This window comes from Xanthobacter lutulentifluminis (assembly GCF_043194675.2).
Classification (GTDB): domain Bacteria; phylum Pseudomonadota; class Alphaproteobacteria; order Rhizobiales; family Xanthobacteraceae; genus Xanthobacter.
This window is the reverse complement of record NZ_CM195525.1, coordinates 57,672-115,342: the sequence shown is the minus strand read 5'-3', so window position 1 is coordinate 115,342 and position 57,671 is coordinate 57,672. Positions and strand designations below refer to the sequence as shown.

General features: G+C 70.5%; 45 protein-coding genes and 1 tRNA gene. 35 read left to right on the top strand and 11 right to left on the bottom strand.

Going from position 1 to position 57,671, the window contains the following annotated elements:
- Window positions 1-107 precede the first annotated feature (107 nt).
- Window positions 108-1,931 (top strand): glutamine--fructose-6-phosphate transaminase (isomerizing), encoded by a 1,824-nt coding sequence (glmS, locus tag V5F49_RS00565; protein ID WP_394116471.1) that lies wholly within the window; start codon window positions 108-110, stop codon window positions 1,929-1,931.
- Between the two features lie 167 nt (window positions 1,932-2,098).
- Window positions 2,099-3,298, top strand: a complete 1,200-nt coding sequence (locus V5F49_RS00560; protein ID WP_394116472.1) for a GGDEF domain-containing protein — start codon at window positions 2,099-2,101, stop codon at window positions 3,296-3,298.
- Between the two features lie 7 nt (window positions 3,299-3,305).
- On the opposite strand, the gene V5F49_RS00555 is transcribed toward V5F49_RS00560, so the two are convergent.
- Entirely contained in the window at window positions 3,306-3,674 is a 369-nt protein-coding gene (locus V5F49_RS00555) for a YbaN family protein (protein ID WP_394116473.1), read from the bottom strand.
- Window positions 3,675-3,873: 199 nt separating this feature from the next.
- Window positions 3,874-5,967: an ATP-dependent DNA helicase RecG gene (gene recG, locus V5F49_RS00550; protein WP_394116474.1), complete on the bottom strand. Its 2,094-nt coding sequence runs from the start codon at window positions 5,965-5,967 to the stop codon at window positions 3,874-3,876.
- Window positions 5,968-6,088: 121 nt separating this feature from the next.
- Here recG and V5F49_RS00545 point away from each other — a divergent pair, with 121 nt between their 5' ends.
- The 17 genes from V5F49_RS00545 to V5F49_RS00465 all read left to right on the top strand — a co-directional run bounded on the left by V5F49_RS00545 (window position 6,089) and on the right by V5F49_RS00465 (window position 22,174).
- The gene (locus V5F49_RS00545; protein ID WP_394116475.1) at window positions 6,089-6,748 is read left to right on the top strand and encodes a protein-L-isoaspartate(D-aspartate) O-methyltransferase; all 660 of its coding nucleotides are present in this window, start codon (window positions 6,089-6,091) and stop codon (window positions 6,746-6,748) included.
- A 114-nt stretch (window positions 6,749-6,862) separates the two neighbouring features.
- Window positions 6,863-8,134, top strand: coding sequence for an alpha/beta hydrolase (locus tag V5F49_RS00540; protein WP_394116476.1), 1,272 nt, complete (start codon window positions 6,863-6,865; stop codon window positions 8,132-8,134).
- Window positions 8,135-8,345: 211 nt separating this feature from the next.
- Window positions 8,346-9,587 carry a peptidoglycan DD-metalloendopeptidase family protein gene (locus tag V5F49_RS00535; protein ID WP_394116477.1) on the top strand — a complete coding sequence of 414 codons (1,242 nt, stop codon included), beginning with the start codon at window positions 8,346-8,348 and terminating at the stop codon, window positions 9,585-9,587.
- Between the two features lie 119 nt (window positions 9,588-9,706).
- Window positions 9,707-10,720 (top strand): beta-N-acetylhexosaminidase, encoded by a 1,014-nt coding sequence (gene nagZ, locus V5F49_RS00530; protein ID WP_394116478.1) that lies wholly within the window; start codon window positions 9,707-9,709, stop codon window positions 10,718-10,720.
- 3 nt (window positions 10,721-10,723) lie between these two features.
- Window positions 10,724-11,572 carry a segregation and condensation protein A gene (locus V5F49_RS00525; protein WP_394116479.1) on the top strand — a complete coding sequence of 283 codons (849 nt, stop codon included), beginning with the start codon at window positions 10,724-10,726 and terminating at the stop codon, window positions 11,570-11,572.
- Window positions 11,569-12,309 (top strand): SMC-Scp complex subunit ScpB, encoded by a 741-nt coding sequence (scpB, locus tag V5F49_RS00520; protein ID WP_394116480.1) that lies wholly within the window; start codon window positions 11,569-11,571, stop codon window positions 12,307-12,309. Before V5F49_RS00525 ends, scpB begins: the two co-directional genes overlap by 4 nt.
- 16 nt (window positions 12,310-12,325) lie before the next feature.
- The gene (locus tag V5F49_RS00515; protein WP_394116481.1) at window positions 12,326-13,429 is read left to right on the top strand and encodes an ABC transporter ATP-binding protein; all 1,104 of its coding nucleotides are present in this window, start codon (window positions 12,326-12,328) and stop codon (window positions 13,427-13,429) included.
- Between the two features lie 68 nt (window positions 13,430-13,497).
- Window positions 13,498-13,734 (top strand): twin-arginine translocase TatA/TatE family subunit, encoded by a 237-nt coding sequence (locus V5F49_RS00510; protein WP_394116482.1) that lies wholly within the window; start codon window positions 13,498-13,500, stop codon window positions 13,732-13,734.
- A gap of 63 nt (window positions 13,735-13,797) precedes the next feature.
- The gene (gene tatB / locus V5F49_RS00505; protein ID WP_394116483.1) at window positions 13,798-14,316 is read left to right on the top strand and encodes a Sec-independent protein translocase protein TatB; all 519 of its coding nucleotides are present in this window, start codon (window positions 13,798-13,800) and stop codon (window positions 14,314-14,316) included.
- Entirely contained in the window at window positions 14,313-15,122 is an 810-nt protein-coding gene (tatC, locus tag V5F49_RS00500) for a twin-arginine translocase subunit TatC (protein WP_394116484.1), read from the top strand. The genes tatB and tatC overlap by 4 nt, the downstream gene beginning before the upstream one ends.
- Before the next feature lie 164 nt (window positions 15,123-15,286).
- Window positions 15,287-16,693 (top strand): serine--tRNA ligase, encoded by a 1,407-nt coding sequence (serS, locus tag V5F49_RS00495; protein ID WP_394116485.1) that lies wholly within the window; start codon window positions 15,287-15,289, stop codon window positions 16,691-16,693.
- A 134-nt stretch (window positions 16,694-16,827) separates the two neighbouring features.
- On the top strand, window positions 16,828-17,595 hold the full coding sequence (surE, locus tag V5F49_RS00490) for a 5'/3'-nucleotidase SurE (RefSeq protein WP_394116486.1): 768 nt from the start codon (window positions 16,828-16,830) through the stop codon (window positions 17,593-17,595).
- Window positions 17,596-17,849: 254 nt separating this feature from the next.
- Window positions 17,850-18,200 (top strand): preprotein translocase subunit YajC, encoded by a 351-nt coding sequence (gene yajC, locus V5F49_RS00485; protein ID WP_394116487.1) that lies wholly within the window; start codon window positions 17,850-17,852, stop codon window positions 18,198-18,200.
- 38 nt (window positions 18,201-18,238) lie between these two features.
- Window positions 18,239-19,846 (top strand): protein translocase subunit SecD, encoded by a 1,608-nt coding sequence (secD, locus tag V5F49_RS00480; RefSeq protein ID WP_394116488.1) that lies wholly within the window; start codon window positions 18,239-18,241, stop codon window positions 19,844-19,846.
- A gap of 12 nt (window positions 19,847-19,858) precedes the next feature.
- Complete coding sequence (gene secF, locus V5F49_RS00475; protein WP_394116489.1) at window positions 19,859-20,857, top strand: protein translocase subunit SecF; 999 nt, start codon at window positions 19,859-19,861, stop codon at window positions 20,855-20,857.
- Between the two features lie 3 nt (window positions 20,858-20,860).
- Entirely contained in the window at window positions 20,861-21,241 is a 381-nt protein-coding gene (locus V5F49_RS00470; RefSeq protein ID WP_394116490.1) for an Mth938-like domain-containing protein, read from the top strand.
- 9 nt (window positions 21,242-21,250) lie between these two features.
- Window positions 21,251-22,174: a phytoene/squalene synthase family protein gene (locus V5F49_RS00465; RefSeq protein ID WP_394116491.1), complete on the top strand. Its 924-nt coding sequence runs from the start codon at window positions 21,251-21,253 to the stop codon at window positions 22,172-22,174.
- Between the two features lie 15 nt (window positions 22,175-22,189).
- On the opposite strand, the gene V5F49_RS00460 is transcribed toward V5F49_RS00465, so the two are convergent.
- The 4 genes from V5F49_RS00460 to uvrA form a co-directional block, all read right to left on the bottom strand.
- Window positions 22,190-23,293 carry a serine/threonine protein kinase gene (locus tag V5F49_RS00460; RefSeq protein ID WP_394116492.1) on the bottom strand — a complete coding sequence of 368 codons (1,104 nt, stop codon included), beginning with the start codon at window positions 23,291-23,293 and terminating at the stop codon, window positions 22,190-22,192.
- 9 nt (window positions 23,294-23,302) lie between these two features.
- Entirely contained in the window at window positions 23,303-24,724 is a 1,422-nt protein-coding gene (gene trmFO / locus V5F49_RS00455; RefSeq protein WP_394116493.1) for a methylenetetrahydrofolate--tRNA-(uracil(54)-C(5))-methyltransferase (FADH(2)-oxidizing) TrmFO, read from the bottom strand.
- A 187-nt stretch (window positions 24,725-24,911) separates the two neighbouring features.
- Window positions 24,912-25,073 (bottom strand): DUF1127 domain-containing protein, encoded by a 162-nt coding sequence (locus tag V5F49_RS00450; RefSeq protein ID WP_394116494.1) that lies wholly within the window; start codon window positions 25,071-25,073, stop codon window positions 24,912-24,914.
- 543 nt (window positions 25,074-25,616) lie between these two features.
- Window positions 25,617-28,619 (bottom strand): excinuclease ABC subunit UvrA, encoded by a 3,003-nt coding sequence (uvrA, locus tag V5F49_RS00445; protein WP_394116495.1) that lies wholly within the window; start codon window positions 28,617-28,619, stop codon window positions 25,617-25,619.
- A 524-nt stretch (window positions 28,620-29,143) separates the two neighbouring features.
- Here uvrA and ssb point away from each other — a divergent pair.
- From ssb to recQ, 4 genes are all read left to right on the top strand, one after another.
- Complete coding sequence (gene ssb, locus V5F49_RS00440) at window positions 29,144-29,683, top strand: single-stranded DNA-binding protein (protein WP_394116496.1); 540 nt, start codon at window positions 29,144-29,146, stop codon at window positions 29,681-29,683.
- Between the two features lie 362 nt (window positions 29,684-30,045).
- On the top strand, window positions 30,046-32,793 hold the full coding sequence (gyrA, locus tag V5F49_RS00435; RefSeq protein WP_394116497.1) for a DNA gyrase subunit A: 2,748 nt from the start codon (window positions 30,046-30,048) through the stop codon (window positions 32,791-32,793).
- 66 nt (window positions 32,794-32,859) lie between these two features.
- Complete coding sequence (locus V5F49_RS00430; protein WP_394116498.1) at window positions 32,860-33,471, top strand: LysE family translocator; 612 nt, start codon at window positions 32,860-32,862, stop codon at window positions 33,469-33,471.
- Window positions 33,472-33,517: 46 nt separating this feature from the next.
- Entirely contained in the window at window positions 33,518-35,350 is a 1,833-nt protein-coding gene (gene recQ / locus V5F49_RS00425) for a DNA helicase RecQ (RefSeq protein ID WP_394116499.1), read from the top strand.
- Between the two features lie 156 nt (window positions 35,351-35,506).
- On the opposite strand, the gene V5F49_RS00420 is transcribed toward recQ, so the two are convergent.
- Both V5F49_RS00420 and V5F49_RS00415 read right to left on the bottom strand, forming a co-directional pair.
- The gene (locus V5F49_RS00420; RefSeq protein WP_394116500.1) at window positions 35,507-36,013 is read right to left on the bottom strand and encodes a CinA family protein; all 507 of its coding nucleotides are present in this window, start codon (window positions 36,011-36,013) and stop codon (window positions 35,507-35,509) included.
- Window positions 36,010-37,212 (bottom strand): bifunctional 2-C-methyl-D-erythritol 4-phosphate cytidylyltransferase/2-C-methyl-D-erythritol 2,4-cyclodiphosphate synthase, encoded by a 1,203-nt coding sequence (locus V5F49_RS00415; RefSeq protein WP_394116667.1) that lies wholly within the window; start codon window positions 37,210-37,212, stop codon window positions 36,010-36,012. Before V5F49_RS00415 ends, V5F49_RS00420 begins: the two co-directional genes overlap by 4 nt.
- A gap of 232 nt (window positions 37,213-37,444) precedes the next feature.
- Between V5F49_RS00415 and dusB the strand changes: the two genes are divergently transcribed.
- From dusB to hflX, 10 genes are all read left to right on the top strand, one after another.
- On the top strand, window positions 37,445-38,407 hold the full coding sequence (gene dusB / locus V5F49_RS00410) for a tRNA dihydrouridine synthase DusB (RefSeq protein ID WP_509210726.1): 963 nt from the start codon (window positions 37,445-37,447) through the stop codon (window positions 38,405-38,407).
- Window positions 38,408-38,547: 140 nt separating this feature from the next.
- A complete protein-coding gene (locus V5F49_RS00405) occupies window positions 38,548-39,633 on the top strand; it encodes a two-component system sensor histidine kinase NtrB (protein ID WP_394116669.1) in 1,086 nt (361 codons plus the stop codon).
- Window positions 39,634-39,640: 7 nt separating this feature from the next.
- Entirely contained in the window at window positions 39,641-41,083 is a 1,443-nt protein-coding gene (gene ntrC / locus V5F49_RS00400) for a nitrogen regulation protein NR(I) (RefSeq protein ID WP_394116670.1), read from the top strand.
- Window positions 41,084-41,612: 529 nt separating this feature from the next.
- Window positions 41,613-43,811: a sensor histidine kinase NtrY-like gene (locus V5F49_RS00395; RefSeq protein WP_394116501.1), complete on the top strand. Its 2,199-nt coding sequence runs from the start codon at window positions 41,613-41,615 to the stop codon at window positions 43,809-43,811.
- Window position 43,812: 1 nt separating this feature from the next.
- Window positions 43,813-45,180, top strand: coding sequence for a nitrogen assimilation response regulator NtrX (ntrX, locus tag V5F49_RS00390; protein ID WP_394116502.1), 1,368 nt, complete (start codon window positions 43,813-43,815; stop codon window positions 45,178-45,180).
- A 93-nt stretch (window positions 45,181-45,273) separates the two neighbouring features.
- Window positions 45,274-46,650, top strand: a complete 1,377-nt coding sequence (trkA, locus tag V5F49_RS00385; protein WP_394116503.1) for a Trk system potassium transporter TrkA — start codon at window positions 45,274-45,276, stop codon at window positions 46,648-46,650.
- A gap of 9 nt (window positions 46,651-46,659) precedes the next feature.
- Window positions 46,660-48,072 carry a hypothetical protein gene (locus V5F49_RS00380; RefSeq protein WP_394116504.1) on the top strand — a complete coding sequence of 471 codons (1,413 nt, stop codon included), beginning with the start codon at window positions 46,660-46,662 and terminating at the stop codon, window positions 48,070-48,072.
- 14 nt (window positions 48,073-48,086) lie between these two features.
- A complete protein-coding gene (locus V5F49_RS00375; protein ID WP_394116505.1) occupies window positions 48,087-48,944 on the top strand; it encodes a D-amino-acid transaminase in 858 nt (285 codons plus the stop codon).
- 148 nt (window positions 48,945-49,092) lie between these two features.
- Window positions 49,093-49,347, top strand: a complete 255-nt coding sequence (hfq, locus tag V5F49_RS00370) for an RNA chaperone Hfq (protein WP_203196666.1) — start codon at window positions 49,093-49,095, stop codon at window positions 49,345-49,347.
- 117 nt (window positions 49,348-49,464) lie between these two features.
- The gene (gene hflX / locus V5F49_RS00365; protein ID WP_394116671.1) at window positions 49,465-50,898 is read left to right on the top strand and encodes a GTPase HflX; all 1,434 of its coding nucleotides are present in this window, start codon (window positions 49,465-49,467) and stop codon (window positions 50,896-50,898) included.
- A 462-nt stretch (window positions 50,899-51,360) separates the two neighbouring features.
- On the opposite strand, the gene mazG is transcribed toward hflX, so the two are convergent.
- Entirely contained in the window at window positions 51,361-52,251 is an 891-nt protein-coding gene (mazG, locus tag V5F49_RS00360; RefSeq protein WP_394116506.1) for a nucleoside triphosphate pyrophosphohydrolase, read from the bottom strand.
- A 90-nt stretch (window positions 52,252-52,341) separates the two neighbouring features.
- On the opposite strand from mazG, the gene V5F49_RS00355 reads away from it, so the two are divergent.
- Window positions 52,342-52,812 carry an SAM-dependent methyltransferase gene (locus tag V5F49_RS00355; protein ID WP_394116507.1) on the top strand — a complete coding sequence of 157 codons (471 nt, stop codon included), beginning with the start codon at window positions 52,342-52,344 and terminating at the stop codon, window positions 52,810-52,812.
- Window positions 52,813-53,168: 356 nt separating this feature from the next.
- Here the strand turns inward: V5F49_RS00355 and V5F49_RS00350 are convergent, their stop codons facing one another.
- Together V5F49_RS00350 and V5F49_RS00345 are read right to left on the bottom strand one after the other, a co-directional pair.
- Window positions 53,169-54,032: an MBL fold metallo-hydrolase gene (locus V5F49_RS00350; RefSeq protein WP_394116508.1), complete on the bottom strand. Its 864-nt coding sequence runs from the start codon at window positions 54,030-54,032 to the stop codon at window positions 53,169-53,171.
- Window positions 54,033-54,560: 528 nt separating this feature from the next.
- Window positions 54,561-54,638, bottom strand: a tRNA-Pro gene (locus V5F49_RS00345).
- 250 nt (window positions 54,639-54,888) lie between these two features.
- On the opposite strand from V5F49_RS00345, the gene V5F49_RS00340 reads away from it, so the two are divergent.
- Complete coding sequence (locus tag V5F49_RS00340) at window positions 54,889-55,248, top strand: septal ring lytic transglycosylase RlpA family protein (RefSeq protein WP_394116509.1); 360 nt, start codon at window positions 54,889-54,891, stop codon at window positions 55,246-55,248.
- The last annotated feature ends 2,423 nt before the right edge of the window (window positions 55,249-57,671 follow it).

Here is a 57,671-nt window from a genome sequence, read left to right as displayed (position 1 = left end):
AGCGCGGCAAGCCCCGGTTAGGAACGGTCCGTTCAGCTTTGCGATGGACCTTCAGCCGGAAGGCGGTGGCCCATCCGGGGCGCCCCGCGGAAACGGAGCGTGAGCCTATGTGTGGTATCGTCGGCATCCTCGGCAAGAGCGCGGTTGCAGAGCAGGTGGTCGAATCGCTGCGCCGGCTCGAATACCGGGGCTACGATTCCGCCGGCATCGCCACGCTGGAGAAGGGGCACCTGGAGGTCTGCCGCGCCGAGGGCAAGCTCCGGCACCTGGAGACCAAGCTCGACCGGCACCCGCTCAACGGCCATTCCGGCATCGGCCACACCCGCTGGGCGACCCACGGCAAGCCCTCCGAGCGCAATGCCCACCCCCATGCCACCAAGCGGGTGGCGGTGGTGCACAACGGCATCATCGAGAATTTCCGCGAGCTGAAGCAGCAGCTGCAGGAACAGGGCGTCACTTTCCGCAGTGACACCGACACCGAGGTGGTGGCCCAGCTGGTGGACCGCGAGCTGCTCTCGGGCAAGGAGCCGGTGGCGGCGGTGGCGGCGGTGCTGCCGCGCCTGAAGGGGGCGTTCGCCCTCGCCTTCCTGTTCGACGGCCGCGACGACCTGATGATCGCTGCCCGCCGCGGCTCGCCGCTCGCCATCGGCTATGGCAAGGGCGAGATGTTCCTCGGCTCGGATGCCATCGCCCTCGGCCCGTTCACCGACACCATCGCCTATCTGGGAGAGGGCGACTGGGCGGTGCTGACCCGGCAGGGCGTCGAGATCCGCGACGAGACCGGCCGCATCGTCGAGCGTCCCATCCAGAAGGTGCCGGCCGGCGCGCTGCTGGTCGACAAGGGCAACCATCGCCACTTCATGGCGAAGGAGATCTACGAGCAGCCCGAGGTCATCTCCCACACCTTCGGCCATTATCTCGACCTCGCCGCCGAGACCGTCTCGCTGCCCGAGCTGCCGTTCGATCCGGCGGAGGTGTCGCACATCTCCATTACCGCCTGCGGCACGGCGCTCTATGCCGGCGCGGTGGCGGAATACTGGTTCGAGCGGTTCGGGCGGGTGCCCGTCTCCACCGACATCGCCTCCGAGTTCCGCTATCGAGAGACACCGCTGGCCCCGGGCGGGGTCACCATCGTCATCTCCCAGTCGGGCGAGACGGCGGATACGCTGGCCTCCCTGCGCTACGCCAAGGAGTGCGGGCAGAAGGTGGTGGCGGTGGTGAACGTGCCCACCTCCACCATCGCCCGCGAGGCGGACGTGGTGCTGCCCATCCTCGCCGGTCCGGAGATCGGGGTGGCCTCCACCAAGGCGTTCACCTGCCAGCTGGCGACCCTCGCCTGCCTGTCGGTGGCGTTCGGCCGGGCCAAGGGCGTGCTGGACAAGGAGGACGAGCACAAGCTGGTGCGCGCCTTCATGGAGGTGCCGCGCCTGATGACCGAGGCGCTCAAGCTCTCGCCCGAGATCGAGGTGCTCTCGCGCACCCTCGCCAAGGCGCGGGACGTGCTCTACCTCGGCCGCGGCACCAACTATCCGCTCGCGCTCGAGGGGGCGCTGAAGCTGAAGGAAATCTCCTACATCCACGCCGAGGGCTACGCCGGCGGCGAGCTGAAGCACGGCCCCATCGCCCTCATCGACGAGAAGATGCCGGTGGTGGTCATCGCCCCGCACGACCGCATCTTCGACAAGACAGTCTCCAACATGGAGGAGGTGGCGGCGCGCGGCGGCAAGATCATCCTCGTCACCGACCCCAAGGGGGCGGAGGCGGTGTCGGTGAACGCGGTGCAGAAGCTGATCCTGCCGGAGATGCCGTCCACCGTGTGCCCGATGGTCTATTCCATCCCGGTGCAGCTCATCGCCTACCACACGGCCGTCATCATGGGCACGGACGTGGACCAGCCGCGCAACCTCGCCAAGTCGGTCACGGTGGAGTGACGCTAGGGTAGGCGACCCGCCGCCGCGGGGGCCGCCGGAGCCGGGTGTTCACGCCTTCGTGAACACCTTTCCCTGCGGCGTTGCGACCACAGATATTCCTTTCGGCCGATTGCTCGCGGGCGTAAGCTGATGCTGCACCGCAAGATGATCCGGGCCGCCCCCCGTCCATGCACCCCGCCACCTTCGCGCTCATCATGAATGTGGCCCTCGCCGCGCTGTTCGCGACGAGCTACGTGACCATTGCGCTGCTGTACCGGCAGGAACGGGCGCCGCTGTGGTTCGCGGCGAGCTATGCGGTTGGCATGCTCACGCCGCTGGGCCAGCTCGGCCTCGGCTATGGGGGATGGCCGCTGTTCTTCGGCGCGGTCATCTATTTCAGCTTTTCCGGCGCGCTGCTGCTGATGGTGCCGGCGCTGGCGGTGTTCTACCGCCGGCCCATCCCGTGGCGGCTGGTGGCGTTCATCGCCGTGGTGACGCTGGCGATGGCCGCCCTGCTGCGGCATCTGCCACGCGATACCATTGGCTACACGGCGGCCTATCAGGTGCCCTTCATGCTGGCGACCGCCGCGAGCACCCGCGAGGTGCTGCGCGACAGCCCGCGGCGTGGCGGCGATCTGGTGCTGGCCGCCCTGTTCGGGCTCACCGCCGCGCATTTCCCGGTGAAGGCGGTTCTGGCGGCAAGCCTCGGCACCGGGGCGGACCCGTCGTCCTACATCTCCAGCACCTATGCGCTGGTCTCCCAGGTGGGCACCGGCATCCTGCTGGTGGCGACCGGCCTCGCCTTGCTCATCAACGCGGTGCTCGCGGTGACGCGCGACATGCGCGACGCGGCCGAGCAGGACCCCTTGTCCGGCGTGCTCAACCGCCGCGGGTTCGAGGAGCGCGCCGAGGCCATCGTCGCCGCGGTCCGGCGGGGGGGAGAGCCGGCGGCGCTGCTGCTGCTCGACATCGATTATTTCAAGCGCATCAACGACACCCTCGGCCATGCCGGGGGCGACCGGGCCATCCGCTGGTTCGGCGCCATGCTGGCCGACAGGGTGCCGCAGTCGGCGGTGGTGGGCCGGCTCGGCGGCGAGGAGTTCGGCATCCTGCTGGAGCGCACCAGCCGCGAGACGGCGCGCCTGCAGGCGGAGGCCATCCGCGCCGCCACCTCCACCCATGGCGCGCCGGACGTGCCGGACATGACGGTGAGCATCGGCGTCACCGACCTGCGCGCCGGCGACCTGCTGCACAGCGCGCTGGAACGGGCGGACGCCGCGCTCTACGCCGCCAAGCACGACGGCCGCAACCGGGTCCGCCTCGCGCCCGAGGCGCCGGGGCCCTGGACCGGCAATGTGGTGGCGCTGCGCCGTCCGCCGGAGGCCTGAGGCCGCCTCAGCGGTTCGGCCGCGACGCCACGAACACCGCCAGCGCCACGAACACCACGCCCAGCACGGCCAGCACCGGCACCGGCGCGCCGAAGTACCAGCTGCCGGTGAAGGTGCCGACGAAGCTCGACAGGGCGAACAGCTTCACCACCGGCGGGATCGCCCCGGTCTCGCGCCAGCGCGCCACGCCCGGGCCGAGATAGCGGTGGTTCAGCAGCCATGCCTCGAACCGCGGCGAGGAGCGGGTGAAGCACCAGGCGGCGAGGATGAGGAACACCGTTCCCGGCAGCATCGGCACCACCATGCCGATGGCGCCGATGACCAGGAACACCAGCCCCGCGCCGAACAGCAGCTTGCGGTAGACGGCCGCCCGCACGAAGCGCGCCGCGGCCAGCCGGCCGCTTTCGCCTCCCGGTCGGGGCGTCGGCCGGCCCTCCGCTCCGTCAGGAGGGGAGGCATCACCGGGTGCCGGCCCGTGCGGCGGCGGAGCAGGCGTCGAGGGAGGCGCCGGGGGGTGCGCCGGGGGACGTGCCGGGGGACGCGCATCGTCGGAAATCATGCCGGACATTCGCGCCTCATCCCGCCGAGAGCAAGCGCACCGCCGCATCCCGTTCCGTCAGGTGGAGCAGGGTGTGCAGCGGCGCCACGCCGGCCCCGGAAAGGTCCGGATCGGCCCGCACCACGGCGGCGGCGGTGGCGCGCGCGGCCTCCACCTCGGCGGTGTGGAATTCCATGCGGGCGAGGCGGAAGCCGGGCAGGCCGCTCTGCCGCGTGCCCAGCACGTCGCCCTCGCCACGCAGTCTCAGGTCCTCCTCGGCGAGGCGGAAACCGTCCTGGCTCTCGCGCAGGATGGCGAGGCGGGCCTTGGCGGTCTCGCCCAGCGGCGCGCGATAGAGGAGGAGGCAGGTGGAGGCCTTCTCCCCGCGTCCCACCCGCCCGCGCAGCTGGTGCAGCTGGGCGAGGCCGAAGCGCTCGGCATGCTCGATGACCATCACGGTCGCCTCGGGCACGTTCACGCCCACCTCGATCACGGTCGTCGCCACAAGCAGCTGCGTGTCCCCCGCGGCGAAGCGGGCCATGGCCTCGTCCTTGGCGGCGCCGGACATGCGGCCGTGCACCAGCCCGACCTTCGCGCCGAAGATGGATTGCAGCGTCTCGAACCGCTCGGTGGCGGCGGCGAGGTCGGAGGTGTCGGTCTCCTCCACCAGCGGGCAGATCCAGTAGACGCGCGCGCCGGAGCCGAGCGCCCGGCCCACCCCGCGCACCACCTCGTCCAGCCGGTCGAGGGGGATGGCGCGGGTGTCGATCTCCTGCCGGCCGGGCGGCTTCTCCCTCAGCTCGCTCGACTCCATGTCGCCGAACAGGGTGAGCACCAGCGTGCGGGGGATGGGGGTGGCCGTCATCACCAGCATGTCCACCGCCTCCCCCTTGCGGGCGAGGGCGAGCCGCTGCTCGACGCCGAAGCGGTGCTGCTCGTCCACCACCGCGAGGGCGAGGTCGCGGAAGGCCACGTCCTCCTGGATGAGGGCGTGGGTGCCGACCACGAGATCCGTGCGCCCCTCGGCGAGGCCGGCCAGCACCGCGGCGCGCGCCCGGCCCTTCTCGCGCCCGGTGAGGACCGCGACCGAGAGGCCGGCCGCCTCGGCCAAGGGCGCCATGGTCTCGAAATGCTGGCGGGCGAGGATCTCGGTCGGCGCCATCACGGCGGTCTGCCGCCCGGCCCCGGCGACGGTGGCGGCCGCCATCAGCGCCACCACCGTCTTGCCCGATCCCACGTCGCCCTGCAGCAGGCGCAGCATCCGGGTGTCGGCGGCGAGGTCGTCGTGAATGGCCGCCACCGCCGTCTCCTGCGCGCCGGTGAGGCGGAAGGGCAGGGCGGCCCGCAGCCGCTCGGTGACGCGCCCGTCGCCCACGGTGGCGCGGCCGCCGGCCTTCTCCTCCTGCGCCCGCAGCAAGGCGAGGGTGATCTGGTGCGAGAGCAGCTCGTCGAAGGCGAGCCGCCGCCAGGCCCCGCCCGCGGGTGTCGCCTCGTGCGGCGTCGCCGGGCGGTGGACGCGGTTGAGCGCCTCGCGGAAGGAGGGCCAGCCGCGGGCGGCGAGGAGATCGGCCGGCACCCAATCCGCCAGCTCCGGCACGCGTGCCAGGGCCGCTTCCATGGCCCGGCGCACATGGCCGGCCGCCAGCCCCTCCACCAGCGGATACACCGGCTCCACCGCCGGCAGGCGGGCGAGGGCGGCGGCATCCAGCACCCGGTCGGGATGGGTCATCTGCCGCATGCCGTCATAGAGCGAGACGCGCCCGCACAGCCAGCGGGTGGCGCCCACGGGCAGCATGTGCTCGATGCGGGCGGGATCAATGCGGAAGTGAACCACCGTCATGTCGCCGCTGGCGTCAGAGACGAAGGTGCGGTGGGGCGCGCGGCTGCCGGGAGGGGGGGGCTGGTGAGCCTCCACCGTCACCTCCAGCGTCACGTCGGTCTCGGGGATGGCCTCGGCGATGGTGGGGCGGGCGCGCCGGTCCACGTAGCCGGAGGGCATGTGGAACAGGAGGTCGATGACGCGCGGCATCTCGCGCCCGAGCAGGCGGCCGTACGGCTTCATCAGCTTGGGGCCGATGCCGGTCAGGCTGGTGAGGGGGGCGAACAGCGGGAGGAGGGCGTCCGGGCGCATGGCGGCGGAAGGTGTCCGATCCCCCGTCCGGGCGCAAGGCGCCGCCGGCGTGCTTCAACTGGAGGTCATCGGCGTTCTGCTATACCTTTCAAAGACTAGCGCGACGGAGCGAGGGCTGCGCATGAGCCAGGGCGAGAGCGACGGCGAACAGGCGGAACGGATGGCCTTCATCCTGGGCCTGCGCCAGCGCGGGATTCGCGACGTGGGCGTGCTGCGCGCCATGGAGCTGGTGCCGCGCCCGCTGTTCGTGGACCCCATGCTGCGCCGCCACGCCTATGACGACGTGGCGCTGCCCATCGCCTGCGGGCAGACCATGTCGCAGCCCAGCCTGGTCGCCGCCATGACGGAGGCGCTCTCCGTCACCGCCGAGCATTCGGTGCTGGAGGTGGGGACCGGCTCCGGATACCACGCGGCGGTGCTCTCCCATCTGGCGGCGCGGGTGGTGACGGTGGACCGCTATCGCTCGCTCGTGTCGGAGGCGCAGGCCCGCTTCGAGGTGCTGGGCCTGCGCAACGTCACCGCCTATGTGGGCGACGGCACGCAGGGCATGCCCGCCCGCGCGCCGTTCGATCGCATCCTCGTCACCGCCGCGGCGCCGGACATTCCCCTCGCGCTGGTGGACCAGCTGAAGTTCGGCGGCATCATCGTCATGCCCGTGGGCGGGCCGGAGGAGGTGCAGACGCTGGTGCGCTACGTGAAGGAGCAGTCCGGCCGCTCACGCACCGACCTGATGAAGGTGCGCTTCGTGCCGCTGGTGCCGGGCGCGGCGGCAACACTGTAGGGAAAAAGCGCCGCGCGGCGGCTTGCCGGGAGCTTGCTTACCCTGAGGAAGCATTGCCGGGGGGGAGCGCGTCCGCTATCGGGAACTCTGGTACTCATTCCGGGGGAATGCCAAGTGCGGGTTGCGGTGTCGCGCCGGGGACGGCGGGTTCTGGCGTGCGTTCTCGTGCTCGGCGCGCTCTCGGGCTGCGCGGGCCGGCCGTCAGGCGTGCTGATTCCGGTTCCCGACGACGTTGCCGGCACCTCCCGCGTCAACATGGTGGTCACCACCGTGCGCGCCCGGACCGAAGGGCCGGACATCTTCACTGGCGAGCGCGCGCAGAAGCCGAGCTATGCGGAGATCACCGTCTCCATCCCGCCGGACAGCGTGCGCAAGGTGGGCGACGTGCAGTGGCCGAAGCAGGTGCCGGGCAACCCCGCCACCGATTTCGTGACCACCCAGCTCGACGAGCTGACGCAGGACCAGGCCATCAAGTGGTTCCACGAGCGCATCCGCCGCACGCCCAACCGGCAGGCGCTGGTGTTCGTCCACGGCTACAACCAGCGGTTCGACGACGCGGTGTTCCGCTTCGCCCAGATCGTCCATGATTCCAGCGCGCCGGTGACCCCGGTGCTGTTCACCTGGCCCTCGCGCGGCAGCCTGCTCGCCTACGGCTACGACCGCGAGAGCACCTCGGTGTCCCGCGATGCCCTCGAGCGCCTGCTGACCTTCATGGCCAAGGACCCGAACGTGGGCGAGATCTCCATCCTCGCGCACTCCATGGGCAATGTGGTGACCATGGAGGCGCTGCGGCAGATGGCCATCCGCAACGGCCGCATCCTGCCCAAGATCAAGTATGTGATGCTCGCCGCGCCCGACGTGGACGTGGACGTCTTCGCCTCCTACTTCAACGAGTTCGGTCCCGACCGGCCGGCCTTCACCATGTTCGTCTCGCAGGATGACAAGGCGCTGGCCGTCTCCAAGCGCGTGTGGGGCGACGTGCCGCGCATCGGCGCCGTGAACCCGGACGCAGAGCCCTATCGCTCCGAGTTCGAGCGCAACCACATCAACGTCATCGACCTCACCAAGCTGAAGACCGACGACGCGCTGGCCCACGGCAAGTTCGCCGCCAGCCCGCAGGTGGTGCAGGCCATAGGCGCCCGCCTCGCCGAAGGGCAAACCATGACCGACAGCCGCGTCGGCGTGGGCGAGCACATCATCCAGCTCACCTCGGATGCCGCCGGCACGGTGGGCACTGCGGCCGGACTCGTCATCGCCGCGCCGGTGGCGATCGTCGACGAGAACACCCGCACCCATTACTCCAGCCACGTCAACCAGCTGGGCAATTCCGTGTCGGATACGGCCTCGACCAGCCAGAACGTGGTCACCACCCCGCCGCAGCGCTGAACGGCCGGCGGGGCAGGGAACAGGCCGCGCCCTCCGGCGTCGTCGATCGCGGCATCCGTTGCGGCGCCTGGCCCGGACCGGGAGTGTTGCCGGCGTGCAACGCCCGCGATGAAACGCCGGACACCCTGGGGAAGGGGGCGCCGTTTAAGCCGCCGTTTACGCATGGGCCTCTTAACTGCCGCAGTACTTGGTTGCGTGCGAGTTCGGTCACATGCGTATTTCCAGCGAGACTCACGGGCGTAATGTCTTCGCGCGACTGGCGCTGATCGGGCTTGTGTCCGGCACGGTCGCGGGGTGCAGCTCAGACGCCGCCCGTTTCACCGCAGATGCCCCCAAGCCGCCCGCCGGCGCTGCCTATGCAGGTGGCTATCAGGCCCAGGGCGATGTGACGGGCTCGCTCGGCGCCGCGCCGTCGGGCCGTGTGGACTCCATGGCCCTGCCGCCGCCCGGCCAGCCCGGCGCCGGTGTCCAGCCCTCCTCCTATGCCGCGCCCGGCGGTGGCCAGCCGCTCTATGGCGCGCCGTCCTACACCGCCCCCGCGCCCGCTCCGGTGGCCGCCGCCCCGGCCCGCCCGGCCGCTGCCGGCACCCATGTGGTGGTGGCCGGCGAGACGCTCTCCTCCATCTCCCGCATGTATGGTGTCTCCCCGGCGGCGCTCGGCACCGCCAACGGCATCGCCGCCGGCGGCACGGTGCGCACCGGGCAGACCCTCATCATCCCGCCCGGCGGCAACGGCACCACGCAGCTGCGCGCGGCCCAGCCGGCGACGGTGAAGCCCGCGCCCGTGGTCGCGGCCGCCCCCGCCACCAGCTCGTTCTCCACGGCGGCGGCTGCTCCCGCCACCAACAGCTTCTCGGCTCCCGCCAAGCCGGCGGCGACGCCCGCGACCCAGACCGCCGCGGCCAAGCCCGTCGTCGCCGCGCCGACCCCCGCGGTCGCGCAGTCGCCTGCGCCCGCGGCCGGCAAGCCTGCCACGCCGGCCCAGGCCGCCGCGCCTGCGCCGAAGGTGGAGACCGCCGCCAAGGTGACGCCCGCCGACGATGCCGACGACGGTCCGCGCGCCGCCGGCTCCGGTCCGCAGTTCCGCGCCCCGGTGCGTGGCCGCGTCATCGCCTCGTTCGGTCCCAAGCCCGGTGGCGCCCACAATGACGGCGTGAACTTCGCCGTGCCGGAAGGCACCGGCGTGCGCGCCGCCGAGGACGGCACCGTGGCCTATGCCGGCAACGAGCTGAAGGGCTACGGCAACCTCGTGCTCATCAAGCACGCCGACGGCTACGTCACCGCCTATGCCCACAACAGCGAGCTGAACGTGAAGCGCGGCGATACCGTGCGGCGCGGCCAGATCATCGCCAAGGCCGGCCAGAGCGGCGGCGTGAACTCGCCCCAGCTGCACTTCGAGATCCGCAAGGGCTCGACCCCGGTGGACCCCAGCCGCTACGTGGCCGGGCTCTGAGGGCCCTCCCGCTCCAGCGACCGACGGCCGGGCATGACCCGGCCGTTTTCATATCCGGGCCCGGTTCGCCCGCGCCGCACGGCCTTGACGCCGCATTTTCCCGCTTATAGGGCCAGACCATGAACACCCGCGCCTTCATCGCCGGCTGCGCCGGTCCGGAGCTGACCCTCGACGAGCGGCATTTCTTCCGCGATGCCGAGCCGTGGGGCTTCATCCTGTTCGGCCGCAACGTGGAGACGCCCGATCAGGTGCGGCGCCTCGTCTGCGACCTGCGCGAGGCGGTGGGCTGGTATGCCCCGGTGCTCATCGACCAGGAGGGCGGCCGCGTGCAGCGCCTGCGCCCGCCGCACTGGCCGGAATATCCCCCGGCCGAGCCGTTCGGCGCGCTCTACCGCACCCATCCGGCCGCTGCGCTGGAGGCCGCGCGCCTGAATTCCCGCGCCATCGCCGCCGACCTGTTCGCCCTCGGCATCGACGTGGACTGCCTTCCCGTGGCGGACCTGCGCCACCCCGATGGCCACGGCATCATCGGCAACCGCGCCTACGGCACCGCGCCGGGGCCCGTGGCGGCGCTTGCCCGCGCGGCGGCGGTGGGGCTGATGGAGGGCGGTGTCCTGCCGGTGCTGAAGCACATCCCCGGCCATGGCCGCGCGCCGGTGGACAGCCACGAGAAGCTGCCCGTGGTCACAGCGTCCCGCGCGGAGCTGGAGGCGGCCGACTTCGCCGCCTTCCGCGAGCTCGCCGACCTGCCCATCGGCATGACCGCGCATGTGGTCTATGCCGACATCGATCCGGACCGCCCCGCCACCACCTCGCCCAAGGTGATGGAGGAGGTGATCCGCGGCTCCATCGGCTTCGAGGGCGTGCTGATGAGCGACGACCTGTCCATGGGCGCGCTCGCCGGTGACATGGCGGCGCGTTGCCGCGATGCCTCCGCCGCCGGCTGCGACCTGCTGCTCCACTGCAACGGCCGCATGGACGAGATGACCATCGTCGCCGCCGAGGCGCCGGTGCTCGAAGGAGCGCCCCGGGCCCGCGCGGCGCGGGCGCTGGCCCTGCGCGAGCCGCCCGAGGCGGTGGATGCCGCTGCCCTGCGCGCGCGCGTCGCCTCCCTGCTGCAGGTGGTCGTCTGAGCGATGGCGGACCCGGCCGGACCCGATCCCTTCGAGGCGGGCGCCGAGAGCGTCGCGGCGGGGCAGGGCGAGGCCTTCGTGGTGGATGTGGACGGCTTCGAGGGGCCGCTCGACCTTCTGCTGGCGCTCGCGCGCAACCAGAAGGTGGATCTCACCCGCATCTCCATCCTCGCGCTCGCCGACCAGTATCTCGCCTTCATCGAGGCGGCGCGGCGCGGGCGGCTGGAGCTGGCGGCCGATTATCTCGTGATGGCGGCGTGGCTTGCCTATCTGAAATCCCGCCTGCTGCTGCCCGCCCCGCCGCAGCTGGACGGGCCGAGCGCGGAGGAGCTGGCCGCCGCCTTCACCCGCCGGCTGCGGCATCTCGAGCGCATCCGCAGGGCGGCCGAGGAGCTGATGGCGCGCCCGCAGATGGGCCGCGACACCTTCCCCCGCGCCGTGCCGGAGGCGCCGGAGCCGCCGCGCGTCTATGTCTACACCGCCACGCTCTATGACCTCCTGACCGCCTATGCGCGCCAGCGGCAGACGCAGGCGCTCTCCCATGTCACGCTCAAGACCCGCGCCGTATGGTCGCTGGCCGACGCACGCGCGCGGCTGGAGCGGCTTCTGGGCACGGAAGCGGTGGGGGAATGGATGCGGCTCGATCAATTCCTGCTAGATTACGTAGCGGAGCCGGAGCAGCGGGCCACGGCGCTCGCCTCCAGCTTCTCCGCCAGCCTCGAGATGGTGCGGGAGGGCATGCTGGACATCCGGCAAGATGCGCCTTTCGCCCCGCTCTGGCTGCGTCCGCGCTCGCAGGAGCCGGAATTGCCGTTTGAGGCGCCCGATGCGGCGTCCGGAGAGGAGCGATGAGCCGTTCCGCACCGCGGATCGACCTGTTCGACGTGCGTCCCGACGACGAACGCGCGGTTGCGTTCGCGCGCGACCTGCGCGTCATCGAGGCGCTGCTGTTCTCCTCCCAGGGCCCGGTCGACCCCGCGGCCATGAAGCCGCATCTCTCGCCCAAGGCCGACCTCGACGCGCTGATGGAGGCGCTTGCCACCGATTACGCGCAGCGCGGCGTCAACGTCGCGCGGGTCGCCGGCGGCTACATGCTGCGCACCGCGCCGGACCTTGCGCACATCCTCGCCGGCCGCCGCCCGCCGGAGACGCGGCGCCTGTCGCGCGCGGCCGTCGAGGTGCTGGCCATCGTCGCCTACCACCAGCCGGTGACGCGGGCGGAGATCGAGGAGATCCGCGGCGTCTCCACCTCCAAGGGCACGCTCGACGTGCTGCTGGAAACCGGCTGGGTCCGCATGCGCGGCCGCCGCAAGGCGCCGGGGCGCCCGGTGACCTATGGCACCACGCCGGACTTCCTGGTCCAGTTCGGCCTCGACGCCGTGCAGGACCTGCCCGGCCTCGACGAGATGAAGGGCGCCGGCCTCATCGACGGCCGCCTGCCCGCCGGCTTCGCCATGCCGCTGCCCTCCGACGATCCGCACCTCAACGAGGACGAGGAGGCGCTGGAGCCGGAGCTTCTGGATTTCGCCCTGTCTCCGGCACCGGAGGATGCGGACACCGGGGAGCCGGACGAGCCGGAAGAGGCATGAGGGGAGGGACCGCCGGGTGCTGATCGACGCCATCGAGGAGGAGGATGACGTGCGCAGCCGCACCCCCGCCGCCATTGCCAAGGGTCTCGCCTTCGATCAGGTCGCGCTCGCCTATGCCGGCGTGCCGGCCGTTCGCGGCATCAGCCTGTCCGTTGAGCCGGGAGAGGTCTTGTGCCTGCTGGGGCAGTCCGGCTGCGGCAAGACCTCGCTGCTGCGGCTTGCCGCCGGCATCGAGCGGCCTGATTCCGGACGCATCCTGATCGACGGGGAGATGGTGGCGGGCCCCGGCGCCTTCGTGCCGCCGGAGCGGCGCGGCGTCGGGCTGGTGTTTCAGGACTACGCCCTCTTCCCCCACCTCACCAACCTGCAGAACGTGATGTTCGGCCTCGGCGCCCTCAAGCGCGGCGATGCGGAGCGGGAGGCGCGGCTGGCGCTGGCGCGGGTCGATCTGGCGGATCTGGCCGACGCCTATCCCCACGAGCTCTCCGGCGGCCAGCAGCAGCGCGTGGCGCTTGCCCGCGCCATGGCGCCCCGTCCCGGCATCCTGCTGCTGGACGAGCCGTTCTCCGGCCTCGACAAGCGCCTGCGCGACCAGGTGCGGGCCGACACGCTGGCCGTGCTCCGCGACGCGCGGGCCACCGCCATCATCGTCACCCACGACCCCGAGGAGGCCATGCGCCTCGCCGATCGCATCGCATTGCTGCGCAAGGGCGAGCTGGTGCAGCTCGGGGCGCCCGCCGAGCTCTATCGCCATCCCGCCGATCTCGGCGTGGCGCGCTTCTTCTGCGAGCTGAACGAGATCGAGGCCGAGGTGCGCAACGGCATGGCGATCACCCCGCTCGGCGCGTTCCCGGTTCCGGACGGCTTTTCGGGCGCGCGCGCGGTGGTGGCCATCCGTCCGCAGGGGGTGGCGCTGGCGCCCGCCGGCACAGGCGTCGCGGGGCGCGTGCTGGAGCGTCGCTATCTGGGTGAGCTCGATCTCGTGGAAGTGATCGTGGACGGCCTCGACCGCCCGCTCGTGATCCGCCTGAGGGATGCGGGAACCGCAGCGCGCGGCACGGAGATCGGGCTTGTGGTGGATCCCGGTGAAGTCCTTGTTTTCGCCGCGGGCGGGGCCTAGTGTCGCCGTCCGACGCCGCCCGGACGCTTGAGCGCCGCGGCACACAGTGTTCCTTGGAGGACGATTAGATGGGTTCGATGAGCATCTGGCACTGGATCGTGGTGCTGGCCGTGGTGCTCCTCCTGTTCGGTCGCGGCAAGATCTCCGATCTGATGGGCGACGTGGCGAAGGGCATCAAGTCCTTCAAGAAGGGCATGGCCGAGGACGATGAGCCCGCCAAGGCCCCGGCCGCCGCCCCGGAGGCCCCGCGCCCCCTGACGAGCCAGACCACCAGCGCCGCCGAGGCCGAGAAGAAGGCCGTCTGACGACGGCTTTCCCCTTAAACCCTTGAGGAGGGCGGCGGCTTCGGCCGCCGGGTGCAGGCGCTCATGTTCGAGATCGGCTGGTCCGAGCTGATGCTGATCGGCATTGTCGCGCTGATCGTCATCGGCCCCAAGGAGCTGCCCGGGGTGCTGCGCACCGTGGGCCGCACGGTGACGAAGCTGCGCCGCATGGCGGGCGAATTCCAGGGCCAGTTCCAGGAGGCGCTGCGCGAGGCCGACCTCGCCGACATGCGCAAGGAAATCTCCGACGTGACGGAGACCGCCCGCTCCACCCTCGCCACCTCCGAGATGTTCGACCCGCTGCGCTCCATCCGCGAGGAGATCCGCAGCACGGTGGAGAAGGCCGCGCCGGCTGCCGTCGCTTCCGCCGCGCTGCCGTCCCTCGGCGTGCCTGCGCCGGAGGAGCCCGCGCCCGCGGTTCCGCCCGAGCTGGATGATCCGCTGCAGGCGGTGCGGGACGAGATCCGCCGCTCCATCGCCAAGGTCGTCCCGGAAGCCGCGCCCGCCGTCACCGCGACGCCCGTCGCCGGCGAGAGCAAGAGCGCCGCAGGGAGCGCCCCATGAGCGACGCGGACGAGATCGACGCCTCGAAGGCCCCTCTGATCGAGCACCTGATCGAGCTGCGCGCGCGGCTCATCAAGTCGCTGGTGGCGTTCCTCATCGCCTTCTTCGTCTGCTTCGCCTTCGCCAAGCAGATCTACAACATCCTGCTGTGGCCCTATGAGTTCGCCTCCGGATTCGCGCCGGGCGTGAAGCTCATCTACACTGCGCCGCAGGAATTTCTGTTCACCCAGATCAAGCTCGGCATGTTCGGCGCCGCGTTCATCTCCTTCCCGGTGGTGGCGACGCAGGTGTACATGTTCGTGGCGCCGGGGCTCTACAAGCATGAGAAGGCGGCGTTCCGCCCCTATCTCATCGCCACGCCCATCTGCTTCCTCATCGGCGCGGCGTTCGTCTATTTCGTCGCCATGCCGCTGGCCATGACCTACTTCCTCGGCATGCAGCAGACCGGCGGCGACGGGAAGGCGGAAATCTCGCTGCTGCCGCGCGTGTCGGAATATCTCTCGCTCATCACCACGCTCATCCTCGCCTTCGGCATCTGTTTCCAGCTGCCGGTGATCCTCACCCTGCTCGGGCAGATCGGGGTGGTGACGAGGGAGATGCTGGTGAAGGCGCGGCGCTACGCCATCGTCGGCGTGTTCGTGCTGGCGGCGGTGCTCACCCCGCCGGACGTCATCAGCCAGCTCTCCCTTGCCCTGCCGACGCTGCTTCTCTACGAGGTGTCCGTCTATCTGGTGGGCATCGTCGAGAAGCGGCGGCTGGCGGAAGAGGCGGCGCGCAATGCGGCAGACGCCGCGACCGCCGACTGACGCGGACGGCGGACCTTCCGGACCTTTGGAATTCCTGGGGCGCGCCCTCCTCTCGCGCCCGTCGTTCGCCGGCCCCGCCGGGGCAGGGCGGCCGCCGGCTTCCGGCGGCGCGGCGGCGGGAGCGCGAGAGGCACCGCAGCGCCCGTCTCGCTGGGGAGCTTGCCATGCACGACATCAAGTGGATCCGCGATGAGCCGCAGGGCCTCATCGACGCGCTGGCGCGGCGCGGCAACCGCTCCGACGAGGCGGTGAAGGCGGCGGAATCGCTGGTCGGCAAGCTTGTCGCCCTCGATACGGCGCGCCGCGAGACGCTGACCAAGCTGGAAACCCTGCTCGCCCGCCGCAACGCCGCCTCCAAGGAGATCGGCGCCGCCAAGGCGAAGAAGGACGAGGCGGCGGCGCAGGCCCTCATGGCCGAGGTGGCGAAGCTGAAGGAAGACGTGCCGGCGCTGGAGCAAGAGGCCAAGCGCATCGAGGCCGAGCTGAACGGCGAGCTCGCCGCCATCCCCAACGTGCCGCTCGCGGAGGTGCCGCCCGGCGCCGACGAGCACGACAATGTGGAGAAGAGTCGCTTCGGCGCGCCCCGCACCTACAGCTTCACCCCGAAGCAGCATTTCGAGGTGGGCGAGGCCCTCGGCCAGATGGATTTCGAGACCGCCGCCAAGCTCTCCGGCGCGCGCTTCGTGGTGAACAAGGGCCCGCTGGCGCGGCTGGAGCGGGCGTTGGGCCAGTTCTTCCTGGACGTGCACACCAGCGAGCACGGCTACATGGAGGTCAACCCGCCGATCCTGGTGCGGGATGACGCGATGTTCGGGACGGCGCAGCTCCCGAAGTTTGAGGACGATCAGTTCTTTGTAAGTACAGTTGATGGGATTGAGGTTATATCGATTGAGACTAAAGGATTTGAGCCATCTTTGGACGAGTTTAAATCAAAACTGACGGAGGCAATGTCCTATCAGGGCCTCTGGCTCATCCCCACCGCCGAAGTCCCCCTGACCAATCTCGTGCGCGAGTCCATCCTCTCCGAGGAGGAGCTCCCCCTGCGCCTCACCGCCTGCACGCCCTGCTTCCGGGCTGAAGCCGGTGCGGCGGGGCGGGATACGCGCGGGATGATCCGCCAGCACCAGTTCACCAAGGTGGAGCTGGTCTCCATCACCACGCCGGAGAAGTCGGCCGAGGAGCACGAGCGCATGCTCGCCTGCGCCGAGGCGGTTCTGCAGAAGCTGGACCTCGCCTATCGCGTGGTCACGCTCTGCACCGGCGACATGGGATTTGCCTCGCAGAAGACCTACGACATCGAGGTCTGGCTGCCGGGGCAGAACGCCTATCGCGAAATCTCCTCCTGCTCGGTCTGCGGCGATTTCCAGGCCCGGCGCATGAATGCCCGCTACCGCCCGGCGGAAGGGAAGGGCCCGCGCTTCGTCCACACGCTCAACGGCTCGGGCGTGGCGGTCGGCCGCGCGCTCGTCGCCGTGCTGGAGACCTACCAGCAGGAAAACGGCTCCGTGGCCGTGCCGGACGCGCTCCTGCCCTACATGGGTGGGCTGAAGACCATCGAGAAGCTGAAGTGACTGCCGCCCGCCCTCCTGCGCCGGCGTGACCGGGGCACGAGGGCGGGTCGGCTTGCGGAACAGGGCTCCGCGGCGCCGCCGCCGGGCGAGGGCGCCTGCCAGCGGGCAGGGCGCCAGAAGGAAACGGACACGCCATGCGCATTCTGGTCACCAATGACGACGGCATCCACGCGGCCGGCCTCGAGAGCTGCGCCGCCATCGCGCGCACCTTCACCGATGACGTGTGGGTGGTGGCGCCGGAGTTCGACCAGTCGGGCGTCGCCCACTCGCTGTCCTTGTCCGATCCGCTGCGCCTGCGGCAGGTGGAGGCGAAGCGCTTCGCGGTGAAGGGCACGCCTACCGACTGCGTCATCATGGCCGTGCGCCACCTGATGGAGGACAAGGCGCCCGATCTCGTGCTCTCCGGCGTCAACCGCGGCCAGAACATCGCCGAGGACGTGAGCTATTCCGGCACGGTCGCCGGCGCCATCGAGGGCACCATCCTCGGCATTCCCTCCATCGCCCTGTCGCAGGCGTTCGGCATCAAGACGCGCGAGAACCCGAGCTTCATCACCGCCGAGACCCACGCCCCGCGCATCATCCAGATGCTGCTGGACGAGGGCATTCCCCCCGGCATCGTCATGAACGTGAACTTCCCCGACCGCGCGCCGGACGAGGTCACCGGCATCGCCGCCACCGCCCAGGGCAAGCGTGACCAGAAGCTCATGCGCATCGACGCGCGCCGCGACGGGCGCAACAACCCGTATTACTGGATCGCCTTCGAGCGCCGCATCTTCGAGACCGCCCCGGGATCGGACCTGCGGGCGCTGGACGAGGGGCGCATCTCCGTCACCCCGCTGCGGCTCGACATGACCGACGAGCCGCTGATGACCCGCCTCGCCCTGCTGTTCGACGGCAAGTAGGGTCGGGCCGGGCGGCCGCGGCGCCGGGGGCGATTCCCTCGGCCGGAGCCGGAAACCGTCTGACCCTGGGGCAGATGGCCGCTCCGGCCGCTGCGCCGGACCCGCCGGGAAGCGAGGCGCCGCCTTTCTTTTCAACAGGTCCGTGATCACGCTGGCCGCTCGTTTGCATTCGACGGGACGGCCGCTATAGTCCCGCGGCCTCGCCGGGCCCCCGGCGCGGCGGATCAATTCATCACAGACCCACGAGGACGCAGATGTTCATCACGCCCGCCTTCGCCCAAGGCGCTACCGGTGCCGGCGGCGGGGCCGACATGCTCATTCAGCTCGCCCCGTTCCTGCTGATCTTCGTGGTGATGTATTTCCTCATCCTGCGCCCGCAGCAGAAGCGCGCCAAGACGCATCAGGAAATGGTCAATTCCCTGCGTCGTGGCGACGTGGTCGTCACCGGCGGCGGCCTCGTCGGCAAGGTGACCAAGGTGATCGAGGGCGGCGAGGAGATCGAGCTGCAGATCGCCGAGAACGTGCGCGTCCGTCAGGTGCGCTCGCAGATCGCCACCGTCCGCGCCAAGGGCGAACCGGCCAAGGACGAGGCCTCGGCCGGTTGATCCGGCCGCCTCACGCTTTCTGAAAGACCGCGCGCGACATGCTGCACTTCTCCCGTCTCAAGACCGCGGCGATCCTTATCACGATCGCCATCGGCATCCTGTTCGCGCTGCCCAATGTCCTGCCCCCGAACGCGCTCGCCTACCTGCCTTCGTGGCTGGCATCGAGCCGCGTGACCCTGGGGCTGGACCTTCAGGGCGGCTCGCACATCCTGCTCGAGGTGGACGGGGCGGCGCTGCGCAAGGAGCGCGCGGAGCAGGTGCGCGACGACGTGCGCCGCGTCCTGCGCGACCAGAAGATCGGCTATTCCAACCTCGCGGTGCGCGACACCACCATCTCCCTGCGCCTGCGCGACCCGGCCGACACCCAGAAGGCCGTGGCCGAGCTGCGCAAGATGGCCGCGCCCGTCACCAACGCACTGTTCGGCAACAGCTCGGGCGAGATGGACCTCACCGTCTCCTCGGGCTCCGACGGCGCGGTCACGGTGCAGCTCACCGATGCCGGCCTCACCGCCCGCATGCGCGCCGCGGTGGACCAGTCCATCGAGATCATCCGTCGCCGTATCGACCAGCTCGGCACGGTGGAGCCCAACATCCAGCGCCAGGGCCTCGACCGCATCCTGGTGCAGGTGCCGGGCCTTCAGGACCCGCAGCGCCTGAAGAACCTGCTGGGCCAGACCGCCAAGCTCTCGTTCCGCATGGTGGACCAGTCCATGTCGCCGCAGCAGGCGCTGGAAGGCCGCCCGCCGCCGGAATCCGAGGTGCTGCAGGGCCAGGACGGGCATCCCTACCTGGTCGAGAAGCAGGTGCGCGTGTCCGGCGAGGATCTCGTGGACGCCCAGCCCGGCTTCGACCAGAACTCGCGCGAGCCCATCGTCTCCTTCCGCTTCAACAACAACGGCGCCCGCCGCTTCGCCGCCACCACGCAGGACGCGGTCGGCCGGCCGTTCGCCATCGTGCTCGACAATCAGGTGATCTCCGCTCCGGTGATCCGCGAGCCGATCCTCGGCGGATCGGGGCAGATCTCCGGCTCGTTCACGGTGCAGCAGGCCAACGACCTCGCGATCCTGCTGCGCGCCGGCGCGCTGCCGGCGCCGCTGACGGTGGTGGAGGAGCGCACCGTCGGCCCGAGCCTCGGCGCCGATTCGATCCATGCCGGCAAGACCGCCGCCTACGTGGCCGGCGGCCTCGTGACGGTGTTCATGGTCTCCGTCTACGGCCTGTTCGGCCTGTTCGCCCTGATCGCGCTGGCGGTGCACATCATCCTGATGTTCTCGCTCCAGTCGGTGCTGGGCGCGACGCTGACGCTGCCAGGCATCGCCGGCGTGGTGCTCACCATCGGCATGGCGGTGGACTCGAACGTCGTCATCTTCGAGCGCATGCGCGACGAGGCGCGCGAGGGGCGGTCCGCCATCTCGGCCATCGACAAGGGCTTCGTGAACGCGCTCGGCACCATCCTCGACGCCAACATCACCTCGCTGGCCACCGCCGTCATCCTGTTCCTGATGGGCGGGTCCGGTCCGGTGCGTGGCTTCGCGGTCACCTACATCCTCGGCCTTCTGACCACCATGTTCACCGCCTATACCCTGACGCGGCTCATGATCGCCTACTGGGTGAAGTGGCGGCGGCCGGCGAAGCTGCCCATCTGAGGTGCGCCGCACATGCCTTTGATCGACTACATTCCGGCGCAGACCAACATCCACTTCATGCGCCTGCGGCACTGGACGTTCCCGTTCTCCGCGGCCATGTCCATCGTCGCGGTGCTGCTGTTCGCCATCGTCGGCTTCAACCTCGGCATCGACTTCAAGGGCGGCACGCTCATCGAGGCGCAGACCAGCCAGCAGCAGGCCGACATCGGCGCCCTGCGCGAGCACCTGACCGACCTCGACGTGGGTGACGTGCAGATCCAGGAGTTCGGCTCCCCGCGCGACGTGCTGATCCGCGTCGGCGCCTTCGGCACCACCGATGAGGCGCAGCAGGCCATCCTCGCCAAGGTGAAGGACGTGCTGGGCGCGGAATACACCGTGCGCCGCGTGGAAACCGTGGGTCCGAGCGTGTCGGGCGAGCTGGTGCGCCAGTCCATCCTCGCGCTGGTGCTGGGCGCTGTGGCGGTGCTCGCCTATCTGTGGTTCCGCTTCGAATGGCAGTTCGCGGTCGGCGCAATCGTCACGACGATGCACGACATCTTCGTCACGCTGATGATCTATTCGGCGTTCGGCATTGATTTCGACCTGACGTCCATCGCCGCCATTCTCACCATCATGGGCTATTCGCTCAACGATACGGTGGTGGTGTATGACCGCATCCGCGAGATGCTGCGCCGCTACAAGAAGATGCCGCTGCCCGAGCTGCTCGACATCGCGGTGAACGCCACCTTCTCGCGTACCATCATCGTCTCCACCACCACCTTCTTCGCCACCCTCGCGCTGTATTTCTTCGGCGGCGAGGTGCTGCGCGGCTTCTCGCTGGCCATGACGGTGGGCGTGGTGATCGGCACCTATTCGACCATCTTCGTGGCGGCGCCCATCCTCATCCACCTCGGCCTGCGCGCTTCCACGGTCTCGGTCCCCGCGCGGGGCGATGGCGCGGATGCGGCCTCCGAGGCGGCGGCGCCGGCCGCTGCGGACAAGCCGTCCTCCGGCAAGCCCGCCAAGGCCTGAGCGGTGGCCGGCCCGCCCACCGCGCCGTTCCTGCCGCGACGGGTGCCGATCGACGGCTACGGCGACACCTTCTTCCACTTCGCCGGCATGTCGCATGCCGGCTCCATCCTGGCGCTGCCTTCGGGCATCCGCCCGTGGGCGCCGGCGCGCATGGCGGACGTGGACGCGGCAGCCTTTGCCCCGGTTGTCGCGGAGGCGGATGCGTTCGAGCTTCTCTTCCTTGGCACCGGGCGCGATCCCGCCCATCTGCGGGAGCCGCTGAAGCAGATCCTGCGCGATGCCGGCCTGCGCTTCGAGCTGATGCCGACCCCGCTCGCCGCCTCCACCTACAATGTCCTGCTTGCCGAGGGTCGCCGGGTGGGCGCGGCCCTCATCGCCGTCTAGGCGGCCCTCATGTCCCCGGACGCCGATCCGACCGAGCCAGACGCCGGTGCAGACGCGGCCGCGCCGCTGGACACGGCCTACGCCTATTGCGCCGATCAGGTGCGCACCGCCGACCGCGACCGCTTCCTGTCAGTCCTGTTCGCGCCGGAGGACAGGCGGCGGCATCTCCTGGCGCTCTACGCCTTCAGCCTCGACGTGGCGCGCGTGCGCGAGATGGTGCGCGAGGCGCTGCCGGGCGAGGTGCGCCTCGCGTGGTGGCGCGAGGTGATCGAGGGACAGGGGCGCGGGGCGGTGGAGGGGCACCCAGTCGCCGCCGCCCTGATGGACACGGTCGAGCGCTTCGCGCTGCCCCGCCGCACCCTGATCGCGCTCGTGGATGCGCGCATCTTCGACCTCTACGACGACCCCATGCCGGCTCTGGCGGATCTGGAAGGTTATGCGGGGGAGACCGCCTCGGCCCTGCTCCAGCTCTCCGCGCTGGTGCTGGAGCCGCAGGTGGCGGCCCGGGCGGGCGACCTTTCCGGACACGCCGGCGTCGCCATCGCCATGACGGGGCTGATGCGCGCCTTTCCCATCCATGCCGCGCGCGGGCAATGCTACCTGCCGCTCGACATTCTGGCGCGGCACGGCATCGACCGGGCTGAGGCTGTCTCCGGCACGCTCACGCCGCAGCTGACGGCGGCGCTCGCGGACTGGCGGGCCGAGGCTCGGCGGCACCTCGCGGCCGCCCGTGCGGCTGCCGGGGCCGTGGGTTCCTCCACCGCCGCCATCGCCGCGCCCTACCTGCCGCTCGCGCTGGTTGAAGGCGACCTGAAGACCCTGGCGCGGGTCAGCGATCCGTTCCGCGAGCTGGCCGGTCTCTCCCGCCTGCGCCGGCAGTTCGCCCTGTGGCGGGCGGCGCGGCGGGCGGGCGCCGGGAAGATCTGGTTCTGAGGGCGGCCCGCGGGGTCAGGCGGCCGGGCGGGTGATGCGGTCGGTGAGGTTGAGCCGCCCGCGCGCGATGTCCGCCACCTGAAGGCGCACCGCCTCCGATCCCGCCAGTTGGTCCAGCATCTCGATCTGGTTGCGGGCCACCAGCAGCAGCAGGTCGTCGCGCACGGCGCCGTCAGCCGAGCGGGGCAGGGCGGGCACCAGCTGCAGGTGGTCGAGGTGCGGCCGATCCGGCAGGGCGCCCGCCAGATGGGCGCGCAACGCCTCCACGGTCACCGGCGAGCCGGTCTCGACGAAGGCATAGAGCCCCACCTTGCCGCCCAGCGTCTGGAAATCCGACATGTGGACGTCCGCCACCGCCGGATGCGTCGCCAGCGCTGCGGCGATGCGCGGGCCGACCTGGGTCACCCGCGGGCCGCGGCCTTCGGTATCAGAATAGGAGAGGAGGCGCCGCGTGACGAAGCGGTAGACCTTCTTGCCTGTGGCCATCCAGATGCGCGTCGGCAGGCTCTTGGTGGCCAGCACCTTCTTCTCGCGCGCGGTGAGCGCCTCGGGGCAGTAGGTGCGCTTGTGCTTCAGCAGGTGGCGCACGTCCTCATAGGCCAGCACCCGGCCGATCTTCGAGCGGCGGCTGAACGGCAGCGCCAGCTGGAAGTCCATCAGCCATGCCTCGCCGTCGGCTCCGCGCAGCCAGTTCTGCTGCTTGGCGAGGTCGTTATGCACGTAGCCGGCGCGATGCAGAATGTGCAGCGCATCGCGGGCCGAGCGGAAGAAATGGAGGTCTCCGGTGGGCCGCGCGATCTGCAGCGGCGCGCCGTCGATCCAGCCGCGCACGAGGAAGCGATCGCCCACGGCGAGCAGCGGGGTGGTGACGCCGGTGCGCGTGACCTTTTCCAGCGCCTTGATCTCGTGCGCCGCCAGCTGCCGCGCGATGGGCGCGAGCCAGAGCGACACCTCGTTCCAGCGCCGGCGCACCGCGGGCCAGTCGCGGCCCTGCGCATCGGTCCAGGTGCCGCGCTCGACCGTGGAGAAGACATCGCGCTTCAGCACCGTATCCACCGCGAAGCGGGCGGGATTGGCACGGTACTCCACGGCGGACGGCAGGCTGACATTGCGCGGCATGCGCGCCTCTTAAGCCGCCGCGGCCGGCGTGTCGAGCCAGAGCGCCATGTGCGCAAGGGCGCGCGCGGCCATTGCCTTCTTCTTGGCCAGCGTCTTCTCGGCACCGCGCAGGCGCTTGCCGCCCTCGGCCTTGGGGGCCTCGTCGAGCGGAGGGAACAGGCCGAAATTCACATTCATGGGCTGGAACGAGCGCGGCGCGCCGGCTTCCTCCGCCTCCACGTGGCCGCCGGTGATGTGGGCGAGCAGCGCGCCGTGGGCCGTGGTGACGGGCGGCGGCACAACCGGCTGGCCGAGGCGCTCGGCAGCGGCGAAGCGGCCGGCCATCAGGCCCACGGCCGCGCTCTCCACATAGCCCTCGCAGCCGGTGATCTGTCCGGCGAAGCGCAGGCGCGGCGCCGCCTTCAGCCGCAGCGCGCCGTCCAGCAGGCGGGGCGAGTTCAGGTAGGTGTTGCGATGCAGCCCGCCGAGGCGCGCGAACTCGGCCTGCTCCAGGCCGGAAATCATGCGGAACACGCGCGCCTGCTCGCCATGGCGCAGCTTCGTCTGGAACCCGACCATGTTGTAGAGCGTGCCGAGCTTGTTGTCCTGCCGCAGCTGGACCACGGCATAGGGCTTCACGTCGGGCGCGTGGGGGTTGGTGAGGCCCACCGGCTTCATGGGGCCGAAGCGCAGCGTCTCGCGGCCGCGCTCGGCCATGACCTCCACCGGCAGGCAGCCATCGAAATAGGGCGTCTTCGTCTCGAAGTCGCGCATGGGCGCCTTCTCGCCGGCGATCAGCGCATCCACGAACGCGTTGTACTGCGCCTCGTCGAGCGGGCAATTGATGTAGTCGGCGCCCGTGCCGCCGGGGCCGGCCTTGTCGTAGCGTGACTGGAACCACGCCTTGCCCATGTCGATGCTGTCGAAATGCACGATGGGCGCGATCGCGTCGAAGAAGGCCAGCGCCCGTTCGCCGGTCAGCTCCAGGATCGCGTCGGCCAGCGCCGGGGAGGTGAGGGGGCCGGTGGCGATGATGGCGCTGTCCCACGCCTCGGGCGGCAGGCTGGTGAGCTCCTCGCGCCGGATCTCGATGAGCGGATGGGCCTCAAGCGCCTCGGTGACGCAGCGGGCGAAGCCCTCGCGATCCACCGCCAGCGCGCCACCGGCCGGCACCTGGTTGCGGTCGGCCGCCGACATGACGAGCGAGCCCGCCTGCCGCATCTCGGCGTGCAGCACGCCGACCGCATTGGCTTCGGCATCGTCCGAACGGAAGGAGTTGGAGCAGACCAGCTCGGCCAGGCTGTCCGTGACGTGCGCGTCGGTGGAGCGCTGCGGCCGCATCTCGTGCAGCACCACCGGCACGCCGCGGGTGGCAAGCTGCCAGGCGGCCTCGGTCCCGGCAAGGCCGCCGCCCACCACGTGGACAGGCTGGGGCTGGGCGTGATCGGGCATCGGTCCTCCAGATCGCGGGGCGCAACAGGCGCGATGGCGCCCGGCCGGCGGGAGGAGCCATGTGCCACAGGCGCGCGGGCGCCTTCAACCCCCGGCGCGGCGCAGGTGCCCCGCACAAACGAAAATGGCCCCCGATGGGGGCCATTTCATGCGCCCGGCGCGCTGCCGGACGGCGATATCGTGAACTTCAGACGCCAGCGGCCGCGTGACGGGCCACCGAGCGGATCTCGCTGCGGGACACGTTGATATCGGCAAGGCTGCGATCGTCGAGCTTGGCCAGCTCGGTGACGGTGCGGTTGTACATCTGCCACCGACGGAACTGGCGCGCCAGGAAACCCCAGAGCAACATTGGTCTTCTCCACTTGCGGACCACGCAACCGCGTGTCCGCCACTTTCGACCCACAAGATATGCCTTGATGCTGCGCTGCCGTAGAGCCGACTTTGCATTGCAGCAATGCAGGCGGCGCATGTTTAAGAAACCGTTCGCGTCCGGCGCGCCGCCGCATTTCCCACGCCCCGGATCGCGTCACGGTGGATCGGGACGGAGGGCTGCGGCCGCCAGTCCTCCGCCTCCGGGCGGCCCGGGGAGGCAGGGAGAGACGACAGGAGGAGCGTGACGAACGCAGGAGCGTGACAGCATCGTGGCGCCGGGTCGACAGGCTGGCTGAAGCAACGCCGCCCGAGCGGCATACCCAGCGCAGCGGATGTCCGGGCGCTGCCGAAAGAGCCACAGGGCTGTCAGCCAGGGCAGGGCCGCGGCAGGGCCCGCCCGCACATGCCGTCGAACGGACCAGCGTGGGCCGCAGCGGTGCCCCTCTCAAATGAAGAGCGACCGTTCCCGGTTCTGCCCCAGACAGCAGCCGGACACCGCGGCAGCGGCGACGCGGGGCGCCTATTCGGCGGCGGCCTTGCCACGCCGGCGGGTCGCGCCGCGCCGGGCGGCAGGCTCGCTTTCGGCGGTGGCGTCCGATGCGTCCGGCCTGGGCACAGTCACCTCGGCGGGCTTCCTTGCCTTGCGCGGCGACGTTCCTGCGGCGGAGGCTTCCACTTGCGGCAGGGGCCGGCGCGCGAGCACCTCGGCGAGAAAGTGTCCGGTGTGGGAGCGGGGGTTGGCAGCCACGTCCTCCGGCGTGCCGGCTGCGACGATCTCGCCGCCCCCGTCGCCTCCCTCCGGACCGAGGTCGAGGATCCAGTCCGCCGTCTTGATGACCTCGAGATTGTGCTCGATGACCACCACCGAGTTGCCCTGCTCCACCAGCTCGTGCAGCACCTCCAGCAGCTTCTTCACGTCGTGGAAGTGCAGCCCGGTGGTCGGCTCGTCGAGGATGTAGAGCGTGCGGCCGGTGGCGCGCTTCGACAGCTCCTTGGAGAGCTTCACGCGCTGAGCCTCGCCGCCGGACAGCGTGGTCGCCTGCTGGCCGACCTTGATGTAGTCGAGCCCCACGCGGTGCAGCGTCTCCAGCTTCTCGCGCACGGAGGGCACCGCCTTGAAGAACTGGGCGCCTTCCTCCACCGTCATGTCGAGCACGTCGGCGATGGACTTGTCCTTGAAGGTCACCTCCAGCGTCTCGCGATTGTAGCGCTTGCCCTTGCACACGTCGCAGGTGACGTACACGTCGGGCAGGAAGTGCATCTCGATCTTGATGACACCGTCGCCCTGGCAGGCCTCGCACCGCCCCCCCTTCACGTTGAAGGAGAAGCGCCCGGCCCCGTAGCCGCGGGCCTTGGCCTCCGGCAGGCCGGCGAACCACTCGCGGATCGGCGTGAAGGCCCCCGTATAGGTGGCGGGATTGGAGCGGGGCGTGCGGCCGATGGGAGACTGGTCGATGTCGATCACCTTGTCGAGGTGCTCCAGACCCTCCAGCCGGTCGAACGGGGCAGGGGCCTCGGAGGCGCCGTTCAGCCGCCGCGCCACCGCCTTGTAGAGCGTGTCCAGCAGCAGGGTTGATTTCCCCCCGCCCGACACGCCGGTGATGCAGGTGAAAAGGCCAAGCGGGATCTCGGCGGTGACATTCTTCAGGTTGTTGCCGCGCGCGCCGGTGAGCTTCAGCATCCGCTTCGGGTTCACCTTGCGCCGTGCCGGCACCCCGACGCTCAAAGCCCCGGTGAGGTAGCGCCCGGTCAGGGAGTTCGGGTCGGCCAGGATCTCGCCCGGCGTGCCCTGCGCCACGATCCGGCCGCCGTGGATACCCGCGCCCGGGCCCACATCGACCACGTGGTCGGCCGCGAGAATGGCATCCTCGTCGTGCTCCACCACGATCACGGTGTTGCCGAGATCACGCAAGTGCTTCAGCGTCTCCAGCAGGCGCGCGTTATCGCGCTGGTGGAGACCGATGGAGGGCTCGTCCAGCACATAGAGCACCCCGGTGAGGCCGGAGCCGATCTGCGAGGCCAGCCGGATGCGCTGGCTCTCGCCGCCGGAAAGCGTCCCGGAGGCGCGCGCCAGCGTCAGGTACTCCAGCCCCACATCCAGCAGGAAGCGGAGCCGCTCGCGGATCTCCTTCAGGATTCGCCCGGCGATCTCGTTCTGCTTGGCGGAGAGGTGGGCGGGCAGATCCTCGAACCAGGCGGCTGCCGCCCGCACCGAAAGCTGTCCCACCGCGCCGATGTGCCGGTCCGCCACGCGCACCGCGAGCGCTTCCGGCTTCAGGCGGAAGCCGCCGCAGGCCTGGCACGGCACGGTGGAGAAATACTTGGAAATCTCCTCGCGCGCCCAGTCGCTGTCGGTTTCCTTCCAGCGCCGGTCGAGATTGCGCACCACCCCCTCGAAGGTCTTCGATGTCTCGTACGCGCGCAGCCCGTCCTCATAGGCGAAGGTGATCTTCTCTTCGCCCGAGCCGTAGAGGAGCACCTGCTTGGCCGTCTCGGGCAGGTCGATGAACGGCACGTTGAGCTTGAAGTGGTAATGCTTCGCCAGCGCGTCGAGCGTCTGGCCGTAATAGGGCGAGGTGGACTTCGCCCACGGGGCGATGGCGCCCTGCTTCAGCGACCGGCTCTTGTCCGGCACCACGAGGTCCGGATCGATGGTCTGCTCCACGCCGAGGCCGTCGCAGGCCGGGCAGGCGCCGAACGGGTTGTTGAAGGAGAACAGCCGCGGCTCGATCTCGGGGATGGTGAAGCCGGAGACCGGGCAGGCGAATTTTTCCGAGAACAGGATTCGCCGCGGTGCGCCGTGCTCGTCCTTCTCGTCGGCGAACTCGGCGACCGCAATACCATCGGCGAGCCCCAGCGCTGTCTCGAAGCTGTCGGCGAGGCGGGTCGCGAGGTCCGCGCGCACGACGATGCGATCCACCACGACGTCGATGTCGTGCTTGAACTTCTTGTCCAGCGCCGGCGCCTCGGCGATCTCGTGGAACGCGCTGTCGATCTTGACCCGCTGGAAACCCTTCTTCATCCACTCGGCGAGCTCCTTGCGGTACTCGCCCTTCCGCCCGCGCACCACCGGCGCGAGGATGTAGAGGCGCGTGCCCTCGGGCAGCGCGAGCGTGCGGTCGACCATCTGGGAGACGGTCTGGCTCTCGATCGGCAGGCCGGTCGCGGGGGAATAGGGAATGCCCGTGCGCGCCCAGAGCAGACGCATGTAATCATAGATCTCGGTCACCGTGCCCACGGTGGAGCGCGGGTTCCGCGATGTGGTCTTCTGCTCGATGGAGATGGCCGGGGAGAGACCGTCGATCTGGTCCACGTCCGGCTTCTGCATCATCTCCAGGAACTGGCGCGCATAGGCCGAAAGGCTTTCCACATAGCGCCGCTGGCCTTCCGCATAGATGGTGTCGAAGGCCAGCGAGCTCTTGCCCGAGCCGGACAGGCCGGTGAACACGACGAGGCTGTCGCGCGGGATCTCGAGATCGACATTCTTGAGATTGTGCTCGCGCGCGCCGCGCACGGTGAGCATGCGGGCGTCCCGCCGGGCGGCAGGTTCAGGGGCGGCCGATTGCGGAGCGGCGGTCCGCGGGAGGGAAGCGCGATCAGACATGGAATCCCAAAGGCGCCGCGCGGCGCCGAGACATCAGGAAAGGAAGGGCGAGGACCCCGCGCGGCGCGCCGGAACTGGCGCCCATGCGACGGCGTAGCGAACCGTCCGGCGGCGTGACGTCGTCTTCAGCCGCGATCTCGTTTCGCTCATGGTCATGCCCCGAATGTAATGGACGGTGTGCGATGCGGTAGAGAACATAACCGGAACTTTTCCGGGGCGCCAGTCAAAAACACGCTTGCGGACGTGGTAGTGAACGGTTAGAACGCAACGGGAACATGTGCTCCGTCGCGATTGTACGTTGCGATGCGTCTCGTGGTTCACAGGCGCTCGGATCGCCGTTTGGGTCCCGCGGCAGTGGACAAGTGCGGATTTCACCGTCGCGCCTTACGTCGGGCGCTGTAGGGTGCGCAGCCTGGATTTCTGGAAGGAAGAGGAGCGGCGGGATGGCCGGCAGCGTCAACAAGGTGATCCTGATCGGCAATCTGGGGCGCGACCCGGAGGTGAAGTCGTTCCAGAACGGCGGCCGCGTCTGCAACCTGTCCATCGCCACTTCCGAGAACTGGCGCGACAAGGCCTCCGGCGAGCGCCGTGAGCGCACCGAGTGGCACCGCGTGGTGATCTTCAACGAGAACCTGGTGGGTGTGGCCGAGCGGTTCCTGAAAAAGGGATCGAAGGTCTACATCGAGGGCCAGCTCGAGACCCGCAAGTATGAGAAGGACGGTCGCGAGACCTACACCACCGAGGTGGTGCTGCGGCCCTATCGCGGCGAGCTGACGCTGCTGGACGGCCGCGGCGAGGGCGGCGGCGCCGAGGAGTACGGCGGCGGCTATTCCGGCGGCGGGGCCGACTTCGGCTCGTCGAGCCCGATGGGCGGCGGTGGCGGTGGCTTCGGGGGTGGCGGTCGGCGCTCCGGGCCGTCGGGTGGCGGGTCCGGCGGCGGGCGCCCTGTCGCCAATGACATGGACGACGAAATCCCGTTCTGACGGTCCGTACGCCCGCGCAGCCCACCGATCCGGCGGAGGGGGATGCAGGTGGCGGTGTGCATGCTTCCGGCACCGTCGGGCGAAGGCCTGTCGGCGCCGTAGAGGTGGCGCGGCACGACGTTTTCGCGATGCGACGGGGTCAGGCAGCCCGGTGTTCCGGTTCGTCTTGGCCGCGGCCCGATTGGCGTGCGGGGGCTGTTCTGACGCAAAATCGACAGAATGTGCCGCGATCGCCGAAATCACCCGCGTAAGATATTGAATTTAAATGAGAAAAATTGACCGGACGGCGGGGGTTTCGCTGGCGTCCGCCGGGTGAATCGGCTAGAAGGAGACACCCCGTTTTATCAGGCGAGTACTGACTTTTGGCCGATCACGAGACGCCGAAGCCCGGCGGCGAGCCGCCGTCCGATATCCGGCCCGTTTCCATCACGGACGAGCTTTCCCGCTCCTATCTCGATTACGCCATGAGCGTCATCGTCGCGCGGGCCCTGCCCGATGTCCGCGACGGTCTGAAGCCCGTGCATCGGCGCATCCTGTTCTCCATGCACGAGAACGGTTACGAGTGGAACAAGCAGTACCGCAAGTCGGCCCGCGTGGTCGGCGACGTGATCGGTAAGTATCACCCCCACGGCGACCAGTCGGTCTATGACGCTTTGGTGCGCATGGCGCAGACCTTCGCCATGCGGGTGCCGCTGGTGGACGGCCAGGGCAATTTCGGCTCGCTCGACGGCGATGCCCCCGCGGCGATGCGCTACACCGAGGTGCGGCTGGAGAAGGTCACGAGCATGCTGCTCGATGACCTCGACAAGGATACGGTCGACTATCAGGACAATTACGACAGCAGCGAGCGCGAGCCGAGCGTCCTGCCGGCCAAGTTCCCCAACCTGCTGGTGAACGGCGCGGGCGGCATCGCGGTCGGCATGGCCACCAACATCCCGCCGCACAATCTGGGCGAGGTGATCGACGCCACCGTCGCGCTGCTCGACGACCCGACGCTGGAGCCCGAGGCGCTGCTCGACCTGCTGCCCGGCCCGGACTTTCCCACCGGCGCGCTGATCCTCGGTCGCACGGGCATCCGGCAGGCCTATCTCACCGGCCGCGGCTCGATCCTGATGCGCGCGAAGGTCGCCATCGAGACCGTGCGCAAGGAGCGCGAAGCGCTCATCGTCACCGAGATTCCCTATCAGGTGAACAAGGCGACGATGATCGAGAAGATCGCGGACCTGGTGCGCGAGAAACGCATCGAGGGCATCGCCGAGATCCGTGACGAGAGCGACCGCGACGGCGTGCGCGTGGTGATCGAGGTCAAGCGCGACGCCCAGGCGGACGTGGTGCTCAACAACCTCTACCGCCAGACGCTGCTGCAGACCTCGTTCGGCGTGAACATGGTGGCCCTGTCCGGCGGCAAGCCGGGCGTGCTGGCGCTGCACGACATCCTCACCGCCTTCATCGCCTTCCGCGAGGAGGTGGTGAGCCGGCGGACCAAGTTCCTGCTGCGCAAGGCGCGCGACCGCGCCCATGTGCTGGTGGGCCTTGCCATCGCCGTCGCCAACATCGACGAGGTGATCCGCCTCATCCGCACCGCGCCGGACCCGGCGAGCGCGCGCGAGGCGCTCATGGGCCGCGACTGGCCGGCCAAGGACATGGCGCCGCTCATCGCGCTGATCGCCGACCCGCGCCACAAGCTGAACGACGATGGCACCTATCGCCTCTCCGAGGTGCAGGCCCGCGCGATCCTCGACCTGCGGCTGCAGCGCCTCACCGCGCTGGGCCGCGACGAGATCGCCGACGAGCTGGACAAGCTGGCCGCCGAGATCGCGGACTATCTGGACATTCTCGCCAGCCGGCCGCGCATGCGCGGCATCATCCGCGACGAGCTGAACGCCATCAAGGCCGAGTTCGGCACCCCGCGCCGCACCGAGATCATCGAGGGCTTCGGCGACCTCGATGACGAGGACCTGATCCAGCGCGAGGAGATGGTGGTCACCGTCTCCCACGCCGGCTACATCAAGCGCGTGCCCCTCTCCACCTACCGCGCCCAGCGCCGCGGCGGGAAGGGGCGCTCGGCCATGCAGACGCGCGACGAGGATTTCGTCACCCGCCTGTTCGTGGCCTCCACCCACGCGCCGGTGCTGTTCTTCTCCTCCAAGGGGCAGGTCTACAAGCTCAAGGTGTGGCGCCTGCCGCTGGCGGCGCCGCAGGCGCGCGGCAAGGCGCTCATCAACATCCTGCCGCTGGAGAGCGACGAGCGGATCACGTCGGTTGTGCTTCTGCCGGAGGACGATGCGGAGAACGAGCGCCTGCAGATCATGTTCGCCACCACCGGCGGCACGGTGCGGCGCAATGCGCTGACCGATTTCCAGCAGGTGAACCGCAACGGCAAGATCGCCATGAAGCTTGCCGCCGGCGAGGCCATCGCCGACGTGGGGCTCTGCACCGAGGCGGACGACGTGCTGCTGACCACCGCGGCCGGCGCCTGCATCCGCTTCCCCGCAACCGAGGTGCGCCTGTTCAAGGGCCGCGACAGCGTGGGCGTGCGCGGCATCCGGCTGGAGCAGGGCGACAGCGTCATCTCCATGGCCATCATCCGCCATGTGGACGCGGACGCTGAGGAGCGGCTCGCCTACATCAAGATGAGCCGGCGGGTGCGCGGCGAATCCGGCGAGGCGGCGGACGTCGACACGGACGAGGCGGCGGTCGGCAGCGGCCAGCTGAGCCAGGAGCGCTACGCCGCCATGGGCGCCGCCGAGCAGTTCATCCTGACCGTCTCCGAGAATGGCTACGGCAAGCGCACCTCGTCGTTCGAGTACCGGGTGACCGGCCGCGGCGGCAAGGGCATCGTCGCCATGGCGGTGAACGAGCGCAACGGCCGCCTCGTCGCCTCCTTCCCGGTGGAGGACGCCGACCAGATCATGCTGGTCACCGATGGCGGGCAGCTCATCCGCTGCCCGGTGGACGGCATCCGCATCGTCGGCCGCGCCAGCCAGGGCGTCATCGTGTTCAATACCGCGGAGGGCGAGCGCGTCGTCTCGGTGGAGCACATCAGCGACGATGCCGGCGGCGAGGGCGATGGCGAAGCGGGTGACGAGGCGGGCGCGCCGGAGGCCTGAGCGGGTGGCGGCCCGGATCGCCGGGCCGCGGCCTGGTCCGCGCGGAAGCGAGCAGGGGAGGATGTGGTGATCTCGGCGGAAAGCCTTGCGCTGTTCGTGCTGGCCTGCCTCGCGCTCGCCGCGACGCCCGGCCCCAACGTGGCGCTGATCGTCGGCACCAGCCTGAAGCACGGGCGGCGCTCGGGCATCCTCACGGCCACGGGCGTCAACGTGGGCCTCATCGCCCAGCTGGCGCTGGTGGCGGCGGGGCTCGCCTATGTGGTGGAGGCGTTTTCCCACCATTTCGATCTCGTGCGCTATGCCGGCGCCGCCTATCTGGTGTGGCTGGCCGTGCTGCAGTGGCGCTCGGCCGGCGCCAGCATCGATATGCCGGCCCCCTCGGCGCGGGCGGCGTTCGGGCGGGGGCTCGCGGTTGCCTTCGCCAACCCCAAGACCCTGCTGTTCCACGCGGCCTTCCTGCCGCAGTTCGTCACCGACACGGCCAATCCGGTGCCGCAGATCGCGCTTCTGGCGGCAGTGTTCGCCGGTATCGCGCTGGTGGGGGATGTCTTGTGGGCCGTGGTGGCGGACAAGGCGCGCGCCGCGCTCGCCGGCCGCTTCACCCGCATCGCCGACCGGGTTTCGGCCGGCATCCTGGTGGGCGGGGCGGCGATCCTGCTGGCGGCGGGACGCAGATAGGCGCGCGGCCGCATTGCCCGCCGGCGCGGCGGGTCTATAAGGCGTCATGCCCAAACCCAAGGCCGAGGCCGATTCCCCGACACTCCATGTGCTGCGCCATGTCTTTGGCTATGAGGCGTTCCGCGGCAGGCAGCAGGAGATCGTGGACCATGTGGTGGCTGGGGGCGACGCCCTCGTGCTGATGCCCACGGGCGGCGGCAAGTCCCTGTGCTATCAGGTGCCGGCGCTGGTGCGGCCGGGTACCGGCATCGTCGTTTCTCCGCTCATCGCGCTGATGCACGACCAGGTGCAGGCGCTGCGCCAGCTGGGCGTGAAGGCGGCCATGCTGAATTCCTCCCTGCCGCCCGGCGAGGCGCGGCAGGTGGAGCGGGCGCTGGCCATGGGCGACCTCGACCTGCTCTATGTGGCTCCGGAGCGACTCCTCACCGACAGCTTCCTGACGCTGCTCGACGGCGCGCGGCTCTCCCTGTTCGCCATCGACGAGGCGCACTGCGTGTCCCAGTGGGGGCACGACTTCCGGCCCGAGTACCGCCAGCTCACGGTGCTGCACGAGCGCTTTCCCGGCGTGCCGCGCATCGCGCTCACCGCCACCGCGGACGGGCCGACCCGGCGCGAGATCATGGAGCGGCTGGCGCTGGACGAGGGGCGGGTGTTCCTCTCCTCGTTCGACCGGCCGAACATCCGCTACCGCATCGCGCCCAAGAACAACCCGCGGGTTCAGCTGCGGGCCTTCCTCGACACGCACGACGGCGAGGCGGGCATCGTCTATTGCATGAGCCGGGCGAAGGTGGAGGCCACCGCCGAGATGCTGGCCACCGAGGGCCGCACCGCGCTGCCCTACCATGCCGGTCTCGACGCCGACACGCGCGCCCGCCACCAGGACCGCTTCCTCAAGGAGGAGGGGGTGGTGATGGTGGCGACCGTCGCCTTCGGTATGGGCATCGACAAGCCGGACGTGCGGTTCGTGGCCCATCTTGACCTGCCGAAGAGCATCGAGGCCTATTACCAGGAGACCGGCCGCGCCGGCCGCGACGGACTGCCCTCCGAGGCCCTGCTGCTTTATGGCGTCGAGGACGTGGCGAAGCTGATCCAGTTCGTCGACGGCTCGGATGCGCCGGACGCCCGCAAGCGGGTGGAGCGCTCCAAGCTCGATGCGCTGCTCGGCCTGTGCGAGACCGCCAGCTGCCGCCGGCAGGTATTGCTGAAGTATTTCGAGGAAGACCTCCCCGAGCCGTGCGGCAATTGCGACACCTGCCTCAACCCGCCGCGCACGTTCGACGGCACCGAGGCGGCGCAGAAGCTACTGTCCTGCGTCTACCGCACCGGCGAGCGCTTCGGCGCCGGCCATGTCATCGACGTGCTGCGCGGCGAGGCCAATGACAAGGTGCTGAAGTTCGGCCACGAGAGCCTCTCCACCTTCGGCATCGGCAAGGATTTCTCGCGCGACGAGTGGCGCGCCATCGTCCGCCAGTTGGTGGCCATGGGGCATCTGTGGGTGGACGTGGAGGGCCACGGCGCCCTCGGCCTCACCGAGAAATGCCGGGCGGTGCTGCGCGGCGCCGAGCGGGTGGAACTGAAGGCCGAGCCGCGCGCGCGTCCGGCCCGGGCCAGCGGCGGGGGCAGGGGTCCGGGACCGGCGCTGTCCGATCCGGGAGACGAGGCCCTGTTCCGCCGCCTGAAGGCGCTGAGGCTGGAGATCGCGCGCGCCCAGGGCGTGCCGCCCTACGTCATCTTCCACGACACCACGCTGCTCGACATGGTACGCGCCCGCCCGCGCTCGCTGGCGGCGCTGGGCGATGTCTCCGGCGTGGGCGAGGCCAAGCTGGAACGCTACGGCCCGCATTTCCTGGATGTGATCCGCGCAGGCGAGGCGGGCTGACGGCGCCGGACCCGCACGGCCGCGCGTTTCCGGCCGTTTCCCTCGACTGCAGGCGCGGGGGCGCGTGGACGCAACCGCAGCACGGTTGCCGGCGAAGGACGTGCCAGGCGCTTGTCGGAGCTCGCCTTTCACCGCGCCCCGGCGGCGCGCCGTGCGCTAGGACGCAGCTTCCAGCAGCAGGTCCAGCGCTTCCAGCACGGCGAGCCGGCGGATGGCGGCGCGGCCGGGGTCGCCGAAGCGTCTTTCCCGGTGCACGAGGCGGCCGTCGCGGCGGGCGCAGGCGAAATGCACCAGCCCCACCGGCTTTTCCGCCGAGCCGCCGCCGGGCCCCGCCACGCCGGTGATGGCGACGGCGGCAGCCACTCCGGCTGCCGCGCGGGCGCCCTCGGCCATGGCGCGGGCGGTCTCGGCGCTGACGGCGCCGTGGGCGGCGAGCGTCGCCTCGGGCACGGCGATCATCGCCATCTTGGCGGCATTGGAATAGGTGACGAAGCCCCGGTCCACCACGTCCGACGAGCCCGGCACGGCGGTAAGCGCGCCGGCGACCAGCCCGCCGGTGCAGGATTCGGCGGTCGCCAGCGTCCAGCCGCGCGCGCGGTAGGCGTCGAGCACCGCGACGGCTCGGTCGTAGATGTCCGGGGCGATCATGCCGTCGTCCATCATGCCTCCTCCATGGGCAGGCGGATGGTGGCGCTGGCCATAGCGGCGATGCCCTCGCGCCGGCCGGCGAAGCCCAGCTTCTCGGTGGTGGTGGCCTTCACCGAGATGCGGCCGACCGGGACGCCGGTGATTCGGGCGATGGCCTCGCGGATGGCGTCGCGGTGCGGCCCCACCTTGGGCGCCTCGCAGATCAGCGTGAGGTCGAGATGGGCGACCCGCCCGCCCCGCGCGGCCACCTTCTCCACCGCGTGGACGAGGAAGCGGTCGGAGGATGCGCCCTTCCACTGCGGGTCGGAGGGCGGGAAATGGGCGCCGATGTCGCCGTCGCACAGGGCACCGAGCAGGGCGTCGGTGAGCGCGTGCAGGCCCACGTCCGCATCCGAATGGCCCATGAGGCCGGCGCTGTGGGGAATGGCGACGCCGCCCAGCATCACATGGTCGCCGGGGCCGAAGGCGTGCACGTCGAAGCCGGTGCCGGTGCGCACGTCCGGCAGCTCGGCAAAGGCGGTCGCGGCCGCGCGGGCCATGTCCTCGGGGGTGGTCAGCTTCACGTTGGTGGCCTCGCCGTCGAAGGTGGCCACCGGGTGGCCTGCCCATTCCATCACCGCCGCGTCGTCGGTCAGCGTCTCCACGCCCGCGGCGGCGGCGGCGGCATGGGCGGCCCTCAGGGGCGCGAAGCGGAAGGCCTGCGGTGTCTGCACCGCACGCAGGCTGGCGCGATCGGGCGTGCCCACCACGATCCCGGCGCCATCCACCTGCTTCACCGTGTCGGTGACGGGCAGGACCGGAACCGCAGCCCCGGCGGCCTCGGCCGCGGCGACGGCACGGGCCACCAGCGCCGGCGAGGCGTGGGGCCGGGCGGCATCGTGGACCAGCACGATGGCCGGCGCCGGGCCGTCCATCGCCGCCAGTGCCTCCAGCCCGGCGCGGACCGATGCCTGCCGGGTCGCGCCGCCGGAAACGGCTGCCAGTATCTTGGGCAGATCGCGCGCGCTGTCCGCAAAGCGGCCGGAATCATCAGGATTTATGACCGGAAGCACGGCCGTGATGCCCGGATGCGACGCGAACAGGCGCAGTGTGCGGCGCAGCACCGTCTCGCCCGCCATGCTCTGATACTGCTTCGGCAGGGTGCCGCCCGCGCGCGTGCCGCGACCGGCGGCAACGACGATGGCAATGCAGGCGGGAGCAGGCGCGCCGGTCATGCGCAGCCCTGCCATGCGGGGGCACCAATCCTCGTGCGCAGGTAATCGCCTATGGTGCAACCCATGCTGCGCCGCACTTGCACGCAGACTGCCCTTGCGTGCCGCGTGCAAATGTCTAAGATGTAGGCAGAAAACAGGTGGCCCAATTTCTGTGCAAGAGACTGTCGCATTTTCCATTCCGGCGTTGCGGATCGGCCCTCACGCGCTGCCCAACGCGGTGATCCTCGCCCCGATGGCGGGAATCACTGACGCGCCGGTGCGGCGGATGGCGATCCGGTACGGCGCCGGTCTCGTCATATCAGAAATGGTGGCCAGCGAGGCGCTTCTCGAAGGCCATCCCGAAATGCTCCTCAGGGCCGAGGGGGAAGGGGTGCCGCTGCATGCGGTGCAGATCGCCGGCAACGACCCGCGCCTGATGGCCGAGGCGGCGCGCGTGGCGGAAGCCGCCGGCGCCGGCCTCATCGACATCAACATGGGCTGCCCGGCCAAGCGCGTGACCACCGGCGCCGCCGGCGCGGCCCTGCTGCGGGACCTGCCGCTGGCGCGCGCGATCCTCGAGGCGGTGCGCGGCGCCGTCTCCGTGCCGGTGACGGTGAAGACCCGGCTCGGCTGGGACGATCATGCCGCGACCGCGGTCGAGCTCGCGCGGATGGCGGAAGGCAGCGGCCTCGCCATGGTCACCATCCATGGCCGCACGCGGTGCCAGTTCTACACCGGCCGCGCCGACTGGGCGGCGATCCGGCCGGTCAAGGCGGCCGTCTCCATTCCCGTCATCGCCAATGGCGACGTGGTGGAGACGTCGGACGGCCCGGCCATCCTCGCCGCTTCCGGCGCGGACGGGGTGATGATCGGGCGCGGCGCCCAGGGGCGCCCGTGGTTTCCCGGCCGGGTGGCGCAGGCCATCGCCGGCCGCGCTCCGGTTGAGGCCGACCCGCCGCTGGAGGAACAGCGCGCGGTGCTGCTGGAGCTCTACGAGGGGTGGCTTGGCCTTTATGGCCGCGACCTCGGCGTGCGGCAGGCGCGCAAGCATGTGGGCTGGGCGCTTTCCGCCGCGGCCGCAAGCGCCGCCGGAGCCGAGCGCGAGGCCTTCGTGACCGGCTGGCGCAGGCGCCTGCTGGTGGAGGAAGACCCAGGCAAGGTGAGGGCGGGATTATCCCGAGCCTTCGATGAACTGATGTGGAGGGCGGCGGCATGAGCGCCGAAGCCAGGAAGCAGGACCAGCGCAAGACGGATCCCAAGACGGGTGCCAAGCCGGATACGAAGCCGGATCCCAAGCCCGAAGCCAGGGCCGACGCCCGGTCCGAACCCAAACCCAAGGGGGAGCAGGCAACGGGCATGACCCGAGCGATCCTCGATGCGGTGCCGCATCCGGTCTTCACCATCGGTGGCAACGGCCACGTGCTGGAGGCGAACGTCGCGGCCGAGGCCTTCTTCGAGGTCAGCGCGCCGCTGCTGCGCCGCAGGCCGCTGAGCGATCTCGTGCCGTTCGGCACGCCGCTGCTCGGCCTCATCGATCAGGTGCGGGCGCGCGGCGCGCCGGTGAACGAATATCGCGTGGACCTCGGCACGCCCCGCAACGGCGGTGAGCGCATCGTCGACATCCACGTGGCGCCGGTGGCCGAGCACCCCGACCAGGTGGTGGTGATGCTCCAGGAGCGCACCATCGCCGACAAGATGGATCGCCAGCTGACCCATCGCGGCGCCGCCCGCTCGGTCAGCGCGCTCGCGTCCATGCTGGCGCACGAGATCAAGAACCCGCTGTCCGGCATCCGCGGCGCGGCGCAGCTGCTGGAGCAGTCCGCCGGCGACGAGGATCGCGCGCTCACCCGCCTCATCTGCGAGGAGGCCGACCGCATCGTGAAGCTGGTGGACCGCATGGAGGTGTTCTCCGACGAGCGCCCGGTGGAGCGCGAGCCGGTGAACATCCACGCGGTGCTGGAACACGTGCGCACGCTGGCCTCGTCCGGCTTCGCCCGGCACATCCGGTTCGTGGAGGAATACGACCCCTCCCTGCCGCCGGTGCTGGCCAACCGCGACCAGCTGATCCAGGTGTTCCTGAACCTTGTGAAGAACGCCGCCGAGGCCATCGACAGCGACCAGGACGGCGAGATCCAGCTCACCACCGCGTTCCGGCCGGGCGTGCGCCTGACGGTGCCGGGCGCCTCCACCCGGGTGAGCCTGCCGCTGGAATTCTGCGTGCGCGACAACGGCAAGGGCGTGCCTGACGATCTGGTGCCCCACCTGTTCGACCCGTTCGTGACCACCAAGCCGACGGGGAGTGGCCTCGGTCTTGCTTTGGTGGCGAAGATCATCGGCGACCACGGCGGCATCGTCGAATGCGACAGCCAGCCCCGCCGCACAACCTTCCGCGTGCTCCTGCCCATGTATCGCGGCAAGAGCACGGCCCAAGAGGAAAATTGAGGTGTCGATGCCTACCGGAAGCATCCTCGTCGCCGACGACGACGCCGCGATCCGCACCGTTCTCAACCAGGCGCTCTCGCGCGCGGGCTATGAGGTGCGGTCCTGCGGCAACGCCGCCACGCTCTGGCGATGGGTGAGCCAGGGCGACGGCGACCTCGTCATCACCGACGTGGTGATGCCCGACGAGAACGCCTTCGACCTCTTGCCCCGCATCAAGAAGGCGCGGCCCGACCTGCCGGTCATCGTCATGAGCGCGCAGAACACGTTCATGACCGCCATCCGCGCCTCCGAGCGCGGGGCCTACGAATATCTGCCCAAGCCGTTCGACCTGAAGGAGCTCATCTCCATCGTCGGCCGCGCGCTGGCGGAGCCGAAGAAGGGCGACGGCGGCGTCCTCTCCCACGAGGAGCAGGACAACATCCCGCTGGTGGGCCGCTCGCCCGCCATGCAGGAGATATACCGCCTGCTCGCGCGCCTGATGCAGACCGACCTGACCGTGATGATCGCGGGCGAGAGCGGCACCGGCAAGGAGCTGGTGGCCCGCGCGCTGCACGACTACGGCAAGCGCCGCACCGGGCCGTTCGTCGCCATCAACATGGCGGCCATCCCGCGCGACCTCATCGAATCGGAGCTGTTCGGCCACGAGAAGGGCTCGTTCACCGGCGCCACCACCCGTAATCCCGGCCGCTTCGAGCAGGCGGAGGGCGGCACCCTGTTCCTCGACGAGATCGGCGACATGCCCATGGAGGCGCAGACGCGCCTGCTGCGCGTGCTGCAGCAGGGCGAATACACTACCGTGGGCGGCCGCACCCCCATCAAGACCGACGTGCGCATCATCGCCGCCACCAACAAGGACCTGCGCACCCTGATCCAGCAGGGCCTGTTCCGCGAGGACCTGTTCTTCCGCCTGAACGTGGTGCCCCTGCGCCTGCCGCCGCTGCGCGAGCGCTCGGAGGACGTGCCGGACCTGGTGCGCCACTTCTTCCTGCAGGCGGAGCGGGAGGGCCTGCCGGCCAAGCAGATCGACGCCGCCGCCCTCGACCGGCTGAAGCGCTACCGCTGGCCCGGCAACGTGCGCGAGCTGGAGAATCTGGTGCGGCGCCTTGCGGCGCTCTATCCGCAGGAGGTCATCACCCCGGCCATCATCGAGGCGGAGCTTTCCGAGCCCATGCCCAGCGCGCTCTCCGAGGAGGGGCCGGTAGACGCGACTCTGGCCGCCTCGGTGGAACGGCACCTCAACACCTATTTCTCCGGCTTCGGCGAGGATCTGCCCCCGCCTGGCCTCTACCATCGCATCCTCAAGGACGTGGAATATCCGCTCCTGTCGGCGGCGCTGGCGGCCACCCGTGGCAACCAGATCAAGGCGGCCGAGCTGCTGGGGCTCAACCGCAACACCCTGCGCAAGAAGATCCGCGACCTGGACATCCAGGTCATCCGTACCTCGCGCTGAAGGCGGGGGAGGAAACCGGGGCAGTAAACCGGGGCAGGGCGACGCGGCTGGCTGACGGCCGCGGGCCCGTGCCGCCGGAGGGCGTCCCTCGCCGGGTTTCGAGCGCTGCATGGTTGGGCTGGGGACGCTTGCCGCCGCCACGCCCCTCGCAGGTTTCGGCGCCGATGATTTGCCGATGATCCACCCGCGCGCCGCCGTCCGCGCCGGGCGCCCGCCGGGTCGCGGCGCGATTCGCGCCGTCCGGCATCGCGGGTGCCTCGCATCGCCCGTCCCTTCTGCCCACCGCGCGGCGCCCGCCAGAGATGCCGCTGCGGGAGCTGCATCTGTGCACAACCCGGTGGGGATGGGAGCCCGCTACCGATTACCCGTGGGCGCCGGCGGAAATGGTGGCGGGGGACTGTCGTCTGTCACATTTTTGCACCAGTGTCGTTCCACTGCATCACCTCCGCTGCGACTCGCGGGCGGGTGGAGCTGGGAGATCCTCGAGCAGATGACGGACGAGCCGGTTCAACGGGCCGTGCAGCGCGCGATGCCGAGGCGCAGGCTGGCAGCCCGCCTGTTTGCGCCCGTGGTGGTGGTGCTGTCGCTGGCGCTGGCGGTGGCGACGTTCGTCATCATGATGGGACTGACCTCCATCGTCCCCACGCCCGAGGTGGTCCGCAACCTGCTCTCGACCTCCGGCCTTGCGGTTCTCGTCCTCGTCGGGATCATCGGCCTCGAGGTGTGGCGCATCCTGCGGGCGCGGGCCCGGGGCCGGGCCGCCTCGCGGCTTCATGTGCGCATCGTCGGGCTGTTCGCCGGCGTGGCGGTGGTGCCGGCCATCGTCGTGGCGGTGGTGGCGAGCCTGACGCTGGACCGAAGCCTCGACCGCTATTTCTCCACCCGCACCCAGGAGATCGTCGCCACTGCCGCCTCGGTGGCGCAGACCTACGTGCGCGAGCATGCGATCTCCATCCGCGGCGACGTCCTGGCCATGGCCAACGACGTCTCGCGCATGAAGCCGCTTTACGAATCCGACCCGGAGAAATTCCGCGAGATCCTCACCGCGCAGGCGGCGCTGCGCAACGTGCCGGGGGCGCAGATCATCCGCCGCGACCTCTCCGTGGTGGAGCGCGCCAACCTGCGCACCGACCGCGAATACATCGTGCCCGCCAACATCGCCATCAACGAGGCGACGCCGGAACAGCCCATCATCTACCTGCCCTCCGACGCCGACTTCGTGGGCGCGGTGGTGCCGCTCGCCGGCTATGACGACAGGTTCCTCTATGTGGCCCGCGCCATCGACCCGCGGGTCATCGGCTATCTCAACGTGACGCGCCAGACGCTGACGGACTACCGCGAGCTGGAAGACCGGCGCTTCACCGTGCAGATCGCCTTCGCGCTCATGTATTCCTTCATCACCCTCATCGTCCTGCTCTCGGCGGTGTGGATGGCCATCAACTTCTCCAAATGGCTGGTGGCGCCCATCCGCCGGCTGATGTGGGCGGCCGATCGCGTGGCGGCGGGCAATCTGGACGTGCAGGTGCCGGTCAACCGGGCCGAGGGCGACCTCGCCACCCTGGGCGAGAGCTTCAACAAGATGACCGGCGAGCTGAAGACCCAGCGCAACGCGCTCGTCACCGCCCGCGACCAGATCGACAGCCGCCGCCGCTTCACCGAGGCGGTGCTCTCCGGTGTCGGCGCGGGCGTCATCGGCCTCGATGCGGAGGCGCGGGTCACCATCCTCAACCGCTCGGCGGAGCGCCTGCTGGGCCTTTCCGAGCCGGAGGCGCTCGGCCGGGCGCTGGCGGAGGTGGTGCCCGAAACCGCCGCCCTGATCGACGAGGCGCTCGGCGCCGGCCAGCGCGGGGCGCAGGGCAACATCACCGTGCAACGGGAGGGGCGCGAGCGCGTGTTCGCGGTGCGCGTCACCACCGAGCAGGCGGCGGTGGAGAACCACGGCTGGGTGGTGACGCTGGACGACATCACCGCCCTCATCTCCGCCCAGCGCACCTCGGCGTGGGCCGACGTGGCGCGGCGCATCGCCCACGAGATCAAGAATCCGCTGACCCCCATCCAGCTCTCCGCCGAGCGGCTGAAGCGCAAGTACGGCCGGCACATCACCCAGGACCGGGATGTGTTCGACCAGTGCACCGACACCATCATCCGCCAGGTGGGCGATATCGGCCGCATGGTGGACGAGTTCTCCTCCTTCGCCCGCATGCCCAAACCGGTGGTGGACGCGCAGGACCTCGCGGAGACGGTGCGGCAGGTGGTGTTCCTGATGCGCGTCGGCCATCCCGAGGTCACGTTCGAGGCCGAGCTGCCGGCGTCGCTGCCGGCGCGGTTCGACCGGCGCCTGATCTCGCAGGCGCTCACCAACATCCTCAAGAACGCCGCCGAGGCCATCGAGGGCGTCCCCGAGCCCGAGCGTGGCCGCGGCCGCATCCGCGTGAACGCCAAGGCGGAGGGCGACGACCTGATCATCGACGTCATCGACAACGGCGCGGGGCTGCCGGTCGAGAAGCGCAGCCGGCTGCTGGAACCCTACGTGACCACCCGCGAGAAGGGCACGGGCCTCGGCCTCGCCATCGTGGGCAAGATCATGGAGGAGCACGGCGGCTCCATTGAACTCAACGATTCGCCCGAGGGGCGCGGCGCCTGGATCCGGCTGCGCATGCGGGCGGACGGGCAACCACCGGCCGGCGCGGGCGGGGCGCAACCGGTCCCTGAGGCAGGGAGAGCCTGACATGGCCATGGACATCCTCATCGTCGACGATGAGGCCGATATCTGCGAGCTGGTGGCCGGCATCCTGGAGGACGAGGGCTACGCCGCCCGCACCGCCCGGGATGCGGACAGCGCGCTGGCGGCCATCGCCGCCCGCCGCCCCAATCTCGTGTTCCTCGACATCTGGCTGCAGGGCTCGCGCCTCGACGGGCTGGAGCTGCTGAACGAGATCAAGAGCCAGCACCCCGACGTGCCGGTGGTGATGATCTCCGGCCACGGCAACATCGAGACCGCGGTCGCCGCCATCAAGCGCGGCGCCTACGACTTCATCGAGAAGCCGTTCAACGCCGACCGCCTGGTGATGGTGGCCGAGCGGGCGCTGGAGACGCTGCGCCTCAAGCGCGAATTGAAGGAGCTGAAGCAGCTCGCCCCGCACGGCCGCGTGCTGGTGGGCCGCTCCAGCGCCATCCAGCAGTTGAAGGCCACCGTCGAGCGGGTGGGCCCCACCAACAGCCGCATCCTCATCGTCGGGCCGTCCGGCTCCGGCAAGGAGCTCACCGCCCGCCTCATCCACGGCACCTCCTCGCGGGCACAGGGCCCGTTCGTGGTGCTCAATTCCGCCGCCATCACCCCGGAGCGGCTGGAATACGAGATGTTCGGCGTGGCCGAGGGGGAGGGGCGCGAGGCCAAGCGCGGCGCGCTGGAGGAGGCCCATGGCGGCACCCTGTTCCTCGACGAGATCGCCGACATGCCGCGGGAGACGCAGAACCGCGTGCTGCGCGTTCTGGTGGAGCAGACCTTCACCCGCCTCGGCTCCAACGACAAGGTGAGCGTGGACGTGCGCATCATCTCCTCCACCGGGCGCAACCTGGAGGAGGAGATCGGCAAGGGCCGCTTCCGCGAGGATCTCTACCACCGCCTGTCGGTGGTGCCGATCCGCGTGCCGCCGCTGGCGGAGCGGCGCGAGGACATTCCCGATCTGGTGGATTTTTTCCTCGAGGGCATCTCCCAGACCACCGGCCTACCGCGCCGGCCCATCGGCGAGGACGCCATGGCGGTGCTCCAGTCCCACGACTGGCCCGGCAACGTGCGCCAGCTGCGCAACAACGTGGAACGGCTGCTGATTCTCGCCGGCGGCGACCCGGAGGCGACCATCACCGCCGCCATGCTGCCGCCGGACGTGGGCGCGCTGGTGCCCACGCTTCCCAACGGCAACGGCGGCGAGCACCTGATGGGCCTGCCGCTGCGCGAGGCGCGCGAGGTGTTCGAGCGCGAATATCTTGCCGCCCAGATCAACCGTTTCGGCGGCAATATCTCGCGCACGGCCGAGTTCGTCGGCATGGAGCGCTCGGCGCTTCATCGAAAGCTAAAGGCTCTCGGCGTAGGCTGACAGTCCAGTTGACGGGATGCCCAAAAAAGGGGCTGCATCGGGGGACCGGAGGCGGGACCGCAAGGGGACCGGCAACCCGGTGGGGGAGGGCTCATGAAGGTCGTGATCTGCGGCGCGGGCCAGGTGGGGTTCGGCATCGCCGAGCGCCTCGCCGGTGAGCAGAACGACGTGTCGATCATCGACACGAGCGCGCGCCGCATCCAGACGGTAACCGAGCAGCTCGACGTGCGCGGCGTGGTGGGGCAGGGCTCCCATCCCGACGTGCTCGCCCGCGCCGGCATCGAGCAGGCGGACATGCTCATCGCCGTCACCCTGCACGACGAGGTGAACATGGTGGCCTGCCAGGTGGGCCACGCGCTGTTCAACGTGCCCACCAAGGTGGCGCGCATCCGCGCCCAGACCTACCTCGCTCCCGAATGGCGCGACCTGTTCTCGCGCGACCAGCTGCCCATCGACGTGGTGATCTCGCCCGAGATCGAGGTGGGCGAGATGGTGCTGCGCCGCCTCTCCCTGCCCGGCGCCACCGATACGGTGAATTTCGCCGACGGCGCGGTGGTGGTGGTGGGCGTCTCCTGCGGCGACGACTGCCCGCTGGTGAACACGCCGCTGAACCAGCTGACCCAGCTGTTCCCGGACATGCCGGCCACCATCGTCGCGGTGAACCGGGGCGGGCGCACGCTGGTGCCTCGCTCCACGGACCAGCTGGCCGCGGGCGACAACGTCTATTTCGTCGCCCAGGCCGATCAGGTGCAGCGCGCGCTCTCGCTGTTCGGCCACGACGAGGTGCCGGGCCAGCGCATCGTGATTGCCGGCGGCGGCAACATCGGCTTCTACGTGGCCGGCGAGCTGGAGAAGCGCAACGCCGCCGCCCGCATCAAGCTGATCGAATCCTCCCGCGAGCGGGCGCAGATGATCGCCGAGGTGCTGTCGCGCACCGTGGTGCTCAACGGCGACGCGCTGGAGCGCGGCATCCTGGACGAGGCCGGAGTGGGGGAGGCCGACACCATGATCGCCCTCACCAACGACGACCGCATCAACATCCTCTCCTGCCTGCTCGCCAAGCAGATCGGCGCCAAGCGCATCCTCTCGCTGCTGAACGAGCAGGGATACGCCACCTTCGCCCGCGGGCTCGGCATCGACGCCCATGTGAACCCGCGGCAGATCACGGTGTCCAAGGTGCTCCAGCACGTGCGGCGCGGGCGTATCCGCGGCGTCCACGCGCTGCTCGACGGCACCGGCGAGATGATCGAGGCGGAGGCGCTGGAGACCTCGCCGCTGGTGGGCCGGCCGCTGCGCGACCTGAACCTGCTGGAGGGCATCCGCATCGGCGCCATCGTGCGCAACGGGCAGGTGCTGCTGCCGCGGGGCGACTTCGTGGTGCGCGCCCACGACCGGGTGGTGCTGTTCGCCCTCGCCGACAAGATCAAGCGCGTGGAGCAGCTGTTCCGCGTCGCCCTCGAATTCTTCTGATCGCCGCCCATGGTCAACGCCGCCCGTCCGCTGGCCGCCGGCCTCCTGCTCCTCGGCATTCTCGCGCTGCTGCCGGCGGCCGTGGCGGCGCGCGGCGGCACGGGGCACGCGGGCGTGTTCCTCGCCACTTGCGGCTTCTGCCTGTTCCTCGCCGGCCTGCTGCGCTTCACCACCGAAGGCATTTCGGTGCGCCTGTCGCGCGCCGGCGGCGTGGCCCTGGTGGCCACCCTGTGGCTGGTGCTGCCGCTGGCGGCGACCCCGGCCATCGCCATCGTCTCCGGCCTGTCGCCGCTCGCGGCCTGGCTGGAGGCCGTGTCCGCCTTCACCACCACCGGCCTCACGGCGCTGCAGCAGGGGCCGGCCAGCCTCTATGTCTGGCTTGCCGTGCTGCAATGGGCGGGTGGCCTGCTGACGGTGGTCGCCGCGGTGGCGGTGCTGGCGCCGGCCGGGCTCGGCGGCCTGCCGGACCGCACCCCGCGCGGCGGGGGCACGCTGGATGCCGTGGACATCACCGCGGTGCTGCGCGAGAGCGTGCCGATCTATCTCGGCGTCACGCTCATTGCCCTGCTTGCGCTGATGGTGGGTGGAGAAAGCCTCTACGTCGCCTTCACCCTCGCCACCGCCGCCGTTTCCGCCGGGGCCCACCTGCCGCCCGAGGCGCAGCTGGCGCTGACCCTGGACGAGAGCCCGCGCTGGGTGCTGCTGCCGTTCCTGCTGTGGAGCGCCACCAGCGTGCGCTGGCACCGGGCGCTGCTGACCCGCCGCATCAACGCCGCGCCCGAGCAGGTGGAGAGCCTGGTCATCCTCGGCTGGTGGGCGGTGCTGGGCATCGTGCTCGGCGCGCTCCTGTTCCAGACGGCGGACGTGCCGGCGCTGGACGCGGTGCGCGACGGCCTGTTCTCGGCCGCCTCGCTCATCTCCACCAGCGGCATCGGCCCGCGCGAGGGCACCTATGCCAGCCTGCCGCTGGGCCTCGTCATCCTCGTCGTGCTGCTGGGGGGAGGGGCGCTGTCGGTGGCGGGCGGGCTGAAGATGATGCGCCTGCGGGCGATCCTTCTGCGCCTGCGGGGCGACCTCATGCGCCTCGTCTACCCCCATCTCGTCCAGTCGGCCGCGCTCGAAGGCGGCGTCGGCTCGGTGATGCGCGGCATCTGGGCCGGGGCGGCGAGCCTCGCCTTCGCCTTCGCGGTGTGCGTCATCGCCCTGAGCCCCGGCCTGCCGAGCCTCGACGCGGCGCTCGCGGCGGCGGCAGCGGTGGTGACCAATACCGGCCCCGTCTATGACGCCGGCGGCCCCGGCTGGCCGGCCATCGCATCGCTGCCGGCGCCCTCCGTGCTGGTGGCCGGGCTCGGCATGATCGCGGGGCGCCTCGAGATCATCGGCCTCCTCGTGGTGATCCATTTCGCCTTCTGGCGCAGCTGAAAGCGTTCTGTCCCATGTCCCGCATCGCCTACGTCAACGGCCGCTACCTGCCTCACCGCCATGCCAGCGTGCATGTGGAGGATCGCGGCTACCAGTTCGCCGACGGCGTCTACGAGGTGTGCGAGGTGTGGAACGGCCATCTGATGGACGAGCGCCGCCATCTCGACCGGCTGGAACGCTCCCTGTCCGAGCTCGCCATTCAAGCGCCCATGAGCCGGGTGGCGCTTTCCGCCGTGCTGCACGAGGTGGTGCGCCGCAACGGCGTGCGCGACGGCCTCGTCTATCTGCAGGTCACGCGCGGCGTCGCCCGGCGCGATCATCCCTTCCCGCCGGCCGGCACGCGCCCCTCGGTGGTGGTCACCGCGCGCCGCTCCGACCGCGCGGCGCAGGCCGCGCTGGCGGCGCAGGGCGTGGGCGTCATCACGGTGCCGGAGAACCGCTGGCCGCGGGTGGACATCAAGTCCACCTCGCTGCTGCCCAACGTGCTGGCGAAGCAGCAGGCGAAGGAAGCCGGCTGCCGCGAGGCCTGGTTCGTCGATGCGTCCGGCCATGTCACCGAGGGCGCGTCCACCAACGCGTGGATCGTGACCGCCGACCGGCGGATCCTCACCCGTCCGGCGGACCATGGCATCCTGCGCGGAATCACCCGCACGGTGGTGCTCGAGGTTGCTGCCGGGCTCGGCTACACGGTGGAGGAGCGGGCGTTCACGGTGGCGGAGGCGCTGGCGGCGCCGGAGGCCTTCATCACCGCCGCGACCACGGTTGTGATGCCGGTGGCGCGCATCGACGGCAAGCCTGTCGGAGACGGGCGTCCGGGCCCCGTCGCGACCTCCATGCGGCTGAAATTCCACGACTATTCCGAGGCGAGCTAAGCCGCGGCATGGTGCGATGATGCTGTGCGGCAAAATAATATTGCGCCGCCATCGCTCTGTGCCATTCTAGCCTGCCAACTCCCATGACGGGGCGCGCTTGCCGCGCCGTTCGGCCATGGGCTCAACGCCGAAACAAACGGATACGAAAATGGCGGCGGAACGGACACAAAATCTTCAGGACACTTTTCTCAACCACGTCCGCAAGAACAAGACTCCCCTCACGATTTTCCTGGTGAACGGGGTGAAGCTTCAGGGCGTTGTCACTTGGTTCGATAATTTCTGCGTGCTGCTGCGCCGCGACGGCCATTCGCAACTGGTTTACAAGCACGCCATTTCCACCATCATGCCGGGTCATCCGGTGCAGCTGTTCGATCCCACCGACGACGCGGGAGAGAAGGCTTAAGGCCGGAGAGGGCCCTTCGGGGCCCGCACCCGCAGCGCTGATCAGGACGAAGGCATCACGTTGAAGGCAAGGTCGAGGCCGGGGGCACACGGGGCTGCCGCGCCGGGCGCGGACGCCATAAAGGCCGGTACCGCGCCGGAACAGGAATCGCGCGAGGGCGGGGAAGCCGCGCCGCGAGATGATTTCGCGCGTCCGGCTGATGGCCGGGACGGTGCGCGCGGCGGCGTCGATCGCCGGGCGCCGCCCACGCGCTGCGCGGTGGTGACGCCCGTGCTCAGCCGCCGTGGCAATCGCGGCCAGCCGGACCGCCGCAGCCCGGAAGCCCGGCTCGATGAGGCGGTGGGCCTTGCCGCCGCCATCGAGCTCGACGTGGTGTTCGCGGGCCTCGTGCCGCTGTCCGAAATCCGCCCGGCCACCTATCTCGGCACCGGCAAGGTGGAGGAGCTCGCCGGCGTGGTGAAGGCGGAGGCCATCGACCTCGTCTTCTTCGACGCCGCGCTCTCGCCGGTGCAGCAGCGCAACCTGGAAAAGGCCTGGTCCACCAAGGTGGTGGACCGCACGGCGCTGATTCTGGAAATCTTCGGCATGCGCGCCCGCACCAAGGAAGGCGCGCTGCAGGTGGAGCTGGCCCACCTCAATTACCAGCGCTCCCGTCTTGTCCGCTCCTGGACCCACCTGGAGCGCCAGCGCGGCGGCTTCGGCTTCCTCGGCGGCCCCGGCGAAACCCAGATCGAGGCCGACCGCCGGCTCATCGGCGAGCGCATCGTGCGCATCGAGAAGGAGCTGGAGCAGGTGAAGCGCACGCGCGGCCTGCACCGCGCCAGCCGCAAGCGCGTGCCGTACCCGGTGGTGGCGCTGGTGGGCTACACCAACGCCGGCAAGTCCACCTTGTTCAACCGCCTGACGCGTGCCGAGGTGATGGCGCAGGACCTCCTGTTCGCCACCCTCGACCCCACCCTGCGCGCGCTCGATTTGCCGCACGGCACCCGCATCATCCTCTCCGACACGGTGGGCTTCATCTCCGAGCTGCCGACCCAGCTGGTGGCCGCCTTCCGCGCCACGCTGGAAGAGGTGCTGGAGGCGGACCTGATTCTCCACGTGCGCGACATCTCCCACCCCGATTCCGAGGCGCAGGCCGCCGACGTGGCCGACGTGCTGGAGGATCTGGGCGTCGATCCGCAGCCCGGCGGGCGCGTGGTGGAGGTGTGGAACAAGATCGACCGCCTCTCGCCCGAGGCCCGCGAGCAGGTGGAGAACCGCTTCGTGCGCGGCGGGCCGGAGGCGCCGGTGCCTGTTTCGGCGCTGACTGGGGAGGGGACCGGCGCGCTGCTCGATCTGGTGGAACGCCGCATCACCGCCGGCCGGGTGACGCTGCATGTGACCCTCGCCGCGGAGGACGGGGAGGGGCTGGGCTGGCTCTATCGCCACGGCGAGGTGCTGGAGCGCACCTCGGGCGACGATGGCGCCGTGCACGTGGCCCTGCGCATCGCGCCCGACCGCACCGGCCTCGTCACCCGCCGCTTCGGCGCCGCGCGGGTGCAGGCGGACTGAGGGCAGGGGCGGTCCGGGAAGGGCCCGGGGCGCTTGGTCGGCTGAAGCTCGACGGCGGACGGCCGGGCCGCACCGGTCTCGTCACCCACCACTTCCGCGCCACGCGTGTGAAGGCGGATTGAGGGCAGGGCAGAGCGGCCGTTGGCGCGAAGGGCCAGGGAAGGGCTCTGGACGTTCCATCGGCGCACCCCCCGCGGCATGGCCGGTCCGGGGATCTTCGGCCATATCTCTCCCGTGCTGGACGGCGCGTTTCAGCCGCTCCCTCTCAGCCACTCCCTTGGTCAGCCACTCCCTTGGTAAGGGAGTGGTCCTCCCTGGGGTCCGTCCGCCATGCGCTGGGCCCGGCGTGTGGGACAGGATCGGCCGTCGGCGAGACCAGCGCGCGGCAGGCCGGCGTCACGCCGAAATTCCCGACCCGATACGCGCACGGGCCGCACGCCGGGCCTCCTGCCGCCGTCCGCCTCAGCCGCCGGCAGCCTGTGTCCCGGCACCCTGTGTCTCAGACATCCTCCCGGTCTCCTCCGCCATGCGTTCGAGCCGTTTCGCGGCCTGCCACAGTGCCTCCATCTCCTCGAGGCTCGCGGCCCCGGGCGTGCGGCCCTCGGCGGCAAGGCTGGCCTCCACATGGCCGAAGCGGCGGGTGAACTTGTCGTTGGTGCCACGCAGCGCCGCTTCCGGATCAACACCGGCATGGCGCGCCAGATTGACCACGGCGAACAGGAGGTCGCCGATCTCGTCGCGGATGGCCGCCGGTCCGCCGTCGTCCAGCGCCTCGGAAACCTCCTGCGTCTCCTCGCGGATCTTGGCCAGCACCTGCCGCGCGTCGTTCCAATCGAAGCCCACGCGGCCGGCCTTCTCCTGCAGCTTCAGGGCGCGGGTGAGGGCAGGGAGGGGCAGGGGCACGCCGGAAAGAACGCCGCGCGCCTCCGCCTCGGCCGGCAGCCCGGCAGCCGCGCGCGCCGCGGCCCGGGCACGCTTCTCCTGCGCCTTGATCTCGCTCCACAGGCCCTTCACCTCGTCCGGCGTGAGGCCGCGGGCCGGGCCAAACACGTGGGGATGGCGGCGGATGAGCTTGGCGGTGATCGCCTCCACCACGTCCCCGAAATCGAACGCGCGCTGCTCCTGCGCCATGCGGGCGTGGAACACCACCTGCAGCAGGAGGTCACCGAGCTCCTCGCACAGGTCCGGCAGATCGGCGCGGGCGATGGCGTCCGCGACCTCGTAAGCCTCCTCGACCGTGTAGGGCGCGATGCTCGCGAAGTCCTGCTCCAGATCCCACGGGCAGCCGGTTCCCGGCGTGCGCAGGGCGGCCATGATCTCGATGAGGCGCGCGATATCGCGGGAGGCATCCATGGCAGTCTCCGGGCGGGGCAGGGCAGGATGGCGCCTTTACCGGGCGCGCCCGCGTCCTATGCTCCCGCCAAGAGGCGAGGAAAAGAGCATATGTCGCAGATCATCGCGCCGGCCGGCCCCATCGACATGGATATCCGCCCCGGCGAGGCGGCGGTGGCACTGCCGGAACGGTTCGACGCCGGCCTCTATTTCATCGGCCGCATCCGCACGCCGTGGACCGAGCGCGGCAGCTGCCCCCGGCGCGGCGATCCGGACGAGGGGCCGCTCTGCACGCTGGAGGTGGATGAGCGCTGGGCCGAGGCGCTCACAGGCCTCGCCGACTGCCCGCGCATCCAGGTGCTGTACTGGATGGACCGGGCCCGGCGCGACCTCGTGCTCCAGAGCCCGCGCAGCGACGGACCGACCCGCGGCACCTTCGCCCTGCGCTCGCCGGTGCGGCCGAACCCGATCGCATCCTCGGTCGTGCGGCTGGTGGGGGTCGAGGGCGTGCGGGTGAGCGTGCGCGGCCTCGACTGCCTCGACGGCACGCCGCTCCTCGACATCAAGGTCCATCACGGCTGAGACCGGGCGGAACCGCCGGCCGCGGCAGGCGCGGCCGCAGCGGGTGCGTCGGGCGGTAGCGATGGCGATGAGCGGGGCCGCCCCTCGCTTGGGGTAGCGCCTGCGGGTCGAATGCACAGGCGCCGCCTGTCCGGATCCATGAGTCGCAGAAGAGATATTATGGAACTAATTCTGCCTGGGGCCTAGGCCGCAATAGCTCGCGCACGATCGTGCCAGGCGTTGTAGCGACCCCTTCGTTCGCGCTGAAATTCACAAAAATCCTATTATCGAACAGCGCATTAAATGGACTTCTGAATCTGATGCGGAAACCTTCTCAGGCTTCACACGAGACTGAAGCAGCGCATCGGACCCGCCACTTACGCCTGCGGAGCCACATGAACGTCGGCATGGCCGGGATGAAGGGCGGACTGGAACTGCATGCCGTCAAAGGCTGGAACCACGCCGGACGGCAGCGTCCGTTCCAGCGTCGCGTAGTCAAGGTCCGTGTGCAGGTTGGTCAGGATCGCCCGACGCGGCCGGAGCATGGCCACGTGGTCCAGCGCTTCCTGCAGCGTGAAGTGGGACGGGTGCGGCGTCTCGCGCAGCGCGTCGATGATGAAGACATCGAGATTGTGGAGTCGCGCCAGCGAGTTGTCGGGAAAACCGTTCACGTCGCTGGAATAGGCCACGTCGCCGAAGCGGAAGCCGAAGGAATCGATGTCGCCATGCCGCTGGCGGAATGGCAGGGCCGGGATGGGCCCGCCCGCGCCCTCCACCACGATCTCGCGCCCCTCGCGAAAACGGTGCTCTGTGAGGATGGGCGGATAGGCGCTGCCCGGCGGCGTGGCGAAGCAATAGCCGAAGCGCTGGTGAAGCATGCGGGAGGTATCTTCATCCGCAAAAACATCCACCCGCTTGCGATGCAGGATGGCCAGCGGACGCAGGTCGTCGATGCCGTGGGTATGGTCTGCGTGCTCGTGGGTGTAGAGCACGGCGTCCACATGGGTGACGCCGGCTTCAATCAGCTGCTCGCGCAGGTCGGGCGAAGTATCGACCAGAACGGTGGTTTTCCCGCCCGGCCCAAACCGCTCCACCAGCAGCGAGCAGCGACGCCGGCGGTTGCGCGGATTGGCCGGATCGCAGGCTCCCCATCCCTGCCCCACCCGCGGCACGCCGCCCGAGGATCCGCAGCCCAGGATGGTGAAATTCAGAACCGGCGCGGATTCGCTGGCAGGCGGCATGTCGTTCGACCTCGCTGTGTGGCGGTCGGCCCAGAGGCTCGGGATTCGCCGCGCAGGGTGATCCAAATCGCTCCGGGAGTCACACGGGAAGGCGCGCGCACCCGCGATTCAGGCGCACCGAAAGCCTTGGCCAGCCCGCCGGACGGAAGAATTGCGGCGGCTGACGGTTGAGAAATGGAATGAGGCGCGAGCCTTTTACTGAGTCGTCCCAATGGGATGCGACTCGCGATTCGCGTCAAGCATCAGATGAAAAGTCCGCCGCAACGCGCTTCGGCGAGCCCTGGCGCGACGGCGCCTTGCCGAACATCCCCTGCCCCGCCTCGCGCTGGGTAGCGAGGGGCAGGCGCGGGCAGCGTCGGGAAAATGCTGGAAGGTGGACCGTCTGGCCGACAGGACGGCACACGGGCGCGCGCAGGGATCGCATGCGCTGAGGCGGGGCACGACAGCTTTGGGGCAGATGCGGTGACGCTGACGCGATCCGGCACAAGGATGCGGTGTCAGGCCAATAATGTCACGGGTTTGGTTAAATGGTCGGAGCGAGAGGATTTGAACCTCCGACCCCTAGTCCCCCAGACTAGTGCGCTAACCGGGCTGCGCTACGCTCCGACGTGGAGGGGAGGCTTAGACCATCGATCCGGTGGGAGCAAGCCCCTTGTCCCCCCTTCCCCCACCTCTTCACAGCTGCGCCTGTTTCGGTACTGGAATACACGCATCGCGTGTGAAGCTCGGCCGTGAATATCGGCCAGATTGTGGCGGCGACGCCGAATCACCTTCCTTTCGCCGGCAAATTGGGACACTCCGGCCCCATTCGGCGGCCATTCGGCAATCTTCCTCAACTACACGGAAGATTTACCGGATGAAGATTCGCGTGGTCCTGTCCTGCGCCGCCCTGTCCCTCTCGGCCGGAATGGCCGTCTCGAACACGGCGAAAGCGGACACCTCCACCGGCGTCGCCTCCTACTACTGGCAAGGCCGCAGCACCGCGAGCGGTGAGCGCTTCAACCCTTCCGCCATGACGGCGGCGCACCGGTCCCTCCCGTTCGGGACCAAGGTGCGTGTCACAAACCTCCGCAACGGCCGCAGCGTGGTCGTGCGCATCAATGATCGCGGGCCGTTCGTCCGTGGGCGCGTGATCGACGTGTCCAAGGCCGCCGCCTCGGAGCTGGGCTTCACCGGCTCGGGCGTGACCCGCGTGTCCCTCGCCGTGATGGACTGACCTTCGCGAGGGACCACAGATCGCGAGGCCCGGCAGGTGGAGATGGGATATCGCACCCGCCGGGCCTCGTCGTAACCGAGGCTTGGAAACGCCGGGCCGAAGCGGCCGCATCAAGCGCCCTGCCCTCGGGTATCCTGCCCACAAGTGTCCTGCCCGGCACATGTCCTGCCCGGCACATGTCCTGCCCGGCACATGTCCTGCCCGTATTGCCCGGTCCCGCAGCCCGCCGGCTGCAGCTTCCACCGTCAATCGGCCGGGCGGACATCCTTTCCAGCCAGAACCCCTTCCATCAGCCGGCGGCACTCGCCGAGCTCGTAGAGCGCCGACTGCATGCGGTGCACGTCGTCGCGCGACAGCACCGGGGCGGCCATGGGCGGCTGCCCGGTTACCCGCGGCTCCGAGCGCAGGTGCGGCGGCAGATACTGCTCCGGCGGGCCGGCGCACAGCGGCTCGCGCGGCATGCGCTGCGCCGGGGGTGGCTCCGGCGCATAGGCGGCCTCGGCGCGGGAGGGAGCACCGGGGTCCATCGCCTGCGGCTCGGCCACGGGTTCGGGACGCACCCACGGCGGGGGGCGCCGCGGCGCCGGTGGCTCGGCCACCGGCCGGCCGGCCATGCGCTCCGCCATGCGGCGCTGCTCGTCCTCCGGCATCACCTCATGGGCGAGCGGCGGTTCTTCCTCCAGGATCGGACCGATGAGCGGACCGATGCGGGTGGCGCGGGGCAGCGCCTGGGGGGCGTTCTCGCCCCAGCCCTCGTCCCACGCGCGGCGTGGGTCCTGCTCCACGGCGGCACCGGCCTGCGGACCGGACGGGGTCCGGGCGGGCGCGGCCACCGGGGCGCGGCCGCGGGGGGGCTGCTGCGGTTCGGGCGCAGGATGCCGGGCATAGCCGGGCGGATAAGCCTCGGTCTCCGCGGCGTCCTCGGCTGCCGCAAACCGGGCGGCGGCACGGGCGGCCGGGGCCGGCTCGCGCCACGCATCGTGCGGCGGCGGCGACACGGGTGGGCGGCGCCGCTCCTGCTCCATCATCTCATTCTCCGGATCGTCCGCCGCCAGCAGCGGCTCGGGCGCATGGCGGCCAGGCAGGGAGGCGCCCCGCGGGTGCGGGGCATGGAGCGGCGCGCCATCGCCCGGATGCGGTTCGGGCGCGGCGTGCGGCGAGGGGTGTCGCCGGGCGGGCGGCGGGGCGAACGGGTCCTGCTCCCACGCCGACTCCACCCAGTCCGTCTGTCGCCATTCGCCGTCCTGCAGCAGCCGCTCGCGGGGCGCGCGCGGCGCCGCTGCCACCTCCGGCGCGGGGCGGGCCGGCGGCGCGGGCGGATGCTCGGCGTCCGTCACCGGGCGTCGTGCCCGCGCCGGAATGTATTCCTCTGGCGGGCCGTGCGGCTCGTCCGGTGGCGGCGCGGCGTGGGCCTCGTCCTCATAGGGCCGGGCGGGACGCCGTTCCTGCGCCCGCAGGCGCTGGATGCGCGCCTCGATGGGCTCGGAGACGGCGGGCGCGGCGGAAGGCGTGTCCTCGAAAAACGGCAACAGTGGATCGTCGAGGGTGCCGTGACCTCCCGACACGGGCGCCGCGCCGGGGCGCGCGCCGAGGGATTCGACCCGTGAAGCCGGCCCGCGTGTCGGCCGCTGGGGCGCCAGCACCGGCTCCACCCGCTCGCCGCGCTCCCGTCGCGCCGGACGCGGCTCCTCGGGCCGATGCGCGCGATCCGGCCCGGCATAGGGCTCCGGCCATGCGGGGGCGGGGCTGAAGCCCGCGTCGTCCGCATCCGCGTGGCGGGCGCGGGGGGCAGCCGGCTCGTTCCGCAGCTGCGACGAACGGCGCGCGGGATCGCGATGCCGCCCCCCGTGGAAGGGCTCGTCCTCAGGCGGCGGCGCATCGAACAGCGGCGCGTCGAGACGCCGGTCGTCGAACCGCGGCTCCTGCGGCGCCCGCGGTGCCGGCTCGCGACGGCGCGCCTCGTGGAACGGTTCATCCGCAGGCGGCGCCCGGTCGAAGCGCGGCGCGTCGAAATGCTGGTCCTGCGGCGCGCGGGCCGCCGAGGCCCGACGCCGCCCGTCGTGGAAGAGCTGCTCTTCCTCGGGCGCGGCGCCATCGAACGGCGGCTCCTCGAACCGCGGCTGGTCAAAATGCGGCTGGTCGAAACGCTCTTCCTGCGGCGCGCGCCGCGCCGCCTCGCGCTGGCGGGGTGCCGGGGCAGGTTCCACGCGGGCCGGCGGCTCATCGAGGCGCGGCTCGCGGCGACGCTCCGGTGCCGGCTCGAACACCGGGTCGCGCCGCTCCGGCGGGGTGGCGCGGCCGCGCGCGGCGGAGCGCAACGCCATGGGCGGCTCGTCGGGCTCCTGCTCGAGGTCGCGGTCGGCTTCCGGATCGGGGAAGGGCAGCGGCAGTTCCGCAACCTCGGGCAGATCGGGCAGCTCGGC

Bases quoted from the DNA above. Each gene is read 5' to 3' on its own strand.
- tatB (WP_394116483.1), top strand. From the start codon at position 13,798: ATGTTCGAGATCGGCTGGTCCGAGCTGATGCTGATCGGCATTGTCGCG.
- V5F49_RS00525 (WP_394116479.1), top strand. From the start codon at position 10,724: ATGGCGGACCCGGCCGGACCCGATCCCTTCGAGGCGGGCGCCGAGAGC.
- ntrX (WP_394116502.1), top strand. From the start codon at position 43,813: ATGGCCATGGACATCCTCATCGTCGACGATGAGGCCGATATCTGCGAG.
- V5F49_RS00560 (WP_394116472.1), top strand. From the start codon at position 2,099: ATGCACCCCGCCACCTTCGCGCTCATCATGAATGTGGCCCTCGCCGCG.
- V5F49_RS00355 (WP_394116507.1), top strand. From the start codon at position 52,342: ATGTCGCAGATCATCGCGCCGGCCGGCCCCATCGACATGGATATCCGC.
- V5F49_RS00415 (WP_394116667.1), bottom strand. From the start codon at position 37,212: ATGACCGGCGCGCCTGCTCCCGCCTGCATTGCCATCGTCGTTGCCGCC.
- V5F49_RS00380 (WP_394116504.1), top strand. From the start codon at position 46,660: ATGGTCAACGCCGCCCGTCCGCTGGCCGCCGGCCTCCTGCTCCTCGGC.
- hfq (WP_203196666.1), top strand. From the start codon at position 49,093: ATGGCGGCGGAACGGACACAAAATCTTCAGGACACTTTTCTCAACCAC.
- V5F49_RS00395 (WP_394116501.1), top strand. From the start codon at position 41,613: ATGCCGAGGCGCAGGCTGGCAGCCCGCCTGTTTGCGCCCGTGGTGGTG.
- V5F49_RS00545 (WP_394116475.1), top strand. From the start codon at position 6,089: ATGAGCCAGGGCGAGAGCGACGGCGAACAGGCGGAACGGATGGCCTTC.
- uvrA (WP_394116495.1), bottom strand. From the start codon at position 28,619: ATGCTCACCGTGCGCGGCGCGCGCGAGCACAATCTCAAGAATGTCGAT.
- secD (WP_394116488.1), top strand. From the start codon at position 18,239: ATGCTGCACTTCTCCCGTCTCAAGACCGCGGCGATCCTTATCACGATC.
- recQ (WP_394116499.1), top strand. From the start codon at position 33,518: ATGCCCAAACCCAAGGCCGAGGCCGATTCCCCGACACTCCATGTGCTG.
- V5F49_RS00405 (WP_394116669.1), top strand. From the start codon at position 38,548: ATGACCCGAGCGATCCTCGATGCGGTGCCGCATCCGGTCTTCACCATC.
- V5F49_RS00460 (WP_394116492.1), bottom strand. From the start codon at position 23,293: ATGCCGCGCAATGTCAGCCTGCCGTCCGCCGTGGAGTACCGTGCCAAT.
- scpB (WP_394116480.1), top strand. From the start codon at position 11,569: ATGAGCCGTTCCGCACCGCGGATCGACCTGTTCGACGTGCGTCCCGAC.
- yajC (WP_394116487.1), top strand. From the start codon at position 17,850: ATGTTCATCACGCCCGCCTTCGCCCAAGGCGCTACCGGTGCCGGCGGC.
- V5F49_RS00510 (WP_394116482.1), top strand. From the start codon at position 13,498: ATGGGTTCGATGAGCATCTGGCACTGGATCGTGGTGCTGGCCGTGGTG.
- V5F49_RS00465 (WP_394116491.1), top strand. From the start codon at position 21,251: ATGTCCCCGGACGCCGATCCGACCGAGCCAGACGCCGGTGCAGACGCG.
- ssb (WP_394116496.1), top strand. From the start codon at position 29,144: ATGGCCGGCAGCGTCAACAAGGTGATCCTGATCGGCAATCTGGGGCGC.
- surE (WP_394116486.1), top strand. From the start codon at position 16,828: ATGCGCATTCTGGTCACCAATGACGACGGCATCCACGCGGCCGGCCTC.
- mazG (WP_394116506.1), bottom strand. From the start codon at position 52,251: ATGGATGCCTCCCGCGATATCGCGCGCCTCATCGAGATCATGGCCGCC.
- serS (WP_394116485.1), top strand. From the start codon at position 15,287: ATGCACGACATCAAGTGGATCCGCGATGAGCCGCAGGGCCTCATCGAC.
- ntrC (WP_394116670.1), top strand. From the start codon at position 39,641: ATGCCTACCGGAAGCATCCTCGTCGCCGACGACGACGCCGCGATCCGC.
- V5F49_RS00340 (WP_394116509.1), top strand. From the start codon at position 54,889: ATGAAGATTCGCGTGGTCCTGTCCTGCGCCGCCCTGTCCCTCTCGGCC.
- V5F49_RS00420 (WP_394116500.1), bottom strand. From the start codon at position 36,013: ATGATGGACGACGGCATGATCGCCCCGGACATCTACGACCGAGCCGTC.
- glmS (WP_394116471.1), top strand. From the start codon at position 108: ATGTGTGGTATCGTCGGCATCCTCGGCAAGAGCGCGGTTGCAGAGCAG.
- V5F49_RS00375 (WP_394116505.1), top strand. From the start codon at position 48,087: ATGTCCCGCATCGCCTACGTCAACGGCCGCTACCTGCCTCACCGCCAT.
- V5F49_RS00450 (WP_394116494.1), bottom strand. From the start codon at position 25,073: ATGTTGCTCTGGGGTTTCCTGGCGCGCCAGTTCCGTCGGTGGCAGATG.
- trmFO (WP_394116493.1), bottom strand. From the start codon at position 24,724: ATGCCCGATCACGCCCAGCCCCAGCCTGTCCACGTGGTGGGCGGCGGC.
- tatC (WP_394116484.1), top strand. From the start codon at position 14,313: ATGAGCGACGCGGACGAGATCGACGCCTCGAAGGCCCCTCTGATCGAG.
- recG (WP_394116474.1), bottom strand. From the start codon at position 5,967: ATGCGCCCGGACGCCCTCCTCCCGCTGTTCGCCCCCCTCACCAGCCTG.
- secF (WP_394116489.1), top strand. From the start codon at position 19,859: ATGCCTTTGATCGACTACATTCCGGCGCAGACCAACATCCACTTCATG.
- dusB (WP_509210726.1), top strand. From the start codon at position 37,445: ATGGCGGGAATCACTGACGCGCCGGTGCGGCGGATGGCGATCCGGTAC.
- trkA (WP_394116503.1), top strand. From the start codon at position 45,274: ATGAAGGTCGTGATCTGCGGCGCGGGCCAGGTGGGGTTCGGCATCGCC.
- nagZ (WP_394116478.1), top strand. From the start codon at position 9,707: ATGAACACCCGCGCCTTCATCGCCGGCTGCGCCGGTCCGGAGCTGACC.
- V5F49_RS00350 (WP_394116508.1), bottom strand. From the start codon at position 54,032: ATGCCGCCTGCCAGCGAATCCGCGCCGGTTCTGAATTTCACCATCCTG.
- V5F49_RS00535 (WP_394116477.1), top strand. From the start codon at position 8,346: ATGCGTATTTCCAGCGAGACTCACGGGCGTAATGTCTTCGCGCGACTG.